Raw genomic sequence first — 41,525 nt, 5'->3', positions numbered from 1 at the left:
GAAGCATTGAAACAAGGAGACTACGAAACAGTAGGTAAAAAGATGTATGAAACGCATATCGGCTTAAGCCGTAAATACGAAGTAAGCTGTCCTGAGCTGGACTTTTTGAACGATGTTGCCCGTCAATGCGGAGTAACCGGTTCCCGTGTTATGGGTGGGGGCTTCGGAGGCTGTACCATCAATCTGGTCAAAGAAGAATTACACGATGGCTTTATCAAACGTGCTACTGAAAGCTACGAACAAAAGTTCAAGATCAAGCCGAAGGTATATGATGTGATTATTAAAGACGGAGCGAGAAAATTATAAATAATACAAAGATTAAGTTCTAAACTCTTTATTGTTTTGGTAAGTGCAATAACAATAGGTGGTTATAATTATAAAGTATTGTAATCGGTATTCTGTATTACTTATCAGCCTTTACTGATAGTCGATAAATTTTATTTATAATTGAGGTTTGACTTATTTAAATAATTGCTACTTTTGTTTTCTAAACAAAGCTCTTTATGTCTGAAAAAAGTTTTTCATAAAGAGCTTTTCAAGGTATAGGTTGCATGTAGTATTTATAGCTCTGTTTAAAAGGCGTAACTATCAAGTGTACTTATACTTATTAAAACAACAAAAGGCTGAGGCCTTGAACTGATTAATTATAAATAAATAGTCCTATGCATAACTGGTTTGAATGCAAAGTTTCTTACGATAAGACAATGGAAAACGGAACTCTTAAAAAAGTTACCGAACCTTATTTAGTAGATGCTTTGTCGTTTACGGAAGCCGAAGCTCGTATTATAGAAGAGTTGAAGCCATATATTTCCGGAGATTTTACAATTGCTGATATAAAGAGAGCAAAATTAGCAGAACTGTTCTTTAACGAAAATGGAGATCGTTACTTCAAAACGAAGATATACTTTATCACTTTAGACGAGAAGAGTGGAACAGAAAAGAAAACGGCTGTGAGCATGTTAGCTCAGGCATGTGATTTGAAAGAGGCTTTAGGAGTTATTGAAAAGGGAATGGAAGGTACAATGGCTGACTATGTTATTGCATCGATCAACGAAACCATGATTATGGATGTTTTCCCTTATGAAACAGCCGAAAAGACTAAAATAGAATATCTGAAAGAAGAGTAACTATGAGTATAAGTGCAAATTTAGATGCTGTTAGATCTTTATTGCCGGAAGGTGTAAAATTGGTAGCTGTATCTAAGTTTCATCCTAAAGAAGCTTTGGAGAAGGCTTATGATGCCGGACAGCGTGTCTTTGGAGAGAGTAGGGTGCAGGAGCTTAGCAGTAAGCAAGAGGTCTTACCCGAAGATATAGAATGGCATTTGATAGGACATTTACAGACTAATAAGATAAAATCTGTAGTGCCTTATATTCATACAATTCAGAGTATCGATAGTTGGAAGGTGTTATCCGAAATTGATAAATATGCATCTAAAGTTGATCGAAGAGTAAATTGTTTGCTTGAAATCTACATTGCTAAAGAAGATACTAAGTATGGACTTACTTTTGAGGAATGCAGATATTTGCTAGCAAATGAGAATTGGAAGGCTTTGAAGAATATCCAGATTGCAGGGGTAATGGGGATGGCAACCAATACTGATGATGAAAGTCAGATTAGGCAGGAATTCAGATCGTTAAAAACGTTTTTTGAGGAGCTTAAGCAGCAGTATTTTAAGGGTGATTCTTGTTTCTGCGAAATATCTATGGGGATGTCTCACGATTATAAGATTGCCATCGAAGAAGGTTCTACTATAATCAGAGTAGGAACATCTATCTTTGGAGAACGAGAATATTAAGGCACAATGCCTTTTATTGCTTAGGTAAGTAAATAAACCGAAGCATGTTATGATTAAAAATAATATTGCAGTAATATTTGCTGCCCTTAAATTGATAATAATCCATTAGTTTAATAATGGTCTTTTATTTTATCGCTTATGAACATACAACAGTTGGAATACATTATTGCGGTTGACAATCATCGTCATTTTGCAAAGGCTGCCGAGGCGTCATTTGTAACGCAACCCACATTGAGTATGATGATACAGAAACTTGAGGACGAGTTGGGGGTGAAGATCTTCGACCGTAGTCAACTGCCTGTACAACCGACACCTATCGGGACTCAGATAATTAATCAGGCTCGTGTTATTGTGTCGCAAGTAAAGCAGGTTAAAGAAATAATACAAGAGGAAAAAGGGATTGTAAAAGGAGTGTTTAAGCTAGGAATTATTCCTACAATTGCACCCTATCTGCTTCCTAAATTAATGCTAAGACACGAGGAAAACGGATACGATATAGAACTCTTTATAGAGGAAACTACAACGGGACAGATTATTGATGCACTTCTTAACGGTTCGTTAGATGGAGCTATTTTAGCTACACCTCTGAAGAATGATAAGATAAAGGAGCATCCTATTTATTACGAGCGATTCTATGCATATGTATCGCCTCGTGAGACTTCACTATACGCTAAAAAAGAGCTTGAAGAGGATGATCTTAATATCAACCGTCTTTGGCTGTTAGAAGAGGTGCATTGCTTCCGTAGTCAAATATTACGTATTTGTAACTTGCGTAAGCGTAAAAGCTCTCACTCATTGTTTACTTACGAAGCGGGTAGCATCAGTACACTGATAAACATTGTGGATAATAATAGTGGTTTGACTATTATTCCAGAGATGGCTATTGAGCAATTGAATGAGAAGCAAAAGCAAAATATTCGCCCGTTGAAGGGTATATCTCCGGTGCGCGAGATTAGCTTGGTTACGCGTAAAGAATTCTTGCGTGAGCGAGTACTTGGTATCATTATAGATGAGGTTAAGAATTCAGTACCTCCCGCATTACTAAATGATGACTTAAGAAAATTTGTTGTAGATATTTAATCTGCAATATTATGGATATAGGAAGGAGATCAATTTGATCTCCTTTTTTATTTGTATAAAGTGTTCTGAATCTCCTTCTATTTGATGTCTTGTGTAATTCCTCTTTTTCGAATATCTTTCCATGTTTGGTTTAAATATGCGATTCTCGGAGAGATAATGATAGGGTGTATTTTGCTTATTTAGTATTATTTTATTGGCTTTAATTTTAGTCTTTAGGGGAGGTTTTATGAGGCTTAATTAATGCCTTAATATGTCCAAATTTGGACATTTTTACTGCTATTTTAGCTAGAATAAGTCTGGTTTTTAATTCTCTTTTTCGATGTTTTAGAATCGCTTTTTACTGTCGTTCTTTCAATCTTTAAGAATAAATAGTCTAGTAATATATTTATCCATATTAATTAATTGTTTTTTAATATTATAGTTTTATAGATTAATATTACTATTATTTTTATTTTCTTCTTAAGTATCTGAATATAATATAGTTTATCTTAGCTTCTTTCTATTGTATAATCTTTTGGATATCGATTGGTAGACAACGATGCTAAAGAAGCAAAGTCCGGATGCAACTAAGAAAAGTACCTCAAAAGAGTAGATTCCGGATATGTATCCACCTACTAACATACCTAATGCTAGACCTAAATCAAAGCCTACTAGATAAGTAGAATTAGCTGTTCCTCTCTGATTATTTTCTGCCATGTTAATATAGAGCGTCTGGAGTGCCGGAAACATCATACCAAAACCTATTCCGATGAATAAACCTGAGACACAAAAAGCAACAATATTATGAATTAGAGCAAAAGCCAAAAATGCTACTGCTACTATCCCCATTGCCGAAGTATTCACTAAATGGATATATCCTTTGTCCACCATTCGTCCCGAGAATATTCGGGAGGCTATTATTCCTCCTGCCCAGAATAAGAAGAAGATACCCGCATTGGGAATGTTTATTTGCTTCCCATATTGAGCCACGAACGGCCCGATAGTGCCCCAGGCGAAACTCGGTAGCAATTGGTTCAGAAATATGGGCCAGGCAGGGAGTAAAAAGAAGCGGTCGAAAGATATCTTCTCTCGCTCTAATTTAGGACGCTCAGGAGCTTTTATGAACGATACAGCTATTATACCCAATATTCCCATGAAGATGGCACAATAAAGTAGAATCTGAAAACTATAGTTCTGATAGATATGTATTGCAATAAATGGTCCTATAGCCATTGCCACGTTCATAAAAGTCCCAAAGTATCCGATACCCTCAGCTCTTCGTTCTGATGGAACTATATCAATTGCCAATGTGCTGGATGAAACAGTCGACAATCCCCAAGTAAGACCATGGAAGAATCTGACTATGATAAATACAAAGATGGTGACAGCATAAAAATATCCGAAAAAGATGGCTACATAACAGATAAAACTTATGAGTAGTATTTTCTTTCGAGGATATAAGTCTACCAAATATCCCGAAAAAGGCCTGATCATAAGAATGGCAATTGCATATGATGCAAGTACAATACCTGTTTTAGTCTGGGGTACTCCTAAATGTTCGGTAATATATAGAGGTATAGAAGGCATTAATAAATTAAAGGAGCATGCCATTAGAAAATTGGCTATGCAAACATTGAGATAGCTTAAAGTCCAAAGTTTGGGTGTAGAAGACGGTTCCATATTTTATTCTTTATTGTCCGAGACTATAAAATGATATAGATTATTTATACAATTATAAGCTTGAATTGTTATACAATAGGGTGACAAGAGTTACAAAAAGTAAACAATTTAGGTAACAAAAGTGACTCGTAAATGACTGCTAAGTGTAACTATTGTGTTCTTTTCAAATATCTGTAAATCAGTAAGTAAATTTTAAAAAGGTTACAAAAGTAACAAAAGTAACACTTTTTTACGAGTCTTTATTTCTTCTTGTCTACCGTTTACTGTTCCTACTTCACTGCTTACATAGATAGATAAAATAACCACTCATTTGTATTTTTACTAAAGCCATAGAAATAGTTGAAATCTTAACAAAATCAGCATATATTTTGTTTCTGTTTTATACAACGAAGTTATAATCTTTTTCTGAAAAACAGGAGAGTTTATGGAAGGTAAAATCTTGATATTTTGTCTCGATCAAGAAAAAAACTTATTTTTGTTTACAATATCAAATTCAGAAAATGCAAGCATCACTTATACTTATACCTGTGCCATTAGGCGAAACTTCTATTGAGCAGGTTTTACCCGATTATAATAGAGAACAGATTCTTTCTATCAAATATTTTATTGTTGAAAATATACGTTCGGCACGTCGTTTTCTTAAAAAGACGGATTCTTCTATAAATATAGATGACCTTACATTTTATGAATTGAATAAGCATACCAATTTAGAACAAATCGAAACTTATCTTCAACCTATCATTAATGGTAATTCTGTAGGTGTGATCTCCGAAGCCGGTTGTCCTGCCATTGCAGATCCCGGAGCAGATATCGTTGCAATTGCCCAGCGAAAAAATATGAAAGTGATTCCTTTAGTAGGGCCTTCTTCAATCTTGATGTCGTTAATGGCTTCCGGTTTTAATGGACAAAGTTTTGCTTTTCATGGATATTTACCGATCGATGGTACGGAACGTGCTAAAAAAATCAAGCAACTCGAGCAACGTATATACAGTGAGCATCAAACACAGATATTTATAGAGACACCCTATAGGAATCTTAAAATGGTTGAAGACCTTATGAAAAATTGTACTCCGTCAACCAAACTTTGCATTGCAATGAATATTACCTGTGAGGATGAATACATTAAAACCCTATCTATTAAAGAGTGGGTAAAACGTCTGCCCGATATGAATAAGAAACCCTGTATTTTTCTTATTTATAAATAAGGTTTCGTTTTTTTTGTTCTCTAATCGGGTATAAGTACTCAATAAAAATTAATACAACATTTTTGATTCAACGCAAAGTCGCAAAGTCGCAAAATTTTCTTATTTGACAGCAAAATACCCTTTGCGACTTAGCGTTTATCAAATGTTGGAATAAATATTTGTCATTACTTAATGTATGCTTACTTTCTGAAAGTACCCGTCATGTGCAGTAACAGTAAAGTGAAAATTATAGTCAGGGATTTTGCCAAAGCGTTGATACGGGTGTACAATAAGGCTCATGTTATTGTGGAAAATCATACCGATTCGCATTCTTATGTTTACCTGAAAGGCGGTACGGTAACTTTCAGTAGTAATGTGTTAGTTAGAAATTAGTTTTTCTCCTTTTTTAATAACTAATTCCTTAAAATTTCCACTTGAAATATTAAAGTGTCGATCTAGCGCGATTATTAAAAATCATTTTTTTTTATTTGTGTAGTTTGTTCTAACAAGTTAACCTTTAATGCACAATAATATAACAATGAAAACTAAAACAATACTAACTGTAATTAGCCTTACTGCATTTTTATTTACTTCATGTGAGAAAGATGAAATAGATATGGATCAGGGAATTGGATCAGGAGGCGGTATGGGTAAAGCTACTGATCCTCCAATTATTACCCTTGACAGCGATACTACAATAAATTATTATGATAGTTTGAAAATATAGGTTTCCTCTAAATTTAGACTAAGTAAATCTTTAATAAACAAAAATATAACAATGAAGACTAAAACAATACTAACTGTAATTAGCCTTACTGCATTTTTATTTACTTCATGTGAGAAAGATGAAATGGGTGTTGGGGGAACAGATGGCGGTGGAGTATTACCGGGTGCGAATATGAAAGTAAGAACAATAGAAACAACTTCTATTGAATCTTTAAAAAATGAAATTACACAAACCGATAGTATTTCGGATAAAGAGTATCTACGACCATAATATATAATAGCGGTTTCAGTAAATATTAACTGAAACCGTTTTTCATCCTTTGCCAAACTCATTCATAATATGAAACCAAACACAAAACTCTTTTTTTATCTATTCATTGGTTTATTTCTATTCTCATGTAACAAGAACGATGAATCGGTAGCCTTATTAAAATTAGCACAAGATAGTTTTGAGACGAATCCTAATAGAGTACTTTCCCTGCTTGATTCCATTGAGAATCCCGAAAAAATGGATAAAGATGACTACATGGAATATGTTTTATCTTATATAAGAGCGAAATCGGAGGCTCGAAAAGATATATCGGGGGACACACTTATATTTGGAGTACAACGATATTTCGAACAGAAAGGAAATATCGGAAAATCGGCTTTAGCTAATTATTATGTGGGACAGATTTATTATCTCAACGGTATGCAGCCAAAGGCTCTGGAGTTTTTTATGTACTCGGCAGATGAAGCACAAAGAGCGAGTAATGATTTACTAGCTGTAAAGAGCCTGAATAATATAGGCTATATATACTTTGAGAGGGATATGTTGGATAGTGCTATTGTAAATTATCAGAAAGCATTATCTATAAACAATAACATAGAAAAGTCAAATCATGGTACTTCCCTGACTTCCCAAATGCTTATAACAACGTTAACTAATATAGGTCGTACTTTTGAAGGTGCTAATAAATTAGATAGTGCATACTTATACTTTCAGAAAGGCTTGATTCTTGCAAAAAAACAAGAAAATACGATTGAAGAAAGCCAGCTTTACCTTAATTTAGGTGCAACCTGTTACGGTAAACGAGAGTATGAAAAGGCTATCGAATATTATCAATCTGCTTTGAATATGGATATTACAGGCGAGAAGCAAATACAAAAGATAAATTTGTATTTACTGAATATCTACAATGAGATAAAAGAATCTAAATCAGCCAAACAGTACGCAGATTTAGTCACAGTTAGCTTACCCAACGTTACAAATTTACAAACAATGAAAGAAATGTATGCTTCCCTCTCAGAGTACTATAAACAAGCAGGGGACTTCAAACAAGCCTTAGAGTACAGTAATTTAGAGAAAGCGACTAAAGATCAGATCGAGCAGGAAGCCAATGTACCAGCTTTATTAGATGCGAATAAAAACTTCTATATAAAGCAAAAAGAAAGGGAAGCACAGGAACTTCGAGAGTTTGTACTATGGTGTATCGCAGGAGGGGTATTTACTTTGGCAGTTATTTTATTATTTGTTATTTACAACCGCAGGGACACTGAAAAATTCAAACAGGAAATTGAGCGTCGTACAGAAAAGTATGATCTGGTTCTGGGTCAGTTACGTGCAGAGAACGAACGATACCCACATATTGTAGCAGAAATAAAAGCTATGGAGGAAGATGCCAATAAAGAAGAAAACAAAGGAAAAGAAGAAGGAGAGAAATAAATACACTACATTCAATTATTTTTAGCACCGCAGGAAGTTTTTCTTGCGGTGTTATTTTTTTATATTACCTCTTTGCGAAATTTTAGAAATATATACGGTAATTTATCCGCCTTAGTTTTCTATTTCACAATATGATGTGATGTACAGGTCAGCTCAGAATCTTCGTCACTCAGATCGGTCGCCTGTTTGCCTGTAAAGTGCTTCGGCTTAAATAAAACTGTTGTTCATATTTTTAATAATTTATCTGCAATATCGCAGGTTAAACGAAATGTATAGTTTGTAGGCTATATTTATACCGTCTAGGGAGGCAGAAATCCATTGTTGAACTTTTGAGAATGATGCCGGAACTAATTTAGCACAGGCATTATAGTTGTCGGTGTTCTTAGATTTTTTCCTTCTTTTTTCGTTTCCATAGCAGATAACATTTATTTCTAATGTGGCGGATTATATGGAATTGCTTGTTAGAATCGTGTTTTATATTCTAATTTATATATTACCAGCCACTTTAAGTCCACTTTTTCATAAATGTTGATACTTGTTTCTTGTTGATTAATAGGTTATTGTGTTTTTTAAGGATTCACTTTTTAAATAATAGAAGAAAATTTCTGTTCTCATTGATAATATTTTTGTAGCTGAACCTTAGTCTCTTTTCTATGGCTTTAATCTAATCGGTAATCTAATAAACTTAAATCTATTACTAATCTATCACTAATTTAATGAAAACGGAAACAGCCCTAAAATCGGTTGTCCGCGGTGTTTAACATTAAGACTAAATATTCATGAAAAAGAACAGAAAGAAAATCTTCTTGAGGAGTCGAAAGACCCTCCTTACCATGTTCACAATGTTTTTGTTTTTAGAAGCTTTTGCTCAAAGTACATCCATCAAAGGAATCGTTGTGGATGCTTCTTCGCATGAACCCTTGATTGGTGTGGCTATCGTTCAGAAAGGAATGACCAACGGAACAATCTCGGATATTGACGGAAATTTCACTTTAGAAGCCCCTTTGGGCAGTATTCTTGTTGCTTCTTATATTGGTTACCAGAAACAAGAGGTAAAAGCAGCTGCTAACATGAGAATTACTTTAAGCGAAGATACTCAAGCCCTCAACGAAGTCGTAGTTGTGGGATTTGGTGTACAAAAGAAAGTCAACCTGACGGGAGCGGTGGGGACAGCATCTTCCAAAGATTTTGAGTCCAGACCTGTTTCCTCAGCTACTTTGGCTCTGCAAGGGGTAGTACCCGGGCTTAATATCTCTAATTCAGGCAAGGGTGGTGAACTCAATGGTAAAAAAGCGATTAATATACGCGGATCGGGTACTATCGGCGATTTTTCGAGTGGTGAACCTTTGATCTTGATCGACGGAATGGAAGGCGATATTAATACGATCAATCCGCAGGATATAGACAATATATCGGTATTAAAAGATGCGGCGGCAGCTTCTATTTATGGCTCGAGAGCACCTTTTGGTGTGATACTTATTACTACCAAGAAAGGTAAAGCGGGACGTGCTGTTATCAACTATAACAATAGTTTCCGGTTTAATACTCCAATAAAATTACCTAAAATGATGAGTTCGTGGGAATATGTAAATTTCTACGATGATGCAATGTATAATAAGAATAATACACACTACTATACTGAGGAGTATAAACAAAAGGTGAGGGATTATTATGAAGGAAAATTGGCTCCTAATGATGTTGCCAAAGCTCAGGGTAATGGCAAATGGGATTATGACTTTACATGGGGTAATGTGGATTGGCTCCAAGAATATTTCCGTGAATGGGCTCCTTCTCAGGAACACAACGCGAGCGTAAGTGGAGGAGCTGATAAGATGACTTATTATTTGTCTGCTAACTATTTAGATCAAAGCGGGTTTATGCGTTATGGTACCGATAACTATAAACGTTACAACCTGACTGCTAAAATATCGTCACAGTTAACCAAATATGTACAACTTGATTATATGACCCGTTATGTACGTGCCGACTATTCTCGTCCGGCAGTAATGTACAACGATTTCTATAATAATGTGTTGCGCCGTACTCGTCCGGTTCGTCCGGTTTATGATCCTAATGGTTACTATATGTCGGATATCAATTATATAGGTGCATTGAAAGACGGAGGTAGACATAAGGATCAGAATGACGGATTGGTTCAACAAGGGCGTCTGACATTTACTCCAATCAAGAACTGGAACATCATTGGCGAAATGAACGTAAAGATTGATAATAATTGGAATCACTGGGATCACAAAATAGTGTATTCTCATTATGCTGATGATCCGGAGAAAATATATGCGGCTACTATGACCGGGTATAGTCAAAATGCGGTTTCGGAATATTCATACAAAGGAACATTCCTGAATCCTAATATTTATTCGAACTACCACTTTAATTTAGATAAGCATGGTTTTGCTGTAACAGGAGGTTTTCAGAGTGAGCAACAGAAATACAGAAATGTAACGGCTCAACGCTCTGATATGATTTCGACAGATATGCCTGTTCTGAATCTGACAACTAACAATGTAGCAAATTTTGGAATTTCGGGAGCTTACGAAGAGTGGGCAAATGCAGGATTCTTTAGCCGTGTAAATTATGATTTCGATGGTCGTTATCTTTTCGAGGGAAATCTGAGATACGATGGTTCGTCTCGTTTCCGCTCGGAGGATCGATGGATTTTGACTCCTTCTTTCTCTTTAGGATGGAATATGGCTCGTGAGGATTTCTGGAAACCTTTAGCAAACAAAATAGAGACATTTAAATTCAGAATGTCTTACGGAGCTTTGGCTAATCAAAATACAAACAGTTTGTACCCTACTTACCGAATCATAGATGTTAACTCGGCTAATGGCAACTGGTTGATCAATGGTGCTAAACCGAACACGGCAAATGCTCCTAAGCTGGTGACATCTACATTGACATGGGAAAAGGTGAAAACAACCAACTTCGGTTTTGATGTTTCTTCTCTCAATGGACGATTGACCGGTTCGTTTGATTATTTCGTACGTAAGACCGAAGATATGTTAGGCCCCGGTATCGAACTTCCTGCCAGCTTGGGTACAGATGTTCCACGTACCAATAATACAGACCTGAAAACTAAGGGATGGGAGTTACAAGTGGAATGGCGTGATAGAATCCAGGATTTTAGCTATGGTGTACGCTTGAATTTGTCCGATGCACGAAGTAAAGTATTACGCTATGGTAATCCTACCGGAAATTTGGGTACATACCTCAAGGGTGAATGGATAGGCAATATATACGGTTATACTACTTTGGGTATAGCTAAGACCGACGAAGAGATGAAAGCACACTTGGCAACGATGACAAACGGTGGTCAGGATGGGCTGGGTAGTCAATGGACAGCCGGAGATATTATGTATGCCGATCTGAATGGCGATGGGAAAATAAACAACGGAAGCTATACACTCAATGATATGGGTGATATGAAAAAAATAGGAAACAATACGCCTCGTTACCTGTTCGGTTTTAATATGAATGCTGCGTGGAAAGGTGTCGATGTACAGATGTTTTGGCAAGGTGTACTTAAGCGCGATTACTGGCCCGGTGATAACAATATGACATTTTGGGGAGTAACGGATGGAGAATGGTGGTCTACTGCATTCAAAGCGCATCTCGATTATTTCCGTACATCAGACAATCCTCTGGGCGAGAACCTAAACTCGTACTATCCTCGTCCTATATTCAATACCAAGAATAACAAGGTACAAACACGCTATTTGCAAAATGCTGCTTATGCGAGATTGAAGAATCTTCAGTTAGGATATACTCTTCCAAAGAAATTGACGAATGCTCTGAAACTGCAAAACTTAAGAGTGTTTTTCTCAGGAGAAAATTTGCTGACTATAACTAACCTGTCAGATACAATGGATCCCGAAACTGTAGGAATAGGAATTCAAGATAATAGTCAGGCAAATAGTACTGTTTATCCTCTATCCAAGACTTATTCATTTGGTCTGAGTGTTAACTTTTAATGTAATGAAACGATGAAAAATAATAAATATATAAAAACTACAAAGAGAATATTGTTGGGTTGTTCCTTCATAGCATTACTCAGTTGTAATGACTACTTGGATGTAACACCCCCATCATCCGTATCTCCCGAAAAGTATTTATTGGAGGAGAGTCAATTGGCAGCCTATACAATCAGGTACTATCTCAATGGGTCGGGAGAATCGGCAGATAGCTATTTTCCTACAATAAATGCACTGTATGGGGCGGATATGGGAACCGATAACGCCACTACCCGCGAATCGAACAATCGTTACTTGCCCGGGCAGTGGAAAACACCTGCCAATGATGGTGACTGGGACTTCGGACGCATCTATCCGCTTAATTATTATTTGGAGAATGCGGTGGCAAATTTCGAAGCCGGTAAAATATCGGGCGATGCTACTAACATCAAGCATTACATTGGTGAGGGATATTTTCTTCGGGCGTATCAGTATTATTATCGATTACGTAAGTTGGGAGACTTTCCTATTCTGGACAAAACTTATCCCGATGATCTGAGTATTCTGGTGGAGATATCGAAACGTAGACCACGTAACGAAGTAGCCCGATTTATATTGAACGATTTGGACAAAGCTATCGAATTACTTAATAATAGTCCCGTAGGAGGTAAAGTGCGTATTACTAAAAATGCAGCTTTGGTAATGAAAGCAAGAGTTGCCCTATTCGAAGGCACATGGGAAAAATATCATGCAGGTACAGCTTTAGTGCCTCTGGGCAGCGGATGGCCGGGAGCTGAGAAAGATTATAACAAAGGTTATCAGTTTCCGAGTGGTAGTGCTGATGCCGAGATTAAGTTTTTCTTAGATCAGGCTATAAGTGCGGCGGGTCAGGTAGCAGATGCTATTCCTTTGGTTACAAACAACAAAGTACTCAGAGAATCTACATCTCAGGCAGTGAATCAGTATTACGACATGTTCTCTTCTACCAATCCAAGTTCTTATGGAGAAGTGTTGATGTACCGCCCTTACAATGCTGATATAAATGTAGGATCGGATTACAATCACCATATCTACTACGGTTATGCACGTGGCTATACTCATCAGATGGAACAATCGTTTTTGATGGAAAATGGTCTTCCTGTATATGCTTCAGGCAGTAACTATGCAGGTGACGATTATATTCAGGATACGAAAGTAAACAGAGACTGGCGTTGGAAATTGTTCATGAAAGCACCGGGAGAAGTAAAGACCTTTATCAATACCATCAATATAGAGAAGTTTGATGAAGCTCCGATGATTTATTCTAATGATGTGAAATATTCAACATCTACCGGTTATTTGATCGGAAAAGGTTTCTCGCATGACTTCAAGAATCAGGAACTGAATAAGGATGCTACTGCACCCATTATTTTTAGAGCGGCTGAAGCTTATCTTATCTATATGGAAGCCTATTATGAGAGAAATGGCAAACTCGATAGTAAAGCCGATACTTACTGGCGTGCTATTCGTACACGTGCCGGTGTAGATGCCGATTACTCTAAAACGATTGCCGCTACCGATCTCAACAAAGAGATGTTGAATGACTGGGGTGTATACTCTCACGGAAAAATAGTAGATGGAACTCTGTATAATATCAGACGCGAACGCAGATGCGAATTTATCGGAGAAGGCGTACGCTACGATGACCTTCTTCGCTGGAGAGCAATGGATCAGTTGAACGGTTTTCAAATAGAAGGTTGTAAGTTGTGGGGACCGATGAAAGCCAAGTACGATCAGTCTAAGCTTATTTATGGAGTGGATGATAAGAAGAATACGGTGTCGTCTCCTACGTTGAGTTTGTACACCCGTCCTTATCAGGTGTCAACAGCCAATTTGTATTATAAAGGGTTGTTTTTTACAGAGGCACACTACTTGTCGCCTATTGCTATCAAGCATTTCTTGTTAACGGCAAATGATGGTCAAGCGATATCTACATCTCCTATTTATCAAAATCCGGGATGGCCGACAGTCGCAAATGAAGGTGCACTGAAATAAATAAATTAAAAATATAGATCTGTTAATCTTGATTGGGTAGAGATGATGAACGCAAAAAAAACTTTATCCAATCGAGATATACAGAATAGAAAAAGGAAAAGATCTAAGGTGTCAAAGCCTTAAGTGTTTTTTAGTAATGTGAAATATTTAATGTGGTGTTTTATCAGTGTAACTATCTTTGGTTGTTATACTTGCCACAGCAATAAAAAGGTCTGTGACCTTAGTTGGAAACGTTGTTGATTGATCTATGAAAAAAATATCTATACTGATACTTGTCTTGTTTATTTCCTTTTCGCCGATGTATGCACAATGGCTGTGGGATATTAATAAACTGAACGAAATAAAGAGTAACAAGCTTACATTCACTTATGCAAATGCTTATCAGAATATACTCCACCAGGCAGAAAAAGAATTGCAAGGCGGCGTATATTCTGTAACATACAAAGAGATATTACCTCCAAGTGGTAATAAACACGATTATGTAAGCTTGAGCCGCTATTGGTGGCCTAATCCTGATACGCAAGACAATTTGCCGTATGTGTTTAAAGATGGACAGTCTAATCCTGATTTGGATAAGTATGACCGTAATCGTTTAGGTGAAATGTGTTCGGCAGTCAATACATTATCTCTGGCTTATTTCTATAGCGACGACCGGCGCTATGCCGATAAGGCGGTAAAGTTGCTTCGCACTTGGTTTTTGGATAAGGAGACAAAGATGAATCCTAATCTTGATTATTCTCAGTTTGTACCCGGAAAAGATGGCTCTAAAGGTCGTCCCGAAGGGTTAATAGATTCTTACTCTTTGGTGTCGATGTTGAGCAGTGTAGGATTGCTTAAGGGATCATCAATTTACACCTCCCAAGATGAGGAAGGGTTGAAATTATGGTTTGCCGCTTTTGCTAAATGGATGCAAACAAGTCCACAGGGAAAAAAAGAAGATGCAGCGAAAAATAATCATAGTACGGCATACGATACTCAATTGGCTACTTATTTACTTTTTGCAGGAAAGAACAAAGAAGCAGAAAAGATCATAGACGCATTTCCTTCAAAAAGAATTTTTACTCAGATAGAACCTGACGGAAAACAGCCGAATGAGTTGTGGAGAACCCTGGCATTTCATTATTCGCAGTACAACCTGAGTCATATGATAGATTTGGCAGCCACTGCTAAAAAGATAAATAGAGATTTATATAGTGCAGTATCTGCTGACGGAAGAAGTATTTACGGTGCAGTGGATTATTTAGCTTCATTTTTAGGTAAAGACGTATCTGCCTGGCCTTATCAGCAGATAAGCGGATGGGAGGATTCAAAGGCTAATTTGTGCAACGATCTTTATCGTATTGTCTCGAATGATGCTTCTCGAAAAGATTATTTACAGTTGTATAAAAAATATAAGCAGTTGAATCTGTCGGACAGAAATCTATTGCTTTATGGAGGAGAAGATCCAATTAAAGCGATGTTTGATTTTGCGACGACACAGTTCGATTATGCACTTAAGTGTGTAGACGAAGCTATGCTTTCGGTTAAAGGAAATCAAGTAACACCTCGCTCTATTAATAAAGACGGAAGCTTGCACATGGTAAATCCTCGTGACTGGTGTTCAGGGTTTTTTCCCGGTTCATTGTGGTTTGTATATCAATACACAAAAGATCAGAAATGGGCAAACGAAGCCAATAAGTTCAGTATGCTGATCGAAGACGAGCAATACGACAAGACATCACACGATGTTGGATTCAAGATGTATAACTCTTTTGGTAATGGATATAAACTGACTGGTAACAAACATTACAAAGAAGTGGTAATTCAATCGGCAAAAACATTGTCGAAACGTTTCAATAATAAGGTTGGAGCTATTCGTTCCTGGGACTGGAATCGTCAGGTATGGCAATATCCGGTGATCATTGATAATATGATGAATCTGGAATTATTATTCGAAGCATCTAAATTGACGAATGATCCCACATATAGCAACATAGCAATTGCTCATGCAAAAACTACATTGAAAAATCATTTCAGAGACGATTTCTCTTCGTATCATGTTATAGACTACGATACCATTAGTGGCAAAGCTATCAGGAAGCAAACCTTTCAGGGGTATTCCGATCCTTCTGCATGGGCAAGAGGTCAGGCATGGGCCTTGTATGGTTATGTAATGTCGTATCGTTATACGCAAGACCCCGAGTTTTTGGCTCAGGCTAAAGGTATCACTCACTTTGTTTTCACTAATCCTACTTTACCTGCTGATATGGTTCCCTTTTGGGATTTTAATGATCCTTCAATACCTACTGCTCCAAAAGACGCTTCGTCGGCATGTATAATTGCTTCTGCATTGTACGAATTAGCGGGATATAGTCCCGAGAATAAAGAGCAGTATATAGCTTGGGCTGATCAAATGCTGGCAAGTTTAATTGAGAAATACCGAGCCGGGGAGAAAACGACCCAAGGTTTTTTATTGTTGCACTCGACAGGGCATCTTCCGGAAAAAAGCGAAATAGATGTGCCTATTAATTATGCTGACTATTATTTTCTGGAGGCATTACTAAGGAGACACCGGCTAATTCTTTAATAAAAGAAAAACAATAGATATGAGATCATTTCAATCACATTCATTATCATTTAAAAGAGTATTTCTGTCACTGCTTATTGGTGGGGGAGTGCTTATACCGTCTGCTTATGCAGCAAAAAAAGGTTCGGTGCAGGTATTGGAAACCAGCAACACCCGAAGTGTAGATCTTAGGCGTTCGGAGTTGAAGCTGAATAATGGGTACGATAATAATTCCCTGCAAATAAATTTGAATCCCGCTGTACGTTATCAGGAAATGGACGGGTTTGGCGCAGCTGTAACGGGATCGTCTTGTTTCAACTTGATGAAAATGTCGAAGAGCAACCGCATGAAGTTCCTCAAAGAAACTTTTGATCCGCACAAAGGATTAGGATACAGTTATATCCGTATTGCCATTGGTTGTTCTGATTTTTCGATGAGTGAATATACTTGTTGTGACACCAAAGGGATAGAAAATTTCGCCTTGCAAAGTGAAGAATTGGACTATATTATTCCTATTCTGAAAGAGATATTAAAAATAAATCCCGATATAAAGATTCTGGGTTCTCCGTGGACGCCTCCACGCTGGATGAAGGTAAATAATCTCGGAGAAAAGCAACCTTTTGACTCATGGACAAGCGGACATCTCAATCCTGATTATTATGAAGATTATGGAACTTATTTTGTGAAATGGATTAATGCATTTGAAAAAGAAGGCATTAAAATAACAGCTGTAACTCCTCAGAATGAGCCTTTGAACAGAAAAAATTCTGCCTCTTTATTTATGGGATGGGACGAGCAACGCGATTTTGTAAAAAAAGGCCTTGGTCCAAAATTAAGAGAAGCAGGATTAAATACCAAGATATATGTGTTCGACCATAATTATAATTACGATAAGATGGAAGACCAGCAAAGTTACCCATTGAAAATATATCAAGACAGTGAAGCAGATCAGTACATTACGGGTGCAGCTTATCACGACTACGGAGGCAACAGATTAGAATTGAATAAGATACATAATGCACGCCCCGATAGAGAACTGCTTTTTACCGAAACTTCAATTGGTACTTGGAACAGAGGGCAAGATCTGGGCGTACGTCTTATCGGTGATATGGAAAACGTAGGGTTAGGTACTGTGAATAACTGGTGTAAAGGAGTAATTGTGTGGAATTTGATGCTTGATAGCGACCGTGGTCCTTGGCGAGAACTGGGGTGTAAAACTTGTTATGGTGCGGTGGATATAGATCGTGCTGATTTTAAAACCATCACCCGCAATTCACATTATTATATTATTGGACATCTGTCGGCATTTGTAAAACCGGGAGCCGTACGTATTGATGGGAATAACCAATCGGCAGAAGGTATCATCTATGCGGCTTTCGAAAACACCGATGGTACTTATGCTTTAGTATTACTCAACAAGAACGAAAAAGATACGAAAGTGACTGTCACTGTAGATAATAATTCTTTTGTGCATACAGTATTGGCACAATCGGTAGTTTCTTATAAGTGGAGAAAATGACTTGAATAAGTCATGAATAACAATTAAAATGTGTAACGCTTTTCTATAACGCTTTATATTCAGGTTGTCTATACCTGTCGTCTAAGTAACGGCAGGTACAGACTTTTAACAATGGCTGTGTATTTTCGGAGAAGATATGAAAGATAAGATCAATTTGTTTAAGTAAAATCATAATACCTAAAATTAAATGAGAAGAATTAGCCTGAAATTTTGTTATTATCTGTTGTTTGCAGTACTCTTTGTGAGCTGTAAGACTGAACCCACAAAGCAAGGCTTGTCTGCCGAAGCTTTTGTAAGGGTGAGTGGGCAGGATTTGATAATGCCTAATGGTGAGAAATTGTTTATAAAAGGAACCAATCTGGGTAACTGGATGAATCCGGAGGGATATATGTTTGGTTTTAATAAGACCAATTCGCCGGGACGAATGAATCAGATGTTTAGTGAACTCGTAGGACCTGATCTTACTAAAGAGTTTTGGACACAATTCAAGAATAATTATATCACATTAGATGATATTGAGTTTATAGCATCTACCGGAGCAAATACTATCCGTTTACCGTTTCATTACAAACTGTTTACCGATGAAGATTATATGGGTATCACAGGTCAGCAGGATGGGTTTGCCCGTATAGATACGCTGATCAGCTGGTGTAAGAAAACTAATTTGTATTTGATTCTTGATATGCACGATGCTCCCGGAGGACAAACCGGCGATAATATTGACGACAGCTTCGGTTATCCTTGGCTATTGGAAAGTGAAGCATCACAAAAGCAGTTTTTTGAAATATGGACTCGTATTGCCGATTATTACAAAAACGAGCCTACTATTTTAGGATACGAATTGGTTAATGAACCGATTGCTCCTTACTTCCCAAATATGGAAGAGTTGAACGCAAAATTAGAGCCTCTATACAAAAAAGCAGTTGCAGCAATTCGTACAGTAGATACCAATCATATTATTTTGTTGGGCGGTTCGCAATGGAATGGAAACTTCAAGCCTTTTACAGATTCGAAATTCGATGATAAGATTATGTATACCTGCCATCGTTATGGTGGAGAGCCTACCAAAGAGGCTATCCAATCGATTATTCAATTCAGAGACAGTGTTAATCTTCCTATGTATATGGGCGAGATAGGTCATAATACCAACGAGTGGATGGCATCGTTCTGCAAGGTAATGGAAGAAAATAATATCGGTTGGACCTTCTGGCCTTACAAGAAAATCGATGGATCGTCGTTTGTGGGTATTACACCTCCTGCCGGATGGGATAAGGTCGTTGCTTTTTCGGAAGCAGCACGTGGCACATACAAAGAAATTCGCGATGCTCGTCCTGATCAGAATGAGTCGTGGAAAGCAATGCAAGGATTTGTTGAAAACAGTAAATTCAAAAATAACGTAATTCAAAAAGAGTATATCAAAGCATTGGGTTTGAAGCCTGAATAATATTCCGTAATTGGATATTATTATAAATAATAAATAGTTGATAACCTTAAATATATATAGATGATGAAGATAATCAAAAGCACAATATTGGCAGGAGCATTGTTGCTTTGCTGTTCATTGGCAGCACAGCAGAAACCTGTGTATCTTGACCCTAATGCCAATATCGAAAAAAGAGTGGAGGATGCACTGTCTCGTATGACTTTAGAAGAAAAAGTTGCGATGTGTCATGCACAATCAAAGTTTAGTTCGGCAGGAGTTCCCCGATTGGGTATTCCTGAGAATTGGACATCCGATGGCCCTCATGGAATAAGAGCCGAAGTATTTTGGGATCAGTGGAATCAAGCAGGATGGACTAACGATTCTTGTATCGCTTTTCCGGCACTAACTTGTTTAGCTGCAACATGGAGTCCTGAGATGTCGGCACTTTATGGAAAGGTAATAGGGGAGGAAGCCCGCTATCGCAACAAGAATATACTGCTGGCACCCGGAGTTAATATTTATCGTACGCCACTCAATGGTCGTAACTTCGAATATATGGGTGAAGATCCGTTTTTGGCATCTAAAATGGTTGTGCCTTATATTCATGGGGTTCAATCTAATGGTGTCGCTGCTTGTGTAAAGCACTTTGCACTGAACAATCAGGAGGTCGATCGTCATACAGTGAATGTGAATGTAGATGATCGTACTTTGTACGAAATATATTTGCCTGCTTTTAAAGCTGCTGTGCAAGAAGGTAAAGCATGGGCAATAATGGGAGCATACAACAAATACAAAGGACAATGGGCATGCCATAATCAGTATCTTTTGAATGATATTCTGAGAGATGAGTGGAAATTCGACGGAGTTGTTGTTTCAGATTGGGGTGGTGTGTCAAATACCAAAGAAGCCATATATCATGGGCTTGATATGGAATTTGGAACATGGACTAACGGACTCAGTGAAGGAGCTAGTAATGCTTATGATAATTATTATTTGGCTCAACCCTTTCTCAAACTTCTAAAATCGGGAGAGGTAAAGGAAGAAGAAGTAGATAAGAAGGTTCGCAATATCTTACGTATGGTTTTTCGTACTAATATGAGTGCGAATCGTACTTGGGGTTCTTTCGGAACTAAGGAACATGCTTTGGCGGGAAAGAAAATTGCTGAAGAAGGTATTGTGTTGTTGCAAAACAAGAATAATGTACTTCCTATCGATTTGAACAAAACAAAAAAGATAGCAGTAATAGGCGAAAATGCCATAAAAGCCATGACAGTAGGAGGTGGAAGTTCTTCTTTAAAAGCAAAATATGAAGTATCTCCTTTAGATGGTATTAAAGCCAGAGTAGGATCTCAAGCTGAAGTTATCTATGCCAGAGGTTATGTAGGCGAAAAAGGACAGAAACAAGATGGACTAAGTGCCGGAGATACCTTTGATAGCCGTAGCTTTCAGGAATTATTGGATGAGGCTCTAAAAGCGGCTAAAGAAGCAGATGTTGTTTTATTTGTTGGTGGGTTGAACAAAAATAAACACCAAGATAGTGAAGGAGATGATCGTCTGGGCCTCGGCTTGCCTTACGAACAAGATAAAATAATCTCGGAACTGGCTAAAGTAAACAAGAATATAGTAGTCGTAAATGTTTCGGGCAATGCGGTTGCCATGCCTTGGGTGAATGAAGTTGCATCTATTGTTCAGGTATGGTATTTGGGTACAGAGGCAGGCAATGCTATTGCTTCGGTACTTGTGGGAGACGTTAACCCGTCGGGTAAATTACCTTTTACTTTCCCTGTGAAACTGGAGGATAATGGAGCTCATGCGATGAACGAATATCCGGGAGTAGACAATGAAGTTACCTACCGGGAAGGAATCTTTGTGGGATACCGTTGGGCTGATAAGGAAAAGATAAAACCATTATTTCCATTTGGTCATGGACTTGGTTATAGTACTTTTGCTTATGGTAAAGTATCTGCCGATAAGAAAGAAATGGGTATAAACGGCCAAGTTACATTGAGTGTAAACGTAAAGAATACAGGCAGTCGAGATGGTGCCGAAATAGTTCAATTGTATATTAGCGATCTTAAATCTTCTTTACCACGTCCGGTAAAAGAGCTGAAAGGTTTTGAGAAAGTATTCTTAAAAGCGGGAGAGGAAAAGACAGTATCCTTTACCATCGATAAAGAAGCATTGAGCTTTTTTGATGCTGATAAGCACGATTGGGTTGCCGAGAACGGCGATTTTGAGGCTCTGATTGGAGCATCGTCAACCGATATTAAAAGTAAGGTTTCATTTAGTTTGAAATAATTTCCGTTTTTTATTCAATTAAACAGTGTGACAGGATTCAGGGAATTATGCTTGAATCCTGTTGTCATTTGTCAATTTTAGGTCTCGAACTTATTATTTTATATATCTTTATATTGAAACCAAAAGCACAAAGAACATGAAAAGACACTTTACATTATTTATTCTATGCTTGTTATGTTATATTTCGGGTAATACATATCTTCAAGCCGGTCCTCCAAAAGTGGTGATCGCCTATGTGACTTCGTGGACAGAGGATATTCCCGATCCTCAATATATCACACATATCAATTATGCTTTTGGGCACGTCTCTGATACTTTTGATGGGATAAGAATTGATAATGAAAATCGATTAAAAGAGATAGTAGCTCTAAAAAAGGAAAATAAGTTGTTGAATATTCTGCTTTCAATAGGTGGATGGGGTAGCGGACGATTTAGTGAAATGGCAGCTGATGAAGCAAAACGCAAATCTTTTGCTAAAGATTGCCAACGTGTAGTCTCTCAGTTCCAACTTGATGGAATAGATATCGATTGGGAATACCCTACATCGAGTGTGGGTGGTATATCGTCCTCTCCCGATGATACCGATAATTTCACTTTATTGATGAGAGATATTCGGGCTGCAATAGGTGATAACAAATTGTTGACAATAGCCACTGCTGCTAATGGTAAATATATTGATTTCAGATCGGTAAGCAAGTCCCTCGATTTTGTTAATATCATGTCATACGATATGGGTAGTGCTCCTTGGCATCATTCAGCCCTATATAAATCAGAAAATGTACGGCAATCGGCAGATGAGGCTGTACAAGCCCATATAGCTGCCGGTATGTCTCCCGACCAATTAGTATTAGGGATTCCTTTTTATGGACGGGGTACAAAAGATTTTGCAGACTTTATAGACTATAAGAAAATAATAAAATTAGACGACAATTATATGAAGCAATGGGATGCTCAAGCCCAAGCTCCTTATATTTCTGATAGTACGGGTGCTTTTATCTGTGGATACGAAAACGAACAGTCGATAAAACTCAAATGTAATTATATCAAAGAAATGGGCTTACGAGGTGCTATGTATTGGGAATACGCAGGAGACGATGCCCATGGTACATTGCGTAAGGCTGTGTATAGAGGTGTAATGGATAAATAAGAAGGTGATATTTATCAATGCTTTTAAATGGGTGTTAAGTTCGAACAAAAAAGGTGACCCTTTTAAGTAATGAGGTTATAGATCTATTTATATATAATAGCAACAATTAGTTATGATAAAAAATGGAGTGAATGATTTTTCCCAACGAAATCATGCGATAGATATGCTTAGGGCAGTAACTATGCTATTGATGATTTTTGTGAATGATTTATGGACTGTGAGCGATGTTCCTGTATGGTTGGGGCATGCTGCATTGGGCGAAGACATGTTGGGTTTGGCAGATATTGTTTTCCCTTGTTTTTTGTTTTCTGTGGGAATGTCTATCCCTTTTGCCATAGAAAGACGTTTTTCGAAAGGCGAAACAGGGGTGAGTACCGTTGCTCATATACTTAGTCGCACTGCTGCACTTCTGATCATGGGCGTGTTTATTGTTAATACCGAAAGTGGTGTTTCTTCTTCCACAGGCTTGTCTCTTCCTGTCTATCGTTTGCTGATGGTTGCAGGCTTTTTCTTGATATGGAACGTATATAGAAGGACAGAGAAAGAGTCTCTTCGAAACTTATACTCAGCTCTGAAAATTCTAGGCATGGTCATCCTTTTGATTCTGGCAATTATATTTAGGGATAATGACGAAGGTGTATTTTCTGCCCGTTGGTGGGGAATTCTGGGACTTATTGGTTGGACATATTTCTTGTGTGCATTCATCTACTTATTTAGTCGCGACAGATTGAAATATCTGTTGAGCGCTTGGCTGCTGTTTATACTTATTTGTATACTGCTCTCTATGACACGAGAGGGAATATCTATCTTAAATTTACCAAGTGGTAATTTTTTCAATCAAATATTAGGCATATTGCATATTGGTAATGGTGCACTGCCTGCATTTACGATGGCTGGTATGTTACTTTCTATTATAGGTGTGAAGTGTGCTAGAAAAATAAATGAGAAGCCTTCTCAATGGATTCTTGGCGGGATTGCAGTGAGTTTGCTATTTTGTATTGCAGGATTTGTATCACATCACTATTGGATTATTTCGAAACTCAGCGAAACTCCCAGTTGGGTATTTTATTGCACTGCTATTGGTATAGGGGCTTATTTCTTTCTATATTGGCTCGATCAAAAAGATCTTACAGGTTGGTTCAAATTTATAGAGCCTGCCGGAACTGCTACACTTACTTGCTATCTGATACCCTATATCTTGTATAGTATCTTTGCTCTAGTAAATATTGATTTACCCGAGTGGGCTAAGGTGGGTACGATGGGTGTGCTCAACTCTATAATATTTTCCTTTTTAGTGATCGGATGTACTTATCTGTTAGGTAAAATACATATTAAATTAAAGATATAATGTTTTGGAAGGGAGTTGTTTTTACGACTCCTTTCTATTATCTAATCATTCTTTAACTGACTCTTCTAATTCTTTAAAAGATATTTTAGATTTATAGTTGAACTCTTTGATAGGCCACGATTGAAAAATAGTGTCTACATTGAGATTCAACTTTTGTATGGCTTCGTAAAGTCCTTTTTGTCTGCTGCTCACTTTGCCTGTTGCCCTGCCATCGTTGGGTATCCAAACTAAATCACCCTCGAAAATTATCTTTTCTTTAGGAAAATAGAATATAATGTAATCTTTAGTATGATGCGAGTCTTCCCCTATATTGATAACTTGCATCGAATAGTTGTTATCGGTAATTGTTCTGTTTTCTCCCAGAATATTTACGTTGAGTCTTTTTCTGTCGAATTCTAAACTGTCTGGTTTAAGTGTCCGGGGATTTCTGGCTAAGTAGGTAAGATAATCAAAATCGCCCATTGAGGAAAGAATATTTGCTCCTTCATGAATAAACGGTCTTACGCCTCCAAGATAATGAGGGTGATGGTGCCCAAAAACAAAAAACTTAATCGGTTTATCTGGGAAGTTTTTCTTTATCTCGCTAATAATCATATCTCCGTTTCTACTGTTTAACGGAGCTTCTGCAACCAATAAGAAATCTTTAAATTCTACTACCAGACTTTTACTGTCGGTGTGCCCTAAATATAAAAAGTAGATGTGGTCGTTGTATTTCTCCAAGCTTATGGATGTATTGTCATGTAGACTTTCTTTGAAAGTGTATTTAAGGGGGGCTGCTAGTAATACGGGTAGTTTATTTTCTATTTTGAATGAGGTTATAAAAATAGAGTCTTGTAACTTTCCGTTTATTTTAGACATCAATATCTGCGTGGGTATAAATAACGACTGATGATTTATGTAATTACGATATTCGAATGTCGAATTAATGTTACCAAAGAAATCATCATTTTCCAGTATGTCTATTTTATCAACCAAATCTGTTGCTTTATTTATAAAGAGTCTTATTCGGGCTTCATTTATTACCTCCAGATACGTGTTGTAAATAGAATCAGTATTAGACTCTAGTCTGGATTTTCTATTGTAGAAATATTCGAGTAAAAGGGTAGGAGTGTATCTCGCTGACAGGTATAATTGTTTGTGGTGCTCCTCTTCGGTAACTGTCGATAGAGTATCGCTTCCATAGTCGGAGAATAGCATCGTGTTTTGACTATACTGTAATACGGATGAAACAGGTTTACCATTAATAGACATGTTTTCCTTTTTGTATAAACTTTTGGGAGTAATCCACACATCACCTTTGATCTGGTAATTGGTTTGATCCCATGGCTGATAACTATGCCTTAATTCATTTTTAGACTCAGTGAATGAGAATGTGAGAACTTTATTTCTGATCGGTCTGTTTTGCTTTGTCCAGGATTTGTTTAAGTTTCCTTGAGCATATATGCTTGGTGTAGAAACGAAAAGTGCTATAAATAAATATATTATATATTTCATGGGGATGAATTTCAGTAATTAAGTTATACAAAATATTTAATGCTGTATTTTAAAGTGATAAACCTCAGCCCTAACCCTCTCCAATAGAAAGTGAACATATACCCTGTTCTATACCGTTATAAATGAATGTTTTAAAATTCTGAAACTTTGACTGTCACCGAATTATTGAGTGCCTGTTTCCGTTAAACTAACAGAACGTAAATATGTTACATGTGATGTGTAAAATTGCCAACACCGCAAATGCTTTATTAAACTATTTTTCAGCAAGATATAATAAATAATTTGAAAAGCACTCCTTTTTTACGAGGGATACGAATATCTTCACCTACAACTAACATGTCTTCTACATTATTATTATTTCTTATTAAAATTTAAAGAGACTCTAAATATACTGTGAGTTTAATAAAAATTTTGAAAAAACTATTTATTTTGCATGTTGGGTAATTCTCTAATAATCAGTTTGTTGCTATTTATTTTGTTTTAGTTAACAAAATTAAACTAATGAACTGCTAACTTAATAACGTATCTCATTAAACATTTTATTCGGTGTGTTGTTATATTTTTTAAACAAACGAAACTATAATTAAGGCATTATATAACAATATATAACAATAAACTCAAATCATTTTACATAATTAGAGAATAAATAGCTATTTGAACTTTTGTTTAGGTAGTTATTTCAAGCACCCCTGCTATTTATGTAATAATATTTAAATATAAAAAATATTTCAAACCCTTTAAACATATTTATGATGAAAATTAAAAACATTTTCTTTGCTGCATTAGCTACTTTGGCTTTTTTTGCCTGTAGCAATGACGATTCGATCTCTACAAAAGATGTCAGATCTGTATCAGTTTCATTAAGTGGACTTGAGCCCGCGACGACTACCAGATCGTCTGATCCCGCTAATGTTTTTACCGCTGATACTATCAATGTAACCAGTGTCCTTATCAATCTTACCGATGCCGGTGGTACTGTTATTGTGTCTAAGCTTATAAACAAGGATGCTGTTTTAAATTCAGACTGGTATAAGCTTACTACACCAGGTCAAGGTTTAAAATTTATAAACACTTCCAGATCAGTATCTAAGGTTTTTGTTTATGGTAATCCCGGAACTGCTGTAGGTAATACTAATGTGGTTTCTACAACATTACCCGATCAGCAAGGCTCTCATGTACTTTATTATGGTGTAGACGAGGATTTGACGCCCGTTCAGACAGAACCTGTAAATCCTGATCCGACTGATGGTCAAACTTATACCGCAAATGTAACTATTGTGCCTATAGTTGCCCGTTTACAAATCAAATCGATTTCTTTTAAGAATGCAGGTAATTTTACGTATACGAGACAAATCAACAATGCTCCCGTGTCAGCTAATGTAACCTGGACTGGATTTACCGGAAATGTTAAGGGGATTTATCTCAATAATATTTACCACAAATACAATCGTCCCGGAACTTTAGATGAATATTTGCAAGTTCTTACCTATGTAGGTGCTATTCAAGAAGGAAATTGGTTATTTACACCTCCCGGACCGACTTTGAATGCTGCAAGCTTTGCCAGCTATCGTAGATATACAGAAGAATCAGGCTATGCTAACCTACCACTGTCGACACCGAATAAATGTTATGCATTCAACATCTTCCCGGGTACAGAAGTTCCTAAACTGCATTTAGATCTTTCCGATTTAGTAATAACCGGACTTGCATCAACAAATACAGAGGTATTCAATCCCGCATTAGCTCCTAGTTTCCGTTTTGCTAATATTGTAAAATTCTACAAAAATGTAAATACTGAAATGGTAGCTTCCGATTTCGTTCCTGGTAAAATATACAATATGGATATTGAACTGATCCCGTCGCTAGACACTGATCTGAAAAATATGCAGTATAATGTAATGGTTCATGTAACAATCGCTCCATGGGGAGAGGAAACAATTGTTCCGGGATTCGAGCTTAACCAATAACCTTTAGTTTTATTAGAAGAGGCTACCATAACAGGTATACTTCGATAGCCATAATTCTTATTATTGCCTTGATTAGTAATAATATTTGAATCGCCCCGATGATTAATAATTTTAGGGTAGCCTTTTCTAATATCAAAATTCAACATACTGAAAAGATGAGAAAGAGACCAATTCTATATGCCTTGTTTTTAGTAGTTATACTAATGAGTTCTTGTATAAAGGATGATATGGATGATTGCCCTCCTCCTGTTTACTCCCTTTATTTCAGTTATAAAGGAGATGGTACAAAAGAAATATTCTTGGAAAAGGAGAAGAGTGTAAATCTATATATATACGATGACAAAGAAGTCTTCGTAAGGGCAGTTACTTTAAATCAAGACGATTTAAAGAGAAAACAAGGTATAGATCTCGATCTGCCATATGGCAAATACAAAATAGTATGTTGGGGTAATGTCGATAAAAACAGTCAGATGACGCAGTCCACTTCATTAGATAGTCTTGCGGTGGGAGCTCCTGCTTATTTTAAAAAAGAAAGAATCACTACAAACGATAGCCTCTATTACGCAACTAAAGATATAAACATTATCAGAGGTAACTACGTGATAGATACAGTTAAGTTCAAAAGTGCACATATCAAAATGCAGATAGTGCTTTCCAATCTGGATCAGGCTACTATTACCCGTTCAAATATAACGAAGTCGGTAAGTAGCGATCCTAATCTATCGATAGAAATCGGTAATTTAAAACCGACAGTCACATTTAAAGAAAATTATTCCAAAGAAAAAGTATCCTATTATCCATTATTAACTATAGATAATAGTAAACACGAAGTGGAGGCAAACTTTAATGTCTTACGATTTAATGATGATAACGATGTGTTTATTAACATAAGAAATTCAGAGACAAACGATATAATATATTCGCTGTCAGTTATGCAATTTATGCGAAAATACGGCATATCAGAAGATGGTAAAAATGAAGTGCCTATAAGAATAAGATTTTCGTTTAGAGGTTTTGCTATTGCTGTTGAACCTTGGGGTGAGGAAGAGATAAAACCGGGTGTATAATACTTATAACTTATGAAATATAACTATAAAAATTTAGCAAGTATATTACTGTTATCAGTTCTTTTTTCACTGGTATCATGCAGTAATACGGAAAGCTTTACTTCGGAAGAAGCTACTGATAAAGATGCTTTGCTGAATCTCTCCATAAAAGCAGGTCCGGTAAATGATCCTCTTGTAAAAGGGGGCGATGGGGGCTTTTCGAGTCTGGCGCTGTATATTTTCAATAAAACAACAGGTTATTGTGAATACTCAGAGTTGATTACGGCTTTTACTCCTGCAACATTACAGGAATTATCCAGATCTGTGAATGTGTCATCTCAGACAAAAGTTATTTATGCTATTGCAAACTATAACGATGTGAATAAAACATTTTCCAACACTATAACGAAAACCTTGACAATGGCTCAACTAGAGGCGTTAACTGTTACAAATCCCAATGGCTTTAATGATGCAAGCATCCTCATGATCGGAAAAACAGAGGTAGCTATCAATAGTCAATATGTAACAGTAGAAGTTCCAATGGAAAGGCTCGTTGCCCGTTTGGATATTTATATGTTTAAAAGTGCAGATAGCCAAAGTAATACAGTTGAAGTTACATCTATAGAGTTGGACAATCAGGTGCTTAACTCGCGTTGTAGTTATCACAATACCGTAATGATAACTCCTGTTACCAAAACTAATTTGCTGCGAACCATTACAGCTAATAATACACTGGCGGTTACACCTTCTGACTTATCCGCGGTAATACCGGTAAATGCGCATACCTCTTTTTATACTTATCAAAATATTGCAGCGTCAACAACTACTCCGAACGACAACATAACACCTTATCTGAAAGTTGTAGTAAAAACAAATGGTATTAGCCACACTTATAAGGGTTATATAACGGATAATGGACAAACGACTAATAAATATAGTCTGATGCGCAATAACGTATATCGGGTCATCGGTGTAATTGGTAAACTAAATAACCTGATAACTATTACAACAACAATATACCCATGGTCTGTGACCTCATCGCAGATAGGGCACGGAGTTAAAGATACAGACTATATATTGACTCCTTTCAATGGAAATAATACAGGGGCTACAACAGGGATCGTTCAATATCCTTATATGCTAAACGGAACCGGAATAAATGGTACTTCTTATGCCAATTACAGTTTTAAGCTGACTGCACCCACAGGGGCAATATGGACTGCTACTTTAACTAACGGTTTGGAATTCGGCTTTAATTCGACCGGTTCTACTGCCGGAAAATTAGCTGTATCGACAGGTATTGCCCGTACCAATGAATATGAAATAAAAGTAGGAGCCCTCAAAACATGGGGAGGAACTAACCGAACGACATATATGTACATTACTGTTGATGGAATAAAGCTAAAAATAAATCCGGTGATTACTGCTCCCAGTACTCGTAGATTCCCGGGTACTACTGATACAGATATCTTGATTACACAAACAAAATACCAATGACGAAGGATATGAAATATAATAATATACATATAATCAGATTTGCAATTTTAATGCTATTGGTACTTGTGTCATGTGCACAGGATGAAGAGATTGATGATCCGAGAATTACAAAAGGGAATGCAATTATGCTTAAATTCACTTGGCCTGAATCTCAATCGACAAGGAGCACTGCCGAAAATGGAGATGATAACCTGAACGAAAATAAAATAACAACACTCGATGTTTTTATTTATCAGCAAAATGGAGATGCTTGTATATATTATCAGCATATTGTTCCTTCTCCGGCATTAACAGGAGTAGGGTCATATTCTAAAATTCTTGATATTACTCAGGAATCATTTGCACTCAATGTCAATCACTCTATTTATATAGTAGCTAATTATACCGGAACAATTCCGTCAGGAGGTATTTCTCTGACAGCATTAAAAGCACTTTCGGTATCAGCTTTGGATACCGACAAAAAGCAGGATAGCTTTATCATGGACGGAACTTCTAATATGGTACTGAATAATGGAATTATTGTAAACAAAGAAATTCCTGTTACTTTGAAAAGAGCGGCAGCAAAAATAAGGGTATCTATGACTTACCTGAACGGATTGGCATTGACAACCGGTGCTAATATTACCAAAAGAGTAATGAAATATGCAACCAACAGCTCGCTGATAGAAACCGGTAACGCTGTAACTCCAAGTTTACTGAGTATGACAGGTTTTACCAATCAAAATTCCGGTGCAGGTAATACCAGTAGCATAATCGCTTATTCATATGCTAACGACTGGAATACTACAGTCGCCAACGAAACATATATGATTGTTAATGTACCTGTAACAGTATCGGGGATCAATTATCCCAATAATTATTATCGCGTTCCTGTCAATTACCGTCTTGCAGATAACGATAATGCAAACCCGACTCCCGAAACAGAAGCAGCACGTCAGGCTCTCTACAAATTAGAAAGGAACCGGCTTTACGATATAACTGCTGTTATTGATAAATTAGGTTCGACAACTCCTACGACAGCGGTAGAGTTGACCTCTAATTTTACGATACAGGACTGGACCACGAAACAGATATTGGTGGCGGTAGATGCCGTAAATTTTATATATGTAAAAGACAAAACTATAAGTTTACCCAATATGACAAGTTTTACAACTACATTTCAGTCATCTTCGGCAGACGTACAAATAACATCTATCACAGTGAACGGCGTGGCATCGGCCAATGGCAGCAATGGTGTAACTATTACGTGGGACAGCAGTGCTAAATCGGGAAATATAACCATCAACAGTACGTTGCCTGTTAACTTTGTAGCTAAGACAATCGCATTTACAGTCAAAAATGGTTCAAATTTAACGCAACAGGTAACCGTTAATCAATACCCTCCTCTTTATCTGAGTGCCGATATTTCAGCGAATGCTCCTGGGGGAAGTGATGGTCAAAATAATAAGAATATGTATATAATGACCTCTCTGGTTCCTAATTACTCCACATTACCGAATCCTGATGAATTCGATGAAGTTTTCGATACTGGTTATACCCACTATGCTCCCAATCCTACTCTAGGTATTTCGTATGCCGATTATATAAGAGCAAATGCAATATTAGGGTATCCTCTAACAGATGCTAGCGGTTCAACGATAACTACCGACGAAAACAATCGTCGTATATCACCTCGTTTTATACTTGCCTCACAGTATGGCGTAACAGGAGCAGCAAGTTATGCAGACTCTAAGACCAAATGTGATGTCTATTCTGAGACAGATGCTACTACCGGGCTTACATACACCGATTGGAGAATGCCCACATTAGCTGAGCTTTATATGATCGATATACTTCAGAATATAAAATTGAGCCAGGTGAAAAAAATTCTGGAAGGGCCTTATTACTGGAGTGCAAGATCTACACAGGCAGTTAATTTTATGGATCCAAGGGTTGGTAATTCAACTAATTATAACTCGTATAATGCAGCTGTTCGCTGTGTCAGGGATATGAAAAACTAAAAGCTTAAATGTTTAGAAGATGAAAAAAATCATATACATATATTCAATCTTATTTTTGGCGTTGTTTTCATGTCAGGATGATACAGTAATCAATGATAATGGAGGAGAAACGAGCAAGACTACGCTAAATTTTTCATTGGAAATTCCTGAGTATAAATCGTTGCAAACCAGATCGGCTTACGATAATATAATAAATAATATTTATTTGCTGGTATTCGATGCCAATGGATTATTCCTTGAACGTGTACTGGCTACAAATCTTACCAGCACCGAAAGCGGTGGCATCGGCACTGGCTCTTTTAAAGCGCAGGTACCTAGCAACGCCAGCATAATACACTTCGTTGCAAATTATGATCAGTGGGCATCATTTGATGACAGGAGCGCTTTTCAAAAAGATGAAAAAGAGCTAATCCCTTCATTAAGTGGTAATACTATAGCATTTTGGGGACGTAATGTAATTAGTACCTTACCCTCAACTATCAACGTAACCTTATTTAGAAATCAGGCTAAAGTAACGGTAGAAAACAGTGGAGCTGCTAATTTTCAGCTCACAGGTTACGCTATTGCCAATTATACCACTAGGGGAACTGTTGCTCCATTCAACCCAACATCGACCCCGACCCCTTTCTTGATTATAGACAATATACCTACCATTCCACAAGGCACTGTAGACAAAGCGAGTCAGGTTGCAGGCAATTGCGATTTGAATCCGAAATATATGTTCGAGAATCAAAATCTTTTCAGTGATCAAACATATATTATTATAAAAGGAAAATTAAATGGGGGTGCTGAATTATTTTATAAAATACAATTTCTTAACACAAGTAAACAACCTCTTGCTATTGTTCGGAATTACTTATACCGTGTTGTTATACAATCATTTAATGGAAATGCAAGTGGTACGGCATCATTTGAGGATGCGAAAAATGCAGAGCCATCGAATAATATTTATGCCGAAATACTAAAGGAGTCGACATCTATTGCTGATGCAAATAATAATATATTGACTGTTAGTAACGTAAACTACTTATTTACAAAAGCAGGAACTTTGTCGATGACCGCCAGTTATACCGTAAACGGAACTGCGAATAATTCGTTAATAAGTGTTTCTCTGTTGCAAGATCAAGGAAGTATTTTAAGCGGTCTGCAATATAATGGAACCGGTACTATTACAGCGACAGTTGCTGCTGTTGTAGCCGGCCAGCAGCAAGCTACATTTGTAGTCAAGGCAGGTATATTATCCCGTGTAATTACAGTTGTTGCAAGTCCTGCATATTTGTTTACCCCTGTGACATTTTCTCCTGCTGTATACACGGCTAAAGATCAGGCTGTAACACTTAATTTTAATATACCGGGTACTGTTCCGACTGCCTTATTTCCGCTTAAATGTTCAATCACTTCAAAAAACTTATATCCGGTCAGCCCCAATCAGAATATGCAGATCGAATATGTTGCAGGCGTTTATAAGTATATTTATTGGGCAACCGAAGCTGGTGCTAAAAGCTTGAATTTCAAAACAAGCCTCGAAAACAATGATGAAACCGTAACAATCGAAAATGATTATTTTACAACGGCTTCTGTAGCCTTACAAGCCCGTCACTTTAGCAGTGTATCTATCAATAATACGGCTACCACCAATGTAGTGAATTATGGAACAAACGCTACTGCCACATATCGGTTTACACTATCCGATATAACGGGTAATCTGGCAACCTATCCATTAACGGTATTTATAGCCACAAGTAATCTTAAAACTACTCAAACAGGCTGGACTGCGGTAACCGGCGGGTACCAATATGTCTATACTACGGCTCCATCGGGTGTTCAAACAGTTGCATTTACATCAAATAAAAATATCAGTAAAGAAAATGTTACTATCTCGGCAGCCGGATTTGCGCCTACAACCATCAGCTATGATAATGTGCTGACAGCGAATACCACTGTTACAAACAGTATCAGGGCTCTTGTTAACGGCTCGCAGCTTAATATACCTAACTATAGTATAACGTCATCAAATACTGCTATTGTTGCCAATTTTACAACAAGTAACAGTAATTCCAACAGCACTTATTCTTTTCCTATTAAAACAGGAGCAAAGTTATCGGATATGCTAACTTTTACGACATCTTCATATACAGGGTCTTACACCGTTGAGCAACTTCTGGCTGCCCCCATAATAATAGTCAAATAGAGATACAATATTCTCACTAATTTTTTAATTAAGATAAAAGATGGAAAGAAATATAAATATGACAAAGCGGCTGTTATTCTTAAGCTTAATCCTTATTATTGCGATTAATACTTACGGGCAGTCCGAAAAAAGCGATTATTATGCGCCAACATGGGCGCTAAAAACAAACGCGCTCTATTTGGCTACGACTACACTTAACATAGGGGTGGAAATGGGACTTTCGAAGAAATTGACTCTTGATGTATCCGGTAACTATAACCCTTGGAATTTGGGAAGCAATAAGAAACTTAAACATTTTCTGGTACAACCCGAACTTCGTTATTGGTTGTGTGAACGATTTAATGGACATTTCTTTGGTCTGCATGCACACTATGGACAATTTAATGTGGGAGGAATCAGTATGCTGGGATTAGATAAGTACCGCTATGAAGGCGATCTGTACGGAGCAGGTATCTCATACGGTTACCATTGGATTTTAAATAAACGGTGGAGTATAGAAGCTACAATTGGCTTAGGCTATGCATATCTGGATTATAGTAAATTCGATTGTGGAGAATGTGGTTCAAAAATAAAAGACGATACTCGACATTATTGGGGACCAACCAAAGCAGGTATAAGTTTAATTTATATTCTCAAGTAAAAATATAAAATAATGAAAATAAATTATATATATAGAATCCTTATTGTAATATTGCTTTGTAATTCTATTTCACCTGCCTTTAGTCAGCAGATGTATAAGGGACAAGTAAATATTACGAATGCCGAAGCTAAACAACAGGCAAACTCTGTATTGGTGAGTATGCAGATGGATTTGAGCAGTTTGAGAATTGACAACCAGCGTATGCTGACTTTGACTCCTGTTTTAGCGACTCCGGACAATAGAGTCGAACTTCCTGCCATCGTCGTTAATGGTAGTGCCCGCCAGAAAGCCTATATAAGATCCGTAGCCTTAGATAAACAACATTCCGGTGATTATCCGCTTCATGTATTACAATCCGTAAAAGACACTAAAGAGCCTCTCAACTATAATCAGGTAATTGCTTTTGAGCCTTGGATGAATAATGCTTCCTTATACCTTAAAGAAGACATCTGCGGTTGTGGTGGCTATAATGAACAATCGGCTGAAAATAGGGTAGTCGGAATAACCACAGTTGCACCTGAGGTACAAGAACGTCCGAAGCCTGCTGAAATTATTGCTGTTTCGAAAGGAAGAACCGAGACACAAACAATTACAGTATATTTCCCAGTTGGAATATCGGTTATTAAGGAGGATTATAATAATAATTCTGCTCAATTTGAACAAATGGATAATCTCATTAATGAGTTGAAGTCCAATAAAAATATTAATATCACAGCCATAGAGATCGAAGGATATGCTTCTCCAGAAGGTGGAGTTAGGAGAAATGAGCAATTGTCGGAACAGCGTGTGCAAGCACTAAAACAATATCTTTTAGAAAATATTGATCTGCCAACGGATAAGTACAATATAACCTATGGAGGTGAAAATTGGGATGATCTTCTGACTTTACTGGAAAATTCTTCTATTGATCACAAAGAAGAAATAATTTCTATCATCAAGAATACGGAGGATGTGGCACAGCGAAAAAGAAAACTGGAAACTTTAGCTGGAGGACGTCCTTATGCACTGATGTTAAGAGATTTTTACCCTCAGTTGCGTAAAGCCATATGTAATATACGTATACACTATACTGTCTTACCCTAAAATAGGTTGATAGATAATGAATAATAGATAGTTAGCTTTATTATAAAATATATATTCCTATCCTAAGTTTACATCACATGTTTTACTTAGATAGTTTCTATGAGCTCTTTTACTCCATTGCTTTCTGATTGTTCCTGATAACAGATAAGCCTGGTTTGGAGTTTTCATATCACAACTTAAATGAGGTCGTTTATAATTATAAATGGCAATGATTTCATAGATCCTTTGCCTTAGCTGATCAAAACGGATAAACTGCTCATGATCCAGCCACTCATCCTTTAAGATGCCGTTTATTCTTTCTGCCAGAGCATTCTGATAAAGATCTCCGTTTTCAGTCATACTGATTCGGTATGACTTTGTTTTAATAGTTTTACAGAATCATAACTATAGCAGTATTGAGTTCCTCTGTCCGAATGATGTATCAAACTTCTTGAAGTATATCGCCCATAATCTGATAGCCTTTAACTTTGAGTCGGGGCATATTCAATTGACGTTCCATAATCGGTATGGATAATTGATCCTTAAATATAAAAATGTTTTTCTGTTTACCATCTTGTTTATACTGTTGATGGTAATACCATGTTCGACACTGAGCATATAAGAACTCTTACTATCACTTAAATAGTCCAGAATAATCCCTTGTTTTAATAATCGAGGTAGGCTACCTCTTCTTCTTTGTACTGACATTGGTTTACATGTTTTATTGTCAACCTATTTTAGGACAAGACAATTTTTTATCCTGTCTTCGTGGAGAGCGAGTGGTTACTTGCCAAAATAATAACAAGGTCTGTGACTTTATTCTTTACAAATATAAAAAAATGGAGGAACAGTGAGAGTTTTAGATAAAATAAGTTTTAAAACCTTACTTTTTATTGTTTATTTATCTTAATTTTGACTTTCTGAATTGATTAATCTATCTTTGTGATTCAAAGTGATAGATTCAATTGTTTAAGTCTGTCTTTTGTGCGAGTTTGTGTCTTAGATGATTAATGTATATAATACATTTTGTATGTATTTGATGAAATATATTTAATGCTATGAGAAGGAGGTTATTATCAGTTATTGATATAGCCTCCTTTATTTTTTGTTATGCCTCCTTACTTCTTGTTATATACAACAAAAGTATGAGCATATTTGTTCTTCTCATCAGCTTCATTGTCAATACGTGAGTTTTCCATCCATTTATCCTCGTCTATTTTTGGAAAGAATGCATCAGTACCTTCAAACTGGTGATGAATATAGGTAATATAAAGCTTATCCGATAAATCAATGGCTTTGTTGTATACAGTTGCACCTCCTATTATAAAAACCTCGGTTTCGCTATTGCATAAAGCTATTGCATCTTCTAAAGAAGAACATACTTCACATTTATCAAGTTGCAGGTCTTTGTTTCTGCTTAATACTATATTTCTGCGATTGGGTAATGCTCCGTTGGGTAGAGACTCATAAGTATTTCTACCCATGATTACTGTATGACCTTGTGTAACACTCTTAAAGTATTTAAGATCATTAGGTAAATGACACAGTAGTTGATTGTCTTTTCCAATAGCGTTTTTTTCGTCTATTGCTACTATGATAGATATGATAGCCATAATCTGAGGTTTAGTAATGTTAAATATTTAATGCGATATTTTATCACTATAACTGTTTCTGGTTGTTAGCTCAGTTAAAGCAATAAAAAGGTTTATAACCTTATTTATAGGACTATGTTTTTAGCTTCGTTCCAAAGAATATCCATTTCTTCAAGAGTCATATCTTTGAGGTTCTTGCCTAGCCTTTTAGCTTCCTGCTCTATATGATTGAATCTGTAAATAAATTTCTGATTGGTACGCTCCAATGCATTATCGGGATTTACTTTGTATAGACGAGCTGCATTTATGAGGCTGAAAAATAAGTCTCCAAATTCGGCTTCCATTTTATGGGCATCCATAGAGTTTATTTCGGTTTCGAATTCGTTAATTTCTTCTTTTACCTTTATCCATACATCTTCTTTTTGCTCCCAGTCGAAACCTGCATTGCGAGCCTTATCTTGTATGCGGTGTGCTTTGGCTATTGAAGATAGTGAGGCGGGAACTCCTTCGAGCACTGTTTTGTTACCTCCTTTTTCTTTCAGTTTCAATTGTTCCCACGATTGTTCGACCTCTCCTGCTGTTTTTGCAGCATCGTCGCCAAATACGTGTGGATGGCGGTAAATAAGCTTGTCACAAAGAGAATTACATACGTCTGCAACATCAAATTCACCTTTCTCTTCACCTATTTTCGAGTAGAAAACAATATGAAGAAGTACATCACCCAGTTCTTTTTTTATCTCCTGATTGTCGTCTCTTATGATTGCCTCGCACAATTCGTAGGTTTCTTCTATTGTGTTTGTCCTTAGACTTTCGTTTGTCTGTTTCACATCCCAAGGGCATTTTACACGCAACTCGTCCATAATATGGAGTAAACGTCCAAAAGCTTCCATTTTTTGCTCTCTTGTATTCATCGTAGTGTTTATGAAAGAAAATAGCAGATTCTAGATCTGCTATTTTAATTATTGTAAAAGGTTTATGACTTTACTTTTTATAATTATCAACTCCTATTTTCAAGAAGTTTAAGTATTTCTCTACATCTTCGTCATACGCATAAGATGGACCGATGGGGTTACCTGCATTGTCAAGCAATACATAGTATGGTTGAGAATTGGTTCCAAATTTATGTCTTTGTAGATAACTCCACTTGTCGCCGATAGTTTTCAGTTTAGTGGTTTTACCATTTTCTTCAACCTCTATCACTTCGGGTAATTTTTCTTTGTCATCCACCATCAATGTAATTAATACATAGTCGTTTTCCAAAGAATGTTTAACACGAGGATCTGTCCAAACCGATGCTTCCATCTTACGGCAATTTACACAACCGAATCCGGAGAAGTCAATCATAACAGGTTTGTTATTCATCTTTGCGTATTCCATTCCGGCCTCATAATCGTCAAACTTGGCATGAACGGCTCCGTCATACAGATTGAAATCTTGAGTGAACAATGGAGGTGTAAATGCACTGACCGATTTTAAGGGTGCTCCCCAAAGTCCCGGTACCAGATAAAGAGCAAAAGACAGTGATATAATCGCCATGAATAATCTGGGTACAGATACATACTTAAGATCACTATCGTGTGCGAATTTCAGCTTGCCTAACAAGTACAAACCTAGCAATGCGAAAATGATAATCCATAATACTAAGAATACTTCACGATCGAGAATACCCCATTTGTAAGCAAGGTCTGCAACCGAGAGGAATTTAAGAGCTAAAGCAAGTTCAAGGAATCCTAAAACTACTTTAACCGAATTGAGCCATCCACCCGATTTAGGCATACTTTCCAGTAAAGAAGGGAAAATAGCAAACAATGCAAATGGTATGGATAATGCAAATGCAAATGCAAACATACCTATTGCAGGAGCTATAACATCGCCCGAACTGGCAGCATCAACAAGTAATGTCCCGATAATAGGACCGGTACAAGAGAATGACACTAAGGCTAGTGTAAATGCCATGAAGAATATGCTAATGATTCCCGTTGTGGAGTCGGCTTTGCTATCTATCTTATTGGTCCACGAAGCGGGTAGTACCAGTTCGAATGCTCCAAGGAACGATATTGCAAAGAATACGAGTAGCCCAAAGAATATGAGATTAAATAATGCACTTGTAGATAAGTCATTCAAAGCGCTGGCTCCAAATATTGCGGTAACTAATAATCCTAGCAATACATATATTACTATAATAGATAGACCGTATATAATTGCATCTTTAATGGCCTTGCCTCTGTTTTTCTTATTTCTTTTCAAGAAGAAGCTTACAGTCATGGGTATCATTGGCCATACGCAAGGAGTCATAAGAGCAATAAGTCCTCCGATAAATCCTGCACCGAAAATATAGAGTAAAGATCTGCCCGATACACTGCCTTTTGCGCCAAACTCATTTAACTCCTTAATAACAGGAGTCCAAAGATCACTATTTTGAGAGTCTGTTGTTTGAGCTTGCGAAATACTGTCGGTGCTTACTGTTGCGATAGTATCTGTTGATACAGTTACTTGAACTTCTTTGGCATCAGTTGATACTGTTACACTGGCAGGTAAACTGCCCGAAGTAAAACTAAAATCAATGGGAATAGGAGGCGTACATTCTCTGTCATTACAAGCCTGTGCTCTGATATCTCCTTTTAATACAAATTTACTTTTGTCGGTTATTTTGAATTTCTGAACAAAAGTGGCTGACTTTTCAAAATAACCAATTTCCATTTCAAAGACCTTGTCAAAATCTTTATGTAGTTTAGAGTTAACTGCGTGGAATGTGCCCACTGCTACGGCTCCCTTTATTTCATCAATAGATATTGATGTAGGGAAAGGTCCTCCATCGGGAATTTGTGTGTCGTACAAGTGCCACCCGGGGGCAACAGTTGCGTTGGCTACTAATTCTATTTCGCCATTGCCCTTATCTGCTATACTCATTTTCCAGGACACGGGTCCATCGGCCAGTAGCTTTCCCGAAAAGAAAGACAATATAAATATTAGAACTAATATTCCTTTTTTCATATGTTTTATCTATCTGCTTTTTTTGTTTATTTTAATAAATACAAAGTTAGTAAAATGTGTACAGTATAATTCCTTGTTTCTTAATTTTTATATTGATTAAGATATACTCGTTATTTTTTTACTTTTTTGAGAAACTAAGGAGAGCCGATGTTTGAAACAAACTCTTTGTATTTGTTGCTTCCTCAGAATCACATTGCTTCCAATAGTTGCAATCCTGATCCGTTTACTTCCACTGTCAGGTTACAAAGTAAACATTTCCTGCTTTTATTGTCGGTTTCTCAATAGCTTGTTTTTCAAGTGTCTGTGCTGTAAAAAGTAACAAAGGTAACAAAAGTAACACATTTTGAACTATCTTTTATTCTCATCTGTTTTGTGCTTTATTTTGTAAAACCTTATTTTAATTTATAGATAAAAGGATACAATTTAATAACTTATGCGAATCAGTAGTTGAACTTTTCCGCTGATTTGTTTAGTTAAAATGTTTATAATCAATAAAATAAGCGATTGATTATTTGCTCAATCTCTTGAAAATCATTAACTTAAAAGAATAATCCCCATTATTTTTCAGTTATGATTCCCAAGAAGAAAGAGCTTAAACTGATAAA

General features: G+C 36.8%; 29 protein-coding genes and 1 pseudogene. 24 read left to right on the top strand and 6 right to left on the bottom strand.

What is annotated here, in order from left to right:
• The 4 genes and pseudogenes from CLV62_RS19425 to CLV62_RS19410 all read left to right on the top strand — a co-directional run.
• Window positions 1–306 (top strand): annotated as a pseudogene (locus CLV62_RS19425) (galactokinase); the annotation flags it as partial.
• Window positions 307–662: 356 nt separating this feature from the next.
• Complete coding sequence (locus CLV62_RS19420) at window positions 663–1,127, top strand: DUF4494 domain-containing protein (RefSeq protein ID WP_050709509.1); 465 nt, start codon at window positions 663–665, stop codon at window positions 1,125–1,127.
• Between the two features lie 2 nt (window positions 1,128–1,129).
• Entirely contained in the window at window positions 1,130–1,798 is a 669-nt protein-coding gene (locus tag CLV62_RS19415) for a YggS family pyridoxal phosphate-dependent enzyme (protein WP_110312435.1), read from the top strand.
• 138 nt (window positions 1,799–1,936) lie between these two features.
• Window positions 1,937–2,878, top strand: coding sequence for a hydrogen peroxide-inducible genes activator (locus tag CLV62_RS19410; RefSeq protein WP_110312434.1), 942 nt, complete (start codon window positions 1,937–1,939; stop codon window positions 2,876–2,878).
• 483 nt (window positions 2,879–3,361) lie between these two features.
• Here the strand turns inward: CLV62_RS19410 and CLV62_RS19405 are convergent, their stop codons facing one another.
• Complete coding sequence (locus CLV62_RS19405) at window positions 3,362–4,537, bottom strand: MFS transporter (RefSeq protein WP_110312433.1); 1,176 nt, start codon at window positions 4,535–4,537, stop codon at window positions 3,362–3,364.
• 500 nt (window positions 4,538–5,037) lie between these two features.
• On the opposite strand from CLV62_RS19405, the gene CLV62_RS19400 reads away from it, so the two are divergent.
• From CLV62_RS19400 to CLV62_RS19340, 13 genes are all read left to right on the top strand, one after another.
• On the top strand, window positions 5,038–5,742 hold the full coding sequence (locus CLV62_RS19400) for an SAM-dependent methyltransferase (protein ID WP_110312432.1): 705 nt from the start codon (window positions 5,038–5,040) through the stop codon (window positions 5,740–5,742).
• Between the two features lie 201 nt (window positions 5,743–5,943).
• Window positions 5,944–6,114, top strand: a complete 171-nt coding sequence (locus CLV62_RS21825; protein ID WP_170120109.1) for a hypothetical protein — start codon at window positions 5,944–5,946, stop codon at window positions 6,112–6,114.
• A gap of 145 nt (window positions 6,115–6,259) precedes the next feature.
• Window positions 6,260–6,448, top strand: a complete 189-nt coding sequence (locus CLV62_RS19390; RefSeq protein ID WP_146212800.1) for a hypothetical protein — start codon at window positions 6,260–6,262, stop codon at window positions 6,446–6,448.
• Between the two features lie 51 nt (window positions 6,449–6,499).
• Window positions 6,500–6,718: a hypothetical protein gene (locus CLV62_RS19385; RefSeq protein WP_110312429.1), complete on the top strand. Its 219-nt coding sequence runs from the start codon at window positions 6,500–6,502 to the stop codon at window positions 6,716–6,718.
• A gap of 69 nt (window positions 6,719–6,787) precedes the next feature.
• Window positions 6,788–8,152: a tetratricopeptide repeat protein gene (locus CLV62_RS19380; protein WP_110312428.1), complete on the top strand. Its 1,365-nt coding sequence runs from the start codon at window positions 6,788–6,790 to the stop codon at window positions 8,150–8,152.
• 779 nt (window positions 8,153–8,931) lie between these two features.
• On the top strand, window positions 8,932–12,144 hold the full coding sequence (locus tag CLV62_RS19375) for a SusC/RagA family TonB-linked outer membrane protein (protein ID WP_110312427.1): 3,213 nt from the start codon (window positions 8,932–8,934) through the stop codon (window positions 12,142–12,144).
• 12 nt (window positions 12,145–12,156) lie between these two features.
• A complete protein-coding gene (locus CLV62_RS19370) occupies window positions 12,157–14,157 on the top strand; it encodes a RagB/SusD family nutrient uptake outer membrane protein (RefSeq protein WP_110312426.1) in 2,001 nt (666 codons plus the stop codon).
• Between the two features lie 247 nt (window positions 14,158–14,404).
• Complete coding sequence (locus CLV62_RS19365; RefSeq protein ID WP_110312425.1) at window positions 14,405–16,723, top strand: alginate lyase family protein; 2,319 nt, start codon at window positions 14,405–14,407, stop codon at window positions 16,721–16,723.
• Between the two features lie 19 nt (window positions 16,724–16,742).
• A complete protein-coding gene (locus CLV62_RS19360) occupies window positions 16,743–18,221 on the top strand; it encodes a glycoside hydrolase family 30 protein (RefSeq protein WP_110312424.1) in 1,479 nt (492 codons plus the stop codon).
• A gap of 187 nt (window positions 18,222–18,408) precedes the next feature.
• Window positions 18,409–19,665, top strand: coding sequence for a glycoside hydrolase family 5 protein (locus CLV62_RS19355; RefSeq protein ID WP_110312423.1), 1,257 nt, complete (start codon window positions 18,409–18,411; stop codon window positions 19,663–19,665).
• A 63-nt stretch (window positions 19,666–19,728) separates the two neighbouring features.
• The gene (locus CLV62_RS19350) at window positions 19,729–21,942 is read left to right on the top strand and encodes a glycoside hydrolase family 3 C-terminal domain-containing protein (RefSeq protein ID WP_394337217.1); all 2,214 of its coding nucleotides are present in this window, start codon (window positions 19,729–19,731) and stop codon (window positions 21,940–21,942) included.
• 136 nt (window positions 21,943–22,078) lie between these two features.
• Window positions 22,079–23,089 (top strand): glycoside hydrolase family 18 protein, encoded by a 1,011-nt coding sequence (locus tag CLV62_RS19345; RefSeq protein WP_110312421.1) that lies wholly within the window; start codon window positions 22,079–22,081, stop codon window positions 23,087–23,089.
• A gap of 112 nt (window positions 23,090–23,201) precedes the next feature.
• Window positions 23,202–24,437 (top strand): DUF5009 domain-containing protein, encoded by a 1,236-nt coding sequence (locus CLV62_RS19340; RefSeq protein ID WP_110312420.1) that lies wholly within the window; start codon window positions 23,202–23,204, stop codon window positions 24,435–24,437.
• 45 nt (window positions 24,438–24,482) lie between these two features.
• Here CLV62_RS19340 and CLV62_RS19335 read toward each other — a convergent pair whose 3' ends face one another.
• Window positions 24,483–25,931 (bottom strand): MBL fold metallo-hydrolase, encoded by a 1,449-nt coding sequence (locus CLV62_RS19335; protein ID WP_110312419.1) that lies wholly within the window; start codon window positions 25,929–25,931, stop codon window positions 24,483–24,485.
• 749 nt (window positions 25,932–26,680) lie between these two features.
• Between CLV62_RS19335 and CLV62_RS19330 the strand changes: the two genes are divergently transcribed.
• From CLV62_RS19330 to CLV62_RS19300, 7 genes are all read left to right on the top strand, one after another.
• On the top strand, window positions 26,681–27,898 hold the full coding sequence (locus tag CLV62_RS19330) for a hypothetical protein (protein WP_245904137.1): 1,218 nt from the start codon (window positions 26,681–26,683) through the stop codon (window positions 27,896–27,898).
• Window positions 27,899–28,053: 155 nt separating this feature from the next.
• Window positions 28,054–28,965, top strand: a complete 912-nt coding sequence (locus CLV62_RS19325) for a FimB/Mfa2 family fimbrial subunit (protein ID WP_170120108.1) — start codon at window positions 28,054–28,056, stop codon at window positions 28,963–28,965.
• Window positions 28,966–28,977: 12 nt separating this feature from the next.
• Window positions 28,978–30,441, top strand: a complete 1,464-nt coding sequence (locus CLV62_RS19320) for a DUF4906 domain-containing protein (RefSeq protein ID WP_110312416.1) — start codon at window positions 28,978–28,980, stop codon at window positions 30,439–30,441.
• 8 nt (window positions 30,442–30,449) lie between these two features.
• Window positions 30,450–32,441, top strand: a complete 1,992-nt coding sequence (gene fimD / locus CLV62_RS19315; protein ID WP_110312437.1) for a fimbrial tip adhesin FimD — start codon at window positions 30,450–30,452, stop codon at window positions 32,439–32,441.
• 19 nt (window positions 32,442–32,460) lie between these two features.
• Window positions 32,461–34,632 (top strand): hypothetical protein, encoded by a 2,172-nt coding sequence (locus tag CLV62_RS19310; protein ID WP_110312415.1) that lies wholly within the window; start codon window positions 32,461–32,463, stop codon window positions 34,630–34,632.
• A gap of 52 nt (window positions 34,633–34,684) precedes the next feature.
• Complete coding sequence (locus CLV62_RS19305) at window positions 34,685–35,272, top strand: DUF3575 domain-containing protein (protein ID WP_394337216.1); 588 nt, start codon at window positions 34,685–34,687, stop codon at window positions 35,270–35,272.
• A gap of 12 nt (window positions 35,273–35,284) precedes the next feature.
• Window positions 35,285–36,355 (top strand): DUF3868 domain-containing protein, encoded by a 1,071-nt coding sequence (locus tag CLV62_RS19300; protein ID WP_110312414.1) that lies wholly within the window; start codon window positions 35,285–35,287, stop codon window positions 36,353–36,355.
• Window positions 36,356–36,412: 57 nt separating this feature from the next.
• Here the strand turns inward: CLV62_RS19300 and CLV62_RS19295 are convergent, their stop codons facing one another.
• The 4 genes from CLV62_RS19295 to CLV62_RS19280 form a co-directional block, all read right to left on the bottom strand.
• Entirely contained in the window at window positions 36,413–36,694 is a 282-nt protein-coding gene (locus CLV62_RS19295; protein ID WP_110312413.1) for an integrase core domain-containing protein, read from the bottom strand.
• A gap of 758 nt (window positions 36,695–37,452) precedes the next feature.
• Complete coding sequence (locus CLV62_RS19290; protein ID WP_110312412.1) at window positions 37,453–37,947, bottom strand: dihydrofolate reductase; 495 nt, start codon at window positions 37,945–37,947, stop codon at window positions 37,453–37,455.
• Between the two features lie 104 nt (window positions 37,948–38,051).
• Window positions 38,052–38,837, bottom strand: coding sequence for a nucleoside triphosphate pyrophosphohydrolase (gene mazG / locus CLV62_RS19285; protein ID WP_110312411.1), 786 nt, complete (start codon window positions 38,835–38,837; stop codon window positions 38,052–38,054).
• A gap of 70 nt (window positions 38,838–38,907) precedes the next feature.
• Window positions 38,908–40,920 carry a protein-disulfide reductase DsbD family protein gene (locus tag CLV62_RS19280; RefSeq protein ID WP_110312410.1) on the bottom strand — a complete coding sequence of 671 codons (2,013 nt, stop codon included), beginning with the start codon at window positions 40,918–40,920 and terminating at the stop codon, window positions 38,908–38,910.
• Window positions 40,921–41,525 lie beyond the last annotated feature (605 nt).

The organism is Indolivaga alginatilytica (assembly GCF_003201355.1).
In the GTDB taxonomy this organism is placed as follows: domain Bacteria; phylum Bacteroidota; class Bacteroidia; order Bacteroidales; family Dysgonomonadaceae; genus Dysgonomonas_A; species Dysgonomonas_A alginatilytica.
Note: the sequence above shows the minus strand (reverse complement) of the source record. Positions and strands in the feature narration are given on the sequence as shown.

Coding starts and splice junctions, on each gene's coding strand:
- CLV62_RS19380 (WP_110312428.1), top strand. CDS start 6,788: ATGAAACCAAACACAAAACTCTTTTTTTATCTATTCATTGGTTTATTT.
- CLV62_RS19310 (WP_110312415.1), top strand. CDS start 32,461: ATGAAAAAAATCATATACATATATTCAATCTTATTTTTGGCGTTGTTT.
- CLV62_RS19405 (WP_110312433.1), bottom strand. CDS start 4,537: ATGGAACCGTCTTCTACACCCAAACTTTGGACTTTAAGCTATCTCAAT.
- CLV62_RS19340 (WP_110312420.1), top strand. CDS start 23,202: ATGATAAAAAATGGAGTGAATGATTTTTCCCAACGAAATCATGCGATA.
- CLV62_RS19390 (WP_146212800.1), top strand. CDS start 6,260: ATGAAAACTAAAACAATACTAACTGTAATTAGCCTTACTGCATTTTTA.
- CLV62_RS19320 (WP_110312416.1), top strand. CDS start 28,978: ATGAAATATAACTATAAAAATTTAGCAAGTATATTACTGTTATCAGTT.
- CLV62_RS19410 (WP_110312434.1), top strand. CDS start 1,937: ATGAACATACAACAGTTGGAATACATTATTGCGGTTGACAATCATCGT.
- CLV62_RS21825 (WP_170120109.1), top strand. CDS start 5,944: ATGTGCAGTAACAGTAAAGTGAAAATTATAGTCAGGGATTTTGCCAAA.
- CLV62_RS19350 (WP_394337217.1), top strand. CDS start 19,729: ATGAAGATAATCAAAAGCACAATATTGGCAGGAGCATTGTTGCTTTGC.
- CLV62_RS19415 (WP_110312435.1), top strand. CDS start 1,130: ATGAGTATAAGTGCAAATTTAGATGCTGTTAGATCTTTATTGCCGGAA.
- CLV62_RS19365 (WP_110312425.1), top strand. CDS start 14,405: ATGAAAAAAATATCTATACTGATACTTGTCTTGTTTATTTCCTTTTCG.
- CLV62_RS19330 (WP_245904137.1), top strand. CDS start 26,681: ATGATGAAAATTAAAAACATTTTCTTTGCTGCATTAGCTACTTTGGCT.
- CLV62_RS19290 (WP_110312412.1), bottom strand. CDS start 37,947: ATGGCTATCATATCTATCATAGTAGCAATAGACGAAAAAAACGCTATT.
- fimD (WP_110312437.1), top strand. CDS start 30,450: ATGAAATATAATAATATACATATAATCAGATTTGCAATTTTAATGCTA.
- CLV62_RS19325 (WP_170120108.1), top strand. CDS start 28,054: ATGAGAAAGAGACCAATTCTATATGCCTTGTTTTTAGTAGTTATACTA.
- CLV62_RS19420 (WP_050709509.1), top strand. CDS start 663: ATGCATAACTGGTTTGAATGCAAAGTTTCTTACGATAAGACAATGGAA.
- CLV62_RS19335 (WP_110312419.1), bottom strand. CDS start 25,931: ATGAAATATATAATATATTTATTTATAGCACTTTTCGTTTCTACACCA.
- CLV62_RS19280 (WP_110312410.1), bottom strand. CDS start 40,920: ATGAAAAAAGGAATATTAGTTCTAATATTTATATTGTCTTTCTTTTCG.
- CLV62_RS19345 (WP_110312421.1), top strand. CDS start 22,079: ATGAAAAGACACTTTACATTATTTATTCTATGCTTGTTATGTTATATT.
- CLV62_RS19375 (WP_110312427.1), top strand. CDS start 8,932: ATGAAAAAGAACAGAAAGAAAATCTTCTTGAGGAGTCGAAAGACCCTC.
- CLV62_RS19385 (WP_110312429.1), top strand. CDS start 6,500: ATGAAGACTAAAACAATACTAACTGTAATTAGCCTTACTGCATTTTTA.
- CLV62_RS19300 (WP_110312414.1), top strand. CDS start 35,285: ATGAAAATAAATTATATATATAGAATCCTTATTGTAATATTGCTTTGT.
- CLV62_RS19295 (WP_110312413.1), bottom strand. CDS start 36,694: ATGACTGAAAACGGAGATCTTTATCAGAATGCTCTGGCAGAAAGAATA.
- CLV62_RS19370 (WP_110312426.1), top strand. CDS start 12,157: ATGAAAAATAATAAATATATAAAAACTACAAAGAGAATATTGTTGGGT.
- CLV62_RS19360 (WP_110312424.1), top strand. CDS start 16,743: ATGAGATCATTTCAATCACATTCATTATCATTTAAAAGAGTATTTCTG.
- mazG (WP_110312411.1), bottom strand. CDS start 38,837: ATGAATACAAGAGAGCAAAAAATGGAAGCTTTTGGACGTTTACTCCAT.
- CLV62_RS19355 (WP_110312423.1), top strand. CDS start 18,409: ATGAGAAGAATTAGCCTGAAATTTTGTTATTATCTGTTGTTTGCAGTA.
- CLV62_RS19400 (WP_110312432.1), top strand. CDS start 5,038: ATGCAAGCATCACTTATACTTATACCTGTGCCATTAGGCGAAACTTCT.